We start from the raw sequence: 57,671 nt of genomic DNA on the forward strand, positions 1-57,671 counted from the left end.
TCGCTGGCCTGGAACGCCTCCACCGACAACGTCGGCGTCACCGGCTACGAGGTCTTCCGCGGCTCCACCCTGGTCGCCACCGTCACCGGGACGACGCACACCGACACCGGCCTGAGCGCGTCCACCGGCTACACCTACACCGTCAGGGCCACCGACGCCGCGGGCAACCGCTCGGCGGCCGGCGGCCCGGTCACCGGCACGACCACCCAGGGCGGGAGCGGCACGCCGGTCGAGGCCAACGGCCAGCTCCGGGTGTGCGGCAACCGGCTGTGCAACGCGAACGGCAAGCAGATCCAGCTCCGGGGCATGAGCACGCACGGCCTGCAGTGGTACCCGCAGTGCGTCACCGACGCCTCGCTCAACGCGCTGGCCGGCGACTGGAAGGCCGACATCGTCCGGCTGTCGATGTACATCCAGGACGGCGGCTACGAGTCCAACCCCCGGCTGTTCACCGACCGGATGCACAGCCTGATCGACAAGGCCACCGCGCGCGGCCTGTACGTGATCGTCGACTGGCACATGCTCAGCCCAGGCGACCCCAACTACAACCTCTCCCGGGCCAAGACCTTCTTCACCGAGATCGCCCAGCGGCACGCGGGCAAGCCCAACATCCTGTACGAGATCGCCAACGAGCCCAGCGGGGTGAGCTGGTCCAGCATCCGGTCCTACGCGCACCAGATCATCCCGGTCATCCGCGCCCAGGACCCCGACGGCATCGTGCTGGTCGGCACCCGCGCCTGGTCCTCCCTCGGCGTCTCCGAGGGGGCCAGCGAGACCGAGGTGGTGAACAGCCCGGTCAACGCCGCCAACATCATGTACACCTTCCACTTCTACGCCGCCTCGCACGGCAGCACGTACCTGTCCACGCTGTCCCGCGCGGCCGACAAGCTGCCGATCTTCGTCACCGAGTTCGGGACGCAGAACTCGGCGGGTGAGGAGGCGAACGACTTCGCCATGTCCCAGCGCTACCTCGACCTGATGGCGCAGAAGAAGATCAGCTGGGTCAACTGGAACTTCTCCGACGACCATCGCTCCGGCGCGGTCTTCAAGACCGGCACCTGCTCGGCCGGCGGCCCCTGGACCGGCACCGGTCCGCTCAAGGAGGCCGGCATCTGGGTCCGCGAGCGGATCCGCACGGCCGACGACTTCTAGCCGGACCACCCCGGCCGGCGGTGCCCGAAACGGCGCCGCCGGCCGATTCCGGCTGCCCAGACCTCCGATGAATCACCCCGCGACGGGCCTCGCTCACCGATCCCGTTACGGTGGGCGGCGTGAAGGGTGCGTTGCTGGTCGCGGGGACCACGTCGGATGCGGGCAAGAGCGTGGTGACGGCGGGCATCTGCCGCTGGCTGGCCCGCCAGGGGGTGCGGGTGGCGCCGTTCAAGGCGCAGAACATGTCGCTCAACTCCTTCGTCACCGCCGACGGCGCCGAGATCGGCCGCGCCCAGGCGATGCAGGCGCAGGCCGCCGGGATCGAGCCGGTGGCCGACATGAACCCCGTCCTGCTCAAGCCGGGCAGCGACCGCCGCAGCCAGGTGGTCCTCATGGGCCGGCCGATCACCGACGTGGACGCCATGGAGTACGGCGAGCTGAAGGACATGCTCCGCGAGGCGGCGCTGGCCTCCCTCGCCCGGCTGCGCGCCGCCTACGACGTGGTGGTCTGCGAGGGCGCGGGCAGCCCGGCGGAGATCAACCTGCGCGCCGGCGACCTGGCGAACATGGGCCTGGCCCGGGCCGCCGACCTGCCGGTGGTGGTGGTCGGCGACATCGACCGGGGCGGCGTCTTCGCCGCCTTCTACGGCACCGTCGCCCTGCTGGAGGCGGCCGACCAGGCGCACATCGCCGGGTTCGTGGTCAACAAGTTCCGCGGCGCGGCCGAGCTCCTCGAACCCGGCCTGGACATGCTGCGCGAGCTCACCGGCCGCGAGGTCTACGGCGTCCTGCCGTGGCTCGACGGGCTGTGGCTGGACGTGGAGGACTCGCTCGCCCTGGAGGGGCGCTCGATCGAGGTCCGCGAGCCGTACCAGGGCAAGGGGGTGCTGCGGGTGGCCGTCGTTCGGCTGCCGCGCATGTCCAACTTCACCGACCTCGACGCGCTCGCCGGGGAGCCCGGCGTGGTGGTGCGCTTCGTGACCAGCCCCGCCGAGCTGGAGGACGCCGACCTGGTCGTGCTGCCCGGCTCGCGGGCGACGGTCTCCGACCTGGCGTGGTTGCGCGCCCGCGGCCTCGACGTCGCGCTCGCCGCGCGGACCGGGCCGGTGCTCGGCATCTGCGGCGGCTTCCAGATGCTCGCCCGCGAGATCGTCGACGAGGTGGAGTCGGGCGCGGGCCGGGTCGAGGGCCTCGGACTGCTGCCGGTCCGCGTCGAGTTCGCCGCCGGCAAGACCCTCGGCCGGCCGCGCGGGGAGTGGCGCGGCACGCCGGTCACCGGCTACGAGATCCACCACGGGGTGGCGAGCGTCGAGGGCGGCGAGCCCTTCCTGGACGGCTGCCGCGTCGGCCCGGTCTTCGGCACCACCTGGCACGGCGCGCTGGAGAACGACGGCTTCCGCCGGGCCTTCCTCGCCGAGGTCGCCGCGCTGGCCGGCCGCGACTTCGTGCCGCACCCCGACGTCAGCTTCGCGGCCCTGCGCGAGGAGCGGCTGGACGCGCTCGGCGACCTGGTCGAGCGGCACCTCGACACCGGCGCGTTGCTCCGGCTGATCGAGCACGGCAGCCCGGAGGTCCCCTTCCTGCCGCCGGGCGCGCTCAGGGCTTGACGCCCACGCGGTGCTCGTCCACCCAGGCGTCGATCAGCTCCCACTGGTCGTAGAGCCAGGCGATGCGCTCCTCCTTCGGCACGTCCGCGGCCGGCACCCGCCACCACTTGGCGGTGATCCGGGCCCGCACCGGCAACTGCCGCCAGACGTCCCCGACGGTGACCAGGTGGTCGAGCCCGGTGTGCGCGACGAAGATGACGTCGGCCTGCGGGCACGCCTCGATCGCCGCGATGGCGCCGCCGGGCCGGGGCGGCAGAAGGTGGTCCATGCCGCGGGCGCGCTCGGCCTCGGCGGCCAGGCCCTTCTCCTCCAGCCGGCGGATCGCCAGCCGGCGCCGGCGCGGGGTGAAGTTGCCGCCCTCGGGGAAGATCACCAGCGCGTCGTCGTCGTCCATGGAGGCCGCGAGCCGCCTGATCTCCTGGAGCACGCCGCTCTCGGTGATCTTGCGGGGGACGAAGGCGTTGGGCAGCCGGTTGATGATCACGTCGAGCGACGGGTCGAACTGCAGGGCCGCCTTCATCACGATCCTCGGCTGCCTGCCGTACCGGGCGAGCAGGTGGTGGACCAGCAGGAACGAGTCGCCGGGACCGGCGTGCCGGGCCAGGACGATGATCGGCCGGCTGAGCCGGGCGGCCTGCTCGGCGGAGGTCAGCGGGGGCTCCTCGACCTCGACGCTGAGCTGGAAGATCCGGACCGCGGCGGCGTACACCCGGCCCAGGAACCACCGGATGAGCGCGTAGTGCCGCTCCCGGTAGGAGTCGCGCTGGAGCCGGCCGCCGAAGCCGGCGGCCACCCACAGCCCGAGACAGGCCAGCAACATCCCCGACTCCAGCACCAGCCACGAGACGCCGAACCACAGGAAGCGGGTCCCGCGGCGCTGCGGCGGCGGCAGGCGCATCGAGGCGGCGGTGATCACCAGCAGCCAGATCGGCAGCGTGACCACCAGCGCCACCGTCAGGACCAGCACCAGTGGAGCGAGGATCAGACGCCGCAGGATCCGAGGGGGGAGCACCCCTTCATACTGCGCTCGTCCGGAGGTATCGGGAAGAAGCCTCATACGCCCGCTCGATGGAGGTGCTGATCCGCGACAGGTCGCGGTATCGGAACGGCGAGGCCGGCCCGGGCGCGCCGGTCGGCAGCACGTGCACCTCGACCTCCGGCGGGAGCAGCGCCATCTCCTCGGCGAAGCGGTGCCGGCGGGCGATCTCGAAGGCGACCAGCCCGACCTCCCACGGCCGCCGCGGCGCCTTCAGCGGATGCTCGATCCGCCCCACGTGCAGGACGAAGACCCGCTTGGCGCCCAGCTGCACCGCCCGGCCGACCGGGATGCTGTGCACCAGCCCGCCGTCCAGGTAGTGCTGGCCGTCGATCGGCACCGGCGGCAGCAGCCCCGGCACCGCGCAGGAGGCCAGCACCGCGTCCACCAGCGGCCCCGAACCGAACCACCGCGCGCTGGCCTGCTCGATCGAGGCCGCCACGCACTCGAAGCGCACCGGCAGGTCCTCGATCAGCTCGTACGGCACAGCGGCCCGCAGCACCTTCCGCAACGGCCCCACCGGATGCAGATGCGTCCCGGTGCGCGCCAGCGTCGACAACCGGGTCAGCAGGTTCCCCGCGAAGGCCGACCGCACCACGTCCGACAACCACAACTCGGTCAGCCGCGCCGCCGCCTGCGACCCGGCGGCGGCCACCACGGCCCCGTTGATCGCCCCGATCGAGGTGCCCACGACCAGGTCGGGCCGGACGCCCGCCTCGTCGAGCGCCCGCAGCATGCCCACCTCGCGCGCGCCGAGCACGCCGCCGCCACCCAGCACGAAAGCCGTCTCCACCGCACCATGATGCCTCGCCCCGCGGTTGCCTCGTTCCGGAAAGGAAGCGCCTGCCGTACTGCCGGATCCGGCCGATGACGCGGCGGCGGCGGAGGCGGACCATGGCTGGCATGACAGCAGTGGTGCAGGCCGAGGGCCTGACCAAGTACTACGGACGGCGGCGCGGGCTCGAGGACCTGACGCTGGAGATCCAGCCGGGGGAGATCTTCGGCTACCTGGGTCCCAACGGCGCGGGCAAGACCACCACGCTCCGGCTGCTCCTGGACGTGATCCGGCCGACCCGCGGCTCGGTGCGGGTCCTGGGGGAGCGCTCGCGCGACCCGGCGGTGCGCGGCCGCATCGGCTACCTGCCCGGTGAGCTGGCCCTGGAAGGGCGGGAGAAGGCCCGTGACTACCTGCGCTTCCTGGCGCGCATCCGCGGCGGGGTGCCGGTCGCGCGGATCGACGCACTGGCCGAACGGCTGGACGCCGACCTGGGCGTGCCGATGCGCAAGCTGTCCAAGGGCAACAAGCAGAAGGTCGGGCTGATCCAGGCGTTCATGCACGAGCCGGAGTTCCTGATCCTGGACGAGCCGACCGGCGGGCTCGACCCGCTGGTGCAGCAGGAGTTCCTGGCCATGGTGCGGGAGGTGCGCGCCTCCGGCCGGACGGTGCTGATGTCCTCGCACGTCCTGGCCGAGGTGGAGAGCGTCGCCGACCGGGTGGGCATCGTGCGCGACGGGCGGCTCGTGGCGGTGGAGAACATCGCGGCGCTGCGTGAGAAGGCGGTGCGCCGGGTCGAGCTGCACTTCGACGCGCCGGTGCCGGCCGAGGCCTTCCGCGACCTGCCGGGCGTGCGCGACCTGCGCGTCGACGGCGCGGCGCTGAGCTGCACCATCGACGGCCGGCCGGACGCGCTGGTCAAGGCGGCGGCGAGGTTCACCGTGGTGCACCTGGTGAGCGCCGAGCCCGACCTGGAAGAGATCTTCCTGACCTACTACAGCGAGGAATCATGATCACCAGGACGTTGCGCGAGTACCGGCGCGGGCTGCTCGGGTGGAGCACCGGGATCAGCCTGTTCATGGCGATGTACATCGGCATCTTCGCCAGCCTGCGCGACGACCCCGCCACGCTCAGCGCCCAGGCGATGGCCAAGTACCCCGGCCCGCTCAAGGACCTCATGGGCGGCATGCAGGACATCGGCACCGGCACCGGCTACCTGCAGACCGTGGTCTACCAGCTCATCGTGCCGCTGGTCTTCCTGGTCTACGCCGTCGGGCTGGCCAACCGGGCGCTGGCCCAGCCGGAGGAGGCCAGGACGCTGGAACTGGTGATCACCCTGCCGATCGACCGGCGGCGGCTGCTGCTGGAGCGGTGGGCCGGGACGGCGCTCACGCTGGTGGCGCTGGCGGTGGCGACCGGGGCGGTGGTGCTGCTGGTCGCGCAGAGCATCGACCTGGGCGTGCCGGCCGGCCGCATCCTGGCCGCGCACACCGGCGTGCTGCTGATGACGCTGTGCTGGGCCACGCTGGCGCTGAGCGTGGGCGCGGCGACCGGACGGGCGATCTACGGCACCGCCGCCGTCGGCGTCTGGGCGCTGGCCGGGTACACCGCGACGACCGTCGGGCGCGGCATCGAGGCGATCTCCTGGCTGAAGTGGGTCTCGCCGTTCCACTATTACGGCGAGGCGCGCCCGCTCTACACCGGTCTGCCGGTGGGTGACTACCTTGTCCTGGTGGCCGTGGTCGCGGTCCTGCTGCTGACCGCCGTGCTCGCCTTCGATCGGCGTGACGTGGGAGTGTGAGTGGACCACCGGGCTGCGGGACGGCAGGCGGCCGAACAGGGGGTGCCCCTGCGCGAACTGGTCGGCGCGGCGCTCGCGGACGAGGCGCTGCGCCGTAAGGTCCTCGCGCTGATCGACGGGTACGAGGCCGCCCAGCTCGACGCGCTGCGCAAGGAGCACCAGGCGCGTCACGAGTTCGTGGACGACCTGCTGCAGGGGCGGTCGGAGCGGCTGGCCGAGCGGGCCGAGCACTTCGGGTTGCGGCTGGCCGAGTCCTACGTGGTGACCGTCGCCCGCCCTCGGGTCAAGGCCCGCGCGGAGTCCGGGGGCCGGCCGCTGGGCGGGTGGCAGCGGGCCATCGAGGAGGCCATGACCACCCGGTTCGGCTCCCACAACGTCCTGGTCGCCGTGCGGGACGGCCTGCTGGCCTGCGTCGCCCCCGCCTCGCTCCCGGCGGCGGTCGGCGAGTTCACCCACCACGTGCGGTCCCGTTTCGAGGAGGGCTGGCGGGTCGGCGTCGGCCGCCCGCACCGCGGCCCCGGCGGGGTGGTGACCTCCTTCCGCGAGGCGGCCAACGCCCTCGACCTGGCCGACCGGCTGGGCCTGGGCCGCCAGGTGGTCAAGGCGGCCGACCTGCTCGTCTTCCCGGTGCTGCTGCGCGACCGGGAGGCGATCGAGGACCTCATCACCAGCGTGCTGAGCCCGCTGCTGACCGCCAGGGGCGGCGCGACGCCGCTGCTGGAGACCCTGGAGGCGGTCTTCGCGGCGCAGGGCAACCAGGCCGCCGCCGCCCGGCGGCTCGGCATCAGCACCCGTGCGGTCACCTACCGGCTGGAGCGCATCCGGCGGCTGACCGGCTTCGCCCCCGACGACCCCACCCAGCGCTTCACCCTGGAGACCGCCGTGCTCGGCGCGCGGCTGCTCGACTGGCCGGGATGACGTATCGTGGCATCGAGACACGCATGTCTCATAGCGAGATACGAATGACTCGGAAGGGGTGGGCGTCATGCGCTGGGATCACAGCTATGACGTAGTGGTGGTCGGCTCCGGCGCGGCCGGGCTCGCGACCGCGCTGACCGCGCAGTTGCACGGCCTGAGCGCGGTGGTCGTGGAGAAGACCGGCAAGTACGGCGGCTCCAGCGCGCTGTCCGGCGGCGCCATCTGGGTGCCGGGCAACCTCTACCTCGACGGCACCGAGCTGCGCGACACCAGGGAGGAGGCCCGCACCTATCTGAAGTCCACCGTCGGCGAGCGCGTCCCTGAGGAGCGCCGCGAGGCCTACCTCGACCGCGGCCCCGAGATGGTGCGCTTCCTGCACGAGCGCACCCGGCACGTGCGTTTCGAGTACACCCCCGGCTACGCCGACTACTTCCCCGAACTGCCCGGCGGCAAGGCCCTCGGCCGCAGCGTCGAGCCCGCCCTGTTCGACCTGCGCCAGCTCGGCGCGCTCCGCAGGATCATGCGCCGGGCCGAGCTGCCCACCTACGGCATGGTGATGAACAGCCGGGAGTTTCACAAGGTCAATATGATCACCCGCACCTGGCGAGGCCGGCGCATGGCGCTCAAGATCGGGCTGCGCGCGGTCGCCTCCCTGGTCACCGGCGCCCGCTGGGCGGCGCTCGGCGAGGCGCTGGTCGGGCGGCTCTCGCTCAGCCTGGCCGAGGCCGGCGGCCGGATCTGGGTGAACACCCCGTTCGAGGACCTGGTCGTCGAGGACGGCCGGGTCACCGGCATCCGCGCCGGCGGCAAGACCATCCAGGCGAAGGGCGGCGTCGTCCTGGCCGCCGGCGGCTTCTCGCACAGCCAGGAGCTGCGCGAGCGCTACCTGCCGCAGCCCACCGACGCGCGCTGGAGCTCCGCCTCCGAAGGACAGACCGGCGACGTGCTCGGGGCCGCGCTCCGCGCCGGGGCGGCGCTCGACCTCATGGACCGCGTGTGGGGCATGCCCGCGGCGGTGCCGCCGGGGGAGAAGCCGGTCTTTCTCGTCACCGACCGGGCCGTGCCCGGCATGATCGTCGTCGATCCGCGCGGCGAGCGGTTCGTCAACGAGGCCGCGCCGTACCACCAGTTCGTGGACACCATGTACGCCAAGGACGCGGTGCACTCCTGGATGGTCATCGACTCGCGGACCAAGAACCGCTACATCATGCTCAACCACTTCCCCGGGCAGCCGTTCAAGGCGGCCTGGCTCAAGTCGGGGTTCGTCAAGAAGGCCGGGACGGTCGAGGAGCTGGCCCGGCGGATGGGCGTGGAGCCGGCCAAGCTGGCGGCGACGGTCGAGCGCTTCAACGGCCTCGCCCGGCTCGGGCGGGACGAGGACTTCGGGCGGGGGGACAGCGCCTACGACCGCTACTACGGTGACCCGACGCTGCCCGCGCCCAACCTCGCGCCGCTGGACAAGGGGCCGTTCTACGCGATCCCGCTGGTTCCCGGGGACATCGGCACCAAGGGCGGCGTGCTCACCGACGTGCGGGCCAGGGTGCTCCGGGAGGACGGCACGGCCATCGAGGGGCTGTACGCGGCGGGGAACGTGTCGGCGGCGGTGATGGGGGAGACCTACCCCGGGCCCGGGGCCACCCTCGGACCGGCGATGACCTTCGGCTACGTCGCCGCCACCGACATCCACACCCACCTCAACCCCTGACCCAGCCTCTCCTGAGGGCTCGCTGCCCGGACGCCCGGTGGCCTAGCGCGGGGTGGCGGCGCCTTCCAGGAAGAGCCGGACGATCGCGTCGGTGGCGTCCTCGACCCCGAGCTGCGCCAGCGGCGCGACGCTCAGCGCGCCCAGCACGAGCGAGCCGTGCAGGGCGGCGAGCTGGTCGTACGGCAGGTCGGTGCGCAGCACGCCCTCGGCCTGCCCCCGCCCGGCCAGGGCCCGCAACCGCTCGCCGACCTCTTCCTCCTCCGGCCACAACCGGGCCCGGTGCGTGCTGACCACCCAGAACTCCCGGCCCACGGTCAGCAGCGCCCGCGTCATCCTGGCCAGCCCCTCGGCCACCGGCACGGCGTCGATGTTGGCCGCGTCCAGCACCCGGACCGACTCCTCGGCGGCGAACCGCCCCAGCTCCAGCAGCAGTTCCTCGCGGTTGGCGAAGTGCCGGTAGAGGGTGGCGCGGCCGACCCCGGCGGCGGCGGCGATGTCGGCCATCCCGGCCCGCTCGTGCGTGCGGAGCGCGGCGGCGGCCGCCCGCAGGATCGCCTCCCGGGTCCGTGACATGCGGCCATCCTAATGATCAGACCCCCGCCCCCCGACCCAGCCGCGCAGCGCGGTCGGGGGCGGAGGTGCCGTCCCGGCACGAGGCGGTGCCGGGGCAGCGCACCAGCGTGCCCAGCGCTCAGGGGGTCACGGGGTGAAGCTGGTCAGGGTCCCGGACTCCATGGCCACCCAGATCCGCCCGTCCGCCCCCACGGCAAGCCCATGCGGCTCGGCCCCGTCGAGCTCGAACTCCGTGATCTCCCCCTCAAGAGTGATCCGCCCCAGCCGGCCGGCCCCCCACTCGGTGAACCACAACGCCCCGTCCGGCCCGGTGATGATCGCGTGCGGCCGGGCCGAGCGGTCGGGCAGGGGATGCTCCACGATCCCCCCGTCCGGCGTGATCCGCCCGACCTGCCCGGCCCCGATCTCCACGAACCACACCGCCCCGTCCGGCCCGGCGGTGAGACCCACCGGCATGGCCCCCTCGGTCGGCAGCGGAAACACCGTCACCTCACCCGCGGTCGTCACCCGCCCGATCGCGTTGCCCTGGTTCAGCGTCACCCACAGCGCCCCGTCGGCCCCCGCGGTGATCGCCGAGGGCATGCCCGGCATCTCGACGGAGGTCACCGTCCCGTCCGGCCCGATCCGGGCCACCCGGTCGGCCTGCACCTGGGTGACCCACAACGCCCCGTCCGGCCCGTGGGCCATCCCGTACGGCGAAGCCAGCTCCACGGAGCTCACGTGCCCCTCGCGGGTGATCCGCGAGAGCCGTCCCCCGGCGAACTCGGTGACCCACACCGCCCCGTCCGACGCTTCGGCGAGCACCGTAGGCTGCCCGTCGGCCGGGTCGAGCTGGAAGACCTCCACCTCGCCGCCGCCCGACACGCGCCCGACGCGTCCCTCCTGGGCCATGCTGAACCACATCGTGCCGTCCGACGCCGTCATGACGCCGTACGGTGAACCGTCAACCTTGATCGTCATCAGACGCTCACCCGCTTCCCCTCGAACCTGGCGCGCAGCGCCCGGTCGTGGGTCACCACGACCAGCGCGCCCTCGTACTCCCGCAACGCCGCCTCGAGCTCCTCGACCAGCACCGGCGACAGATGGTTGGTCGGCTCGTCCAGCAGCAGCAGGTCGTGCTCCCCGGCCAGCACCTTGGCCAGCGCGAGCCGCCGCCGCTGCCCTTCGGACAGCGCGCCCACCTTGACGTCGAGCAGGTCGCCGGGCAGCAGCCCGGTGGCCTCCAGCGCCGAGCGCGGCCCGCCGTAGGCCTGCGCGACCGTCTGGCCGGGGTCGAAGGCGACCTCCTGCCGCAGGTAGCCGACGCGGCCCCGGGCCTGTTCGTGGATGCGTTCCAGCAGCGTGGTCTTGCCCGAGCCGTTCGGGCCCTGGATCAGCAGCCGCTCGCCCGGTCCCACGCTGATCCCGGCCGTCACGCCAGGCCCGTCGCCATCGGGGCCGGTCAGGTCGAAGGCCCGGGTGCGTCCGTGCCCGGCGAAACGGCCGCGGAAGCGCAGCGGCTCCGGCGGTCGCGGGACCGGGTCCTCCTCCAGGCGCCGCAGCCGCTCGTGCGCCTGCCGTACCCGGGAGGCGACGGAGCTCTGCACCCGCCCGGCGTTGCGGTCGTAGGCCATCTTGTTGCCGTCCTTCATCGCCCGGCCCGCCGCGACCCGGCGGGCGGTGGTGGCGGCGAAGTCGCGCACCTGGCGGACCTCCTCCTGCCAGGCGGCGTAGGCCTGCTCCCAGCGCTGCCGCGCGGCGGCCTTCTCGGCCAGGAAGGCGGTGTAGCCGCCGCCGAACCGGGTCACCCCGCCGTGCTCGACCTCGATGATCGAGGTGGCCACCCGCTCCAGGAAGGTGCGGTCGTGCGAGACGACCACGACCGTGCCGGGGTGGGCGCGGAGCCGGTCCTCCAGCCAGGTCAGCGCCGCCTCGTCGAGGTGGTTGGTCGGCTCGTCCAGCAGCAGCACCTCGGGCGAGGCGGCCAGCAGGCAGGCCAGGCCGAGCCGGGCCTGCTCGCCGCCGGACAGGCTGGTCAGGGGACGGTCGCGGCCGATCCCGGCCAGGCCGAGACCGTGCATCGAGCGCTCCACCCGCAGGTCGGCCTCGTAGCCGTCGCGGGCCTCGAAGGCGGTCAGCAGCTCGCCGTAGGCGACGAGGTCCTGGGCCTCGGCGGCCCGCTGCAGCGCGGCCTCGAGCTCGCGCAGCTCGGCCAACGCCAGGTCGATCGCCTCGCCGACGGTGCCGCCGGCCAGGGTCTGCGCCAGGTGCCCGGCGCCGCCCGCGGCGCTCACCGTGACCTCGCCGTCGTCGGGCCGTTCCACGCCCGCCAGGATCCGCAGCAGCGTGGACTTGCCCGAGCCGTTCTCCCCGACGATCCCGGCGTGCTCGCCGGGCCGGATGGAGAGGGTCACGTGGTCGAGGACGACCCGCTCGCCGTACGTCTTGGACACGCCGTGAAGGCTGAGCTGAGTGGACAGGATGGACCTCCAAAGACAACTTGTGTAGCTTTAAGTTAGCCGACTGTCCCGCTAAATGCAACTGGAGTTGTCTTTGAAACGTCCCGGTGGGCGCAGCGCCCGCGTTCGCGACGCCGTACGGCAGGCCACGCTGGCCGAGCTGGCCCTGCACGGCTTCCAGGGCCTGACAGTCGAGAACGTCGCCCAGCGCTCCGGCGTGCACAAGACCACCGTCTACCGGCGCTGGGGCAGCGCGGAGGGGCTCGTCGCCGACGCGCTCGACCTGGCGGGGGAGGAGCCCTGGCCGGTGCCGGACACCGGCACGCTCGCCGGCGACCTGCGCGAGCTGGCGGACATGGTCCGCACGGGCGTCCAGGACGACTCGCTGGTGCACTCCTTCGTCGCCGCCGCCTTCCAGAACGGCGCGGCGGCCGAGGCGCTGCACCGCTTCTACCAGGCGCGGCACGAGCAGTCCGCCGAGGTCGTGCGCCGCGCGGTGGACCGGGGCGAGCTGGGGGCGGAGGTGGACGCCGAGGAGCTCGTCCGGCTGGCCATCGGGCCGCTGTTCTACCGGATCTTCATCTCCCGCGAGCCGATCACCGAACGGGAGGCCGAGCGGGTCGCCGACGCGGCCCTCGCCGCCGCCCGCGCCGGGATCCTCGACCGCGCCCCGGCGGAGGTCAGGACCGAGCCGGCCGGTCCAGGGAGTGAAGCTGGGCCAGCGTCGGCATTCGGGGCACGGTGAGCACCCGGCAGCCGGCCGCCCTCGCCGCGGCGATGCCGGTGGGGCTGTCCTCGATGGCCACGCAGCGGGCCGGCTCGACGCCCAGCCGGGAGATGGCCTCCAGGTAGGGGTCGGGGTACGGCTTGCCGCGCGGGGTCTCACCGTCGGCGACGACCGTGCGGAAGGGGTGCGGGAGCTGCTTCAGGACGAGGTCGACGATGCGCCGCGGCGAGGCGCTGACCAGGGCGGTCGGCACCTCGCCGGCGGCCAGCTCGCCGAGCAGGCCGAGCGCCCCGTCCACGAAGCGCACGCCGGCGGCGATCCGCGCGGCGAACTCCTCGGTGAGCCGCTCGGAGACCGCCGCCATGTCTGGAGCGCGGCCGTCCGGGGCGCGGTCGGCCGAGGTGGCGCGGGAGAGCAGGTGGGCGGCGGTGTCGGCCACGGTCCGGCCGTGGACCGAGTCGGCGTCGTCGCCGGTGAGCCGCACCCCCAGACCGCGGGCGACCGAGGAGGCCGCCTCCCACCACAACCCCTCGGTGTCCACCAGCGTGCCGTCCATGTCGAACAACACCGCGTCAAAAGGCACAGCGTCAAAAGGCACAGCGTCAGACCCCGCTGCGTCAGACGACACTGGCCGGGTCCTCGGCGGGGCTGACCGGCACCGGGGTCTCGGCCCGGCGGGCGGAGACCAGGACCGGGCGCTCGACCAGCCGCACCGACACCCGGGTGCCGGGCGCGAGCCGTACCGCCTCGTGGCCGGGGACGTCGGCGAGCACCTCGCCGCCCTCCAGCGCGACCCGCAGCCGCACCGAGGCCCCGCGGAAGGACGCGGCGACGATCTCGGCGCGGCCGTCCTCGGCCGGGCTGACCTGCACGGCCTCCGGCCGCACCAGCACGTCCACCTCCGCGCCGGGCGCGGTCCCGTCCAGCGGCAGGAGCTGGCCGAGCACGGTGACCCGGTCGCCGGAGACGCGGCCGGGCAGATGGTTCATGGTCCCGACGAACTCGGCGACGAACGGCGTGGCCGGGCGGTCGTAGACCTCGGCGGGCGCGCCGCACTGCTCCAGGCGGCCGTCGCGCAGCACCGCGACCCGGTCGGCGACCGACAGGGCCTCCTCCTGGTCGTGCGTGACGAAGATGGTGGTGATGCCCAGGTCGAGCTGGAGCCGGCGGATCTCCTCGCGCAGCCCCACCCGGACCTTCGCGTCCAGCGCCGACAGCGGCTCGTCCAGGAGCAGCACGCGCGGCTCCAGCGCCAGCGCGCGGGCCAGGGCGACGCGCTGCTGCTGGCCGCCGGAGAGCTGGTGCGGGAACCGGTCGGCGTGGGTGGCCAGGCCGACCAGCTCCAGCAGTTCCTGGGCCTTGGCCCGGCGCACGGCCGCGGCGACCTTGCGCACCCGCAGGCCGAAGGCGACGTTGTCCAGCGCGCTCAGGTTGGGGAAGAGCGAGTAGGCCTGGAAGACCATGCCCGCGTCGCGCTTGTTGGCCGGGACGCCGGTGATGTCCTTGCCGTCGAGCAGCACCGCGCCGGAGTCGGGCCGCTCGAACCCGGCCACGCAGCGCAGCGCGGTCGTCTTGCCGCAGCCCGACGGGCCGAGCAACGCGACCAGCTCGCCCGGCTCGACGGTCAGGTCGAAGCCGTCGAGCGCGACGGTCTTCCCGAAGGTACGGCGAAGCGCACGGAACTCAAGCCTGGCGGCCACGGTTGGTCCCCCTTGAGACGAGAAGCAGCAGCAGCCAGGTGAGCAGCAGGCTGAGCACGGAGACGGCGACGGAGAGCTGGCCCTTGGACCCGGAGATCGACACGATCCACACCGCGAACGGCCGGTAGCCCATGATGCTCGCCATGGTGTACTCGCCCAGCACCAGCGCCAGCGACAGGAAGGCGGCACTGGCCAGCGCCGAGCGCAGGTTGGGGATGATCACCCGGAACATCACGTGCGGCCAGGAGGCGCCCAGGTTGCGCGCGGCCTCGACCATCGTGCGCAGGTCCATGGTCCGGAGCCCCGCGTCGAGCGAGCGGTAGACGAAGGGCAGCACGAGGATGACGTAGGCGAAGACCAGCACGGCCGGGAAGGTCGTGCTGCGCATCGCGGTCAGCGTGGCCCAGAACGGCGTGGGCGCGACCAGGTCCTGGGCCAGCGCCACGGAGCGGCTGTAGCCGGCCACGAAGGCGATGGGCGGGATGACCAGCGGCAGCGTGCAGATGATCTCCAGCACGGGACGCAGCCTGGGCGCGGCCAGCCGTACCGTGATCATGGCGGGCAGCATGAGCAGCAGGACCAGCGCGATGGTGGCGGCGGCCAGCCCGAGCGAGAGCAGGAGGCTGCTCCAGAAGCCCTCGGCGCTCCACAGCTCGGCGTAGGGCGCCAGCGAGAAGCCGGTGACCCGGTTGTAGGCGGTGAACCAGAAGGCGGCGCCGAGCGGCACCAGGAAGTACAGGCCGGCCAGCGCCAGGACGACGCCGCGCCACAGGCGGGGCATCTCGCCGCGGGCGGCGATCGGCTCGGCGGTGGTGGCTACTGCAACCACTTGGTGCTCCTTCGCTGCAGCGGCAGGTAGACCGCCATGACCAGGGCGGCGACCAGGACCATGTCCAGGCTCAGCGCCAGCCCCACGTTCTCGAAGCCGGTCTGCACGTCGCCGGAGAGCGCGGCGGCGATCTTGAGCGTGATCAGCGGCAGCACGGTGCCCGCGCCCATCGCGGCGGCGGTGGCGTAGGCGGCGAAGGCCGAGCCGAACAGCAGCACCACCCCGCCGAGCAGGCCGGGGGCCAGGACCGGCAGGCCGACGTAGCGCCAGTAGTGCCAGGCGGTGGCGCCGTTGTTCAGCGCCGCCTCCCGCCACTGCGGCTTGAGCCCGTCCAGTGCGGGCGCGATGACCAGCACCATGAGCGGCACGGAGAAGTACAGGTAGACCAGCGCCAGTCCCCAGAAGCTGTACAACGCGCCGGACGGCAGCCCGAGCAGGCCGCTGACCAGCCCGGAGTTGCCCAGCGTGGCCACCCAGAAGAAGGCCAGCGGCACGCCGCCGAAGTTGGCCAGCACGCCGGAGGCGGTCAGCACGCCCTCCCGCAGCGGCTTCCAGGGGGAGGTGACGATGGCCTGGGCCAGCACGGTGCCGAGCACCGCGCCCAGCACGGCCACGACGGCGGACAACTTCACGCTGTTGAGCAGGGCGAGCAGATAGCCGCCCTGCATGGTCAGCGCGAGCGTCTCCGTGCCGCGGTCGAAGGCCCCCGTCACCATGACGACGGCGGGGGCTCCGAAGGCGAGCGCGGTGAACAGCAGGAGCGGCCAGGCGCCCAGCGACCTCTTCAAGACCGATCAGCCCGCGACGGCCGCGTCCCAGGTCTTGGCCAGGGCTTCCTTGGCCTTGGTCACCTGGTCCTCGGTCGGGAACTTGGTCTCGCCCTCGACCGGCGGCAGCTTGTCGGCCAGCGCCTTGTCGATGGTGCCGTCGGCGGTCATGGAGGGCATCAGCACCGGGCGGGCGCCGCCCTTGAGCCACAGGTTCTGGCCCTCGGTGCTGTAGAGGAACTCCATCCACAGCCGCGCGGCGGCCGGGTGCGGGGCGTCCTTGTTGATGGCCTGCGCGTAGTAGGAGGCGTAGATGCCGTCGGTGGGGACCGAGACCTGGAAGTCGATGCCCTTGGGCATGAACTGCTCGCGGTAGCCGGCGTTCAGGTAGTCCCAGTCGATGCTGATCGGCGTCTCGCCGTTCTCGACGGTGGCCGGGGTGGACTCGACCGGGTTGTAGTTGCCGACGCTCTTCAGCTTCTTGAAGAACTCGACGCCCGGGGCGATGTCGTCGAAGGTGCCGCCGTTGGCCAGCGAGGCCGCGTAGACGCCGCCGAAGGCCGAGCCCGACTTGTTCGGGTTGCCGTTCAGTGCGACCTTGCCCTTGTACTCGGGCTTGAGCAGGTCGGCGAAGGTCTGCGGGCAGGTGCCGATCTTCTTGGCGTCGCAGCCGATCGAGACGTAGCCGCCGTAGTCGTTGACCCACAGGCCGTTCGGGTCCTTCTGGCCTTCGGGGATCTTGTCGAAGGACTGCACCTTGTAGGGCGCGTAGAGGCCCTCCTTGGCGCCGCTGAAGGCGAAGGCCTGGCCGACGTCGAGCACGTCGGGGGCGCTGGGCTGGCCCTTGCGGTCCTTGACCGCCTTGATCTCGTCGGCGCTGGAGGCGTCCGGGTTCTCGCTCTCGATCTTGATGCCGTACTTGGCCTCGAAGGTCTTGATGATCTCGCCGTAGTTCGCCCAGTCGGGCGGGAGCGCGATCACGTGCAGCGCCCCCTCCTTCTTGGCCGCCTCGACGAGCTTGTCGAGACCGCCGAAGTCGGCGGCCGAGGTGGCGGTCCGGGCGTCCACGCCGCCGGCGGCGGAGGACGAGGGCTGGGTCTGGGTGGAAGGTGCGGCACCGCAAGCCGCGGTGACCAGGGTCAGGGCTGCCAATACGCCGGCCGCGCGGGGTGCGGACACGTCGCCTCCACTCTCCGGGGATCTGGATCGAAACTAGGGGAACTTGTACAAACAAGCCAGACCTAGTTAGTCGCATAAAGATTGCTATTTCGTGAACTGAAAGGGTCAGTAATGGTTGCTCGCTATGAACGAATTGCCGCTGAGCTGCGAGAGGACATTCTGCGCGGCGCGCATCCGGTCGGCTCCCAGCTCCCCTCCGAGTCGGAGCTGGCCGCGCGCTACTCCGCCGCCCGCGGCACCGTACGGCAGGCGGTCGCCGTGCTGGCCGCGGAAGGATTGGTGGGCTCCCGGCAGGGCGCCAGGCGGATCGTGCTCGGCACCACGCGCAGCCAGAGTTTCGCCGAACTGCACAGTTTCGCGCAGTGGGCGCGGGCCAACGGCTATGCCTTCGGCGGCGAGGTGATCTCGCAACACCGCCGCCCGGCCACCGGACCGGAGGCCGAGCGGCTGGGCGAGCAGGACGTGCTCGAAGTGCTCCGCGTGCGCACCCTCGACGGCGAACCCGTCCTGCTGGAACGCACCGTCTACGCCGGCTGGATCGCCCCCGCCGTCGCCGCCCTGCCCGCCGACTGCGGCTCGGTCACCCAGGCGCTCTACGACGCCGTCGGCCTCGTCTTCGCCTACGGCGAGCACCTCATCGACGCCGTCGCCGCCACCACCGCCGACGCCCGCCACCTGGGAGTACGGCGCGGCAGCCCGCTCCTGCGTCAGCGCCGCGTCACCACCACCCACGAGGGCCGGCCCGTCGAGTGGTCCGACGACCGCTACCGCGCCGGGAGCGTCGCCTTCAGCATCCGCAACTCCATCGGCGCCAACCCGCTCGTCCGGCAGGCCGGCGACTTGCGCTTTGGCGCTTGAGAACATATGTTCGACATGTAGCGCCCGACCTTCCCCCGGGCAGTTGGCAACTGGCCCCCGGGGAGACAAGCGTCTTGAGCAGACTTTATGGCGATCCCATAGAGGTATGGACCCGAGACGGGGAACCGACCCAGTTCGTCTGGCGTGACCGGCTTTACCTGGTGCGCCGGATGCTCGACCACTGGGTGGTCTCCCGCGAGTGGTGGAAGACCGGCGACGACGATCCCGGCGAGCGCCTCTTCTGGCGGGTCGAAGCCAGCCCCGGCCGCGAGGTCGGCACCTACGAACTCCGTTACGACACCGCCAGCGGCGGCTGGCTGCTGCTGAGGGCGTGGGACTGATGCGCGACTTCCCGCACCTCAACGTGTCCTCGGCCTACTCCATGCGGTACGGCACCGCCTTCCCGCCCGCCCTCGCCGCCCGCGCCCGTGAGCACGGCATGGACATCCTCGCCCTCACCGACCGCGACGGCCTCTACGGCGCGGTCAAACACGCCCAGGCCTGCGCCGACACCGGCCTCCGCCCCGTCTTCGGCGTCACCCTCGTCCTAGGCCACCCCAGGCCGGACGACGAGTCGGCTGGTCTACGGCGCCGAGAGCCGACGGCCGGCTTTTCCCCCGGCCACCCCAGGTCGGACGGCGAGTCGGCTGGTCTACGGTGGCGGGGGTCGACGGCGGCCGCTTTTCCCGGCCACCCCAGCCCGACCGGCGAGTCGGCTGGTCTACGGCGAGGAGGGCCGACGGCGGGCGCTCTTCTTGGCCGCCCCAGCCCGACCGGCGGGACGGCTGGTCTACGGGGGGGAGGGCCGACGGCGGCCCACCCCCCCACCGGCCCAGACGCCCACGACAGGGTCACCGTCCTGGCCCTGTCCGACGGCTGGCCGAGGTTGTGCCGCCTGGTCACCGCCGCCCACGCCGCCGGCGACCGCGGCGCCCCCCGCGTGTCCCACGCCCTCCTGGCCGAGGCCGGCCCCGGCCTGGTGGTCCTGCTGGGCCCCCGTTCCGACGTCGGCCGGGCGGTGGCCGCGGGCCGGGACGAGCTGGCCCGCGCCCTCCTGGACCGCTGGAAGGCCACCGTCCCCGCCCTGGCGGTCGAGGCCGTCGACCAGTACGGCTACCGCGACGCCGCCACCGCGGTCCGGATGATCGCGCTGGCCGACGCCGCCGGCGTGCCCGCCGTCCTGACCAACGCCGTGCGGTACCTCGATCCCGCCGACCACCAGGTGGGCGACGTCCTGGACGCCGCCCGCCAGTTGGTCCCCCTGCACCCCAGGCATCTGGAGCGCACCACTTCGCACGCCTACCTGAAGAGCGGCGAGGAGATGGCCAGGGTCGCCGCGAAGATCTGCGGGGGCGACCGGGGGAGGGCCGAGCGCCTGCTGCGCACCACCCGCCACCTGGCCGAGCGGTGCGCGATGGACCCCTTGCGGGTCCTGGCGCTCAAGGACGGCCGCCTGCACCTGCCCGAGATGGGCAGGGATCCGGTCCCGCTGCTGCGCAACCGCTGCTTCGACGGCCTGTACGAGCGCGGCCTGCACCGCGACCGGGACGCCAAGGATCGGCTGCGCGAGGAGCTGGCCGTCATCGAGCGCAAGAACCTGTCCGGCTACTTCATCGCCGTCGCCGGCATCACCGACATGATCCGCGGCATGGGCGTGCGGTGCGCCATCCGCGGCTCGGGCGCGGGCAGCCTGGTCAACTACCTGATCCGCATCGGCGAGGTGAACCCGCTGGAGCACGGCCTGCTCATGGAGCGGTTCCTGTCGGAGGGCCGCGTCGGCCTGCCGGACATCGACGTGGACGTCGAGTCGGCCCGCCGTCTCGACTGCTACAAGGCGATCTTCGACCGGTACGGCGAGTCGCGGGTGGCCTGCGTGTCGATGATGGAGACCTACCGCGCCCGCAGCGCGCTGCGGGACGTCGGCGCGGCCATGGGGTTGCCGCCGCACGAGATCGACCTGATCGCCAAGGCCTTCCCGCACGTGCGGGCCCGCCAGATCACCGCCTCGCTGGCCGATCTGCCCGAGCTGCGCGAGTCGCGGCTGGGCGAGGCGGGTCTCGACCGGGTGTTCAAGCTGGCCGAGCGGCTCGACGGCCTGCCCAGGCACATCGCCCTGCACCCGTGCGGGGTGCTGGTCGGCAACGCCGGGCTGGGGGACGTCACGCCGGTCGAGCGCAGCATGCTGGAGTTCCCCATGTCGCAGTTCGACAAGGACGACGTCGAGGAGGCCGGGCTGCTCAAGCTCGACGTGCTCGGCGTGCGCATGCAGTCGGCGATGGCCTACACGCTCACCGAGATCGAGCGGGTGGACGGCGAGAGGATCGAGCTCGACGCCGTGCCGCACGACGACGCGACCACCTACGACATGATCTGCGCCAGCCGTACGCTCGGCTGCTTCCAGATCGAGTCGCCCGGCCAGCGCGAGCTGGTCGCCAAGCTGGAGCCGCGCACGATGAACGACCTCATCGTGGACATCTCCCTCTTCCGCCCGGGGCCGGTCAACTCCGACATGGTCACGCCGTACCTGGAGGCGCGGCACGGCTGGCGCAAGCCGGTCTACGCGCACGAGCGGCTGCGCGCGGCGCTGCAGGAGACGCACGGCGTGGTCGTCTTCCACGAGCAGGTGCTCAAGGTCATCGAGGTGATGACCGGCGAGGACCTGTCGTTCGCGGAGAAGATGCGCCGCACCCTCGCCACGCCCGAGGGCAGGGCGCGGGTGCGCAAGGAGTTCGTGCCGCGCGCCAAGGCGCAAGGGTTCGCCGACGCCGAGGTGGAGCGGGCCTGGGAGGTGCTGGACGCGTTCGGCGCGTTCGGCTTCTGCAAGGCGCACGCCGCCGCCTTCGCGCTGCCCACCTACCAGTCGGCCTGGCTCAAGCGCCACCACGCCGCCGCCTTCTTCGCCGGGGTGCTCACCCACGAGCCGGGCATGTACCCGCAGCGGGTGATCGTGGACGAGGCCCGCCAGTGCGGGGTGCGGATCCTGCCGCTCGACATCAACAGGTCGGGCCGGGAGTGGCGGGTGGAACGGCTCGGGATGGAGGTGCGCGCGCCCGCGGCGGCGCTGGAGAAGCCGGGGGAGCGGCGGCCCTTCAACGCCGAGGAGCTCGGGCGCGGCTACGCCCTGCGGGTGCCGTTCTCCTCGGTCAAGGGGGTCAGCGAGGCCGAGGTCGACCGGATGCTGGCCGGCCAGCCGTACACCTCGCTGTCGGACTTCTGGGAGCGGGCCCGGCCCTCGCGGCCGGTCATGGAGCGGATCGTGCAGGTCGGCGGGCTCGACGCGCTGCACGAGCTCGACCCGGGCGGCGGCGGGCCGCGCTGGCGGCCCGGCCGGCTGACCAGGCGCGACCTGATCGCCCAGGTGGGCGCGCTGGAGCGGGCCTCCACCTCCGGCACCCGAGCCCCGGCCCGCGCCGGCAAGCGGTACGGCAGGCCGGACCCGCCGCCGCCGGAAGCGGCGGCGGCGATCCAGCTCCCGCTGGGCTTCACCGAGCACATCGCCCCCGGCGAGCTGCCGGAGATGACGGAGACCGAGATGGTCGAGGCCGAGCTGGAGATCCTCGGCATCGACGTCAGCCGGCACGTCATCAGCTTCCACGACGAGCTGCTCGACGCGCTGGGCGTGGTGCGCTCGCGTGACCTGCTGACCCAGCGCAACGGCGCGGAGATCCTGGTCGCCGGGGTCAAGGTGGCCACCCAGACGCCGGCGGTGCGGTCGGGGCAGCGGGTCATCTTCGCCACCCTCGACGACTCGACCGGGCCGGTGGACCTGACCTTCTTCGAGTCGGTGCAGGGGCACTGCGCGTCGACGGTCTTCGGTTCGTGGCTGATGGTGGCGCGCGGGGTGATCCGGCGGACCGGGCCGCGGGCGGTGTCCATGCGGGCGCTGGACTGCTGGAACCTGGTCGATCTGGAGGCGGCCTGGCGGCGCGGCGGCCTCGCGGCGGTCCGGGCGATCGTCGACCGCGTGCCCGAGGAACGCGAGGGCGTCGGCGGGCGGCGGATCGAGTACGCCAACGGCTTCCGGCTCTCGCCCTACGCCGATCTCGGCCCGGCGATCGTCTCGCCGTCACGCCGGCTCTGGCACGCCAGCCAGGGCAGTTCCGGCCCGGCCGCCGCCTGACCCGGCCGCCGCCTGAGCTGGCCGCCGCTTGAGCTGGCCGCCGCTTGAGCCGGCCGGGCAGAAGGCTCACACGTGCGACAGCGAGCCGGGCAGGGCGCGGCGGGCGCGGGCGGCGACGGTCTGGATGCGCTCGATCTCCCGGACGGTCGCCGCGCACAGCACGGCGGCGAACGCGGCCAGCGCCAGCTCGCGCACGCCGATGCCGGTGAGCGTGCCCGCGCTGTCGTCGCCGAGCCGGATGATCAGCGAGGCGACCGCGGCCAGCCAGCTCAGCCACCAGGCGCCGAGCAGGAAGAGCCAGCGGGGCCGCTGGTCGAACGGCGGGCGCGAGTTCTTCCAGACGTCGTCCACCAGCACGACCGGCGCGACCAGGGCGACGCCGGGGATCAGCCAGCCGAGCAGCACCGGCGCGGGGGAGGCGGCACGGTCGTGGGCCTGGCGGACCCGGACCAGCCAGGTCAGGTAGGCGACGGCGGCGACGGCCAGCGTGCCGACGACCAGCATGATCAGGACGGCGAAGACGGTGACCGCGCCGACCACGGCCTGGGCCGCCGTGCTGTCCGGGTGGTCGATCGAGGCGAGCTGGGTGACGAGGCTGTGCCCGCGCAGCTCCTCGAAGACCACGAGCGCGGTCAGGGACGCGATGTGGGCGGCGAGGGCCACATAAACGGCCCGGGTGATGAATCGCACGTAGTTCTCCCCTGCTGTGCTGATTCACTTTTATCCCGCCGGGCGCGTTCCTAATCAGCTCACCACGCCGGACTCCCAGGCCCAAGCTGCGATTTCGCCACGATTCCTGGCCCGGAGTTTGCCCTGGATACTGCCAAGGTGGGTCTTAACCGTCGAAAGTGAAACGAACAGTTCGGCGGCCACCTCCTGATTGGTCCGGCCGCGCGCCACCAGCCGCACCACGTCGAGCTCGCGCTCGGTCAGCGGGTCGTCCAGCGGCTTGGCCACGGTCGGCTTGGTGAGGTGCTGCAGCAGCCGCACGGTGACCGAGGGGGAGACCAGCGCGTCGCCGTTCACCGCCGCCCGGATCGCCTCCAGCAGCAGGGTGGGGCCGCTGTCCTTCAGCAGGAAGCCGGTCGCGCCCGCGCGCAGCGCGCCGTAGACGTACTCGTCGAGGTCGAAGGTGGTCACGATCACCACGCGCAGCGGCTCGGCCACGCCGGGCCCGGCCAGCAGGCGGGTGGCCTCCAGCCCGTCGAGCTTGGGCATGCGGATGTCCAGCAGGCACACGTCCGGGCGCAGCCGTCTGGCCTCGGCCACCGCCTCGGCGCCGTCGGCGACCGCGGCGACGACCTCCATGTCCGGCTGCGCGTCAATGATCATCTGGAAGCCGGTGCGGACGAGCTCCTGGTCGTCGGCGATGAGCACTCGAATCACCCGTCCAGCATAGGATCAGCCGTTCGGCCGATCTCGCTCCGTCCACGTGGCCGATCCGCCGGGCGAGCCGGGCCTCCAGGCTTGGTGACCATGAGCGAGGTACTCGGGGGCTACACCCTGACGAAGCATTTCGGACCCACCACCGCCCTGGCCGGGGTGGACATCGCCATCGGCGAGGCGGAAGCCGTCGCGATCATGGGTCCGAGCGGTTCCGGCAAGTCCACCCTGCTGCACTGCCTGGCCGGGATCATGAAGCCCGACTCCGGCGAGGTGCACCTGATGGGCCAGCGGGTGGACAACCTGGGCGAACGCCGGCGCAGCGCCCTGCGCCGCACCCGCTTCGGCTTCGTCTTCCAGTTCGGCCAGCTCCTGCCCGAGCTGCCCGCCGAGGAGAACGTGGCCCTCCCGCTCATGCTGGGCGGCGTCTCCCGCACCCAGGCGGTACGGCAGGCGCGCGACTGGTTCGGCCCGCTCGGCCTGCAGGGCATGGAGGGCCGGCGGCCCGGCGAGCTGTCCGGCGGCCAGGCCCAGCGCGTGGCCATCGCGCGCGCCCTGGTCACCAAGCCGGCGGTGGTCTTCGCCGACGAGCCCACCGGCGCGCTCGACCAGAGCACCGGGCACGACACCATGCGGCTGCTGGTCGAGGCGACCAAGCACAACGGCGCCTCGCTCGTCGTGGTCACCCACGACCCGAACGTGGCCGGCTGGTGCGACCGCACCGTCGAGGTGCGCGACGGGCGGCTGAGCGGCTCCGCCGTACCGGACCAGACCTTCACCCAGCTCCTGCCGGGGGTCCAGGCGTGAACGCGACCCTCTCGCTGGCCTGGAGGCTGCTGCGCGGCGGGGGCCGCCGCGGCCTGCTGGGCACGTGGCTGACCTTCGGCGCGGTCGCCGTCTCGACCGCCCTGCTGCTCTTCGCGATCAGCGCCAACCTGGCCTTCGACGCGCGGGCCGAACGCGGCGCGTGGCGCAACCCGGTCGCGGCCAAGAGCGGCGCGGTGGCGGTGCAGGCCACCCGCCTCGACTACGTGGCCGGCCGCCCGATCACCGTGGTGGACATCGCCGCGCTCGGCGACCGGGCGCCCGCACCGCCCGGACTCCCGCGCGTGCCGGCCCCCGGCGAGGTTTGGCTCTCGCCCGCCCTGCGCGAGCTCGCCCGCGAGCTGCCCGCCGACCGGCTGGCCGCCCGCTACCCCGAGCAGCGGGGCACCCTGGGCGAGGAGGCGCTGGTCCACCCGGAGGAGCTGGTCGTGGTGGCCGGGCACCGCCCGGACGACCCGGCGATGAAGAGCCGCGATCGCGACGTGGCCATGGGCTCGGTCAAGCCGACCCGGGTGGCCTCCTTCGCCGGCACCCCGACCGACGACGCCATCGGCTACCGGATCCTCGCGCTGATCGCCGGCGTGCTCATGGTCGTGCCGTTGCTCGTCTTCGGCGGCGCGGCGGCCCGGCTCACCGTGGCCCGCCGTGACCAGCGGCTGGCCGCGCTCCGCCTGGTCGGCGCCACCCCGGCGCAGGTCGCCGGGATGACCGTGGCCGAGGCGATGCTCGTGGCCCTGGCCGGCGCGCTGGCCGGAACCGTGCTGTACGGCCTGGCCGCCCCGCTGCTGACCAGGATCGAGATCGGCGGCGGCCCCTGGTACACCGCCGACCTGTGGCCGCCGGTGTGGATCGTCGCCGTGGCCCTGGCCGGCGTCCCGGTGCTGGTGGGGCTCTCGGCGGTCGCCGGGCTGCGGCGCGTGGTGGTCAGCCCGCTGGGCGTGGCCAAGCGGGAGACCCCGCCCGGGCTGCGCTTCGTCCGGGTGCTGGTGCTGCTCGCCGCGCTGATCGCGGTGCCGGTGCTGAGCCGCCAGGCCGGCGTGGCGGTGATCGCCGGCGCGCTCGGCCTGGCCTTCCTCTCCCTCAACCTGGTCGGGCCGTGGGTGGTCGCCGTCATCGGCCGGGTGACCGCCGCGAGGGCCCGGCGGCCCGGCACGCTGCTGGCCGGGCGGCGGCTGGTCGACGACCCGCGCTCGGCCTGGCGCACCGTCAGCGGCGTGGCGCTGACCGGCTTCGTCGCGGGCTTCCTCGGGCTGCTCAGCCCCAGCGCCGACCTGCTCGGCTCGCCCGACCGGCACCAGTTGACGCTGGCCGTACCCGCCGGGCAGGCCGAGAAAGCCGCCGCCGAGGCACGCGAGCGGCTGGCCGTGGCGGGGGTCAGGGCCGAGGTCGAGACCACCAAGGGCGGGATCGTGGCCGCCCTCGGCACCGGCGCGGACCAGGCGGTCACCGACCGCGCCCGGACCGCGCTGGAGGGCCTGGCCCCCGGTCACACGGCCACCACCGAGGCCGAGGACGGGTCCACCTCCGCCCAGGTGCTCAAGGACGTCGGCACCGGCACGGTCGTGGTGCTGGCCGTCTCCTTCCTGGTCGCCATCGCCAGCGCGGGGATCACCGCCGCCTCCTCCGTGCTCGACCGGCGCCAGACCTACGCGCTGCTGCGCCTGGCCGGGACGCCGCTGGAGGTCCTCGACCGGGCGCGGCGCTCGGAGACGCTCATCCCGCTCGCGGTGATGGGCGGCGGCTCGATCGCCACCGGGGTGCTGTGCGCGCTGCCCTTCATGTACGCCGCCATGAACGTGCGGGGCGTGCTCACGCTGGTGACCTGCGTGGTGCTCGGCTTCGGCGGGGTGCTGGCGGCGGGGGCGCTCAGCCGGCCGCTGCTGCGCTCCGTCACCGCCGACCCGGCGCCGCGGCCGGACTAGTCCCGATCGGACTCCCAGCCGAGCTCGCCCCGGCCACCACGGGCACCCAGCCGTCCCGCGTCCTGCCGGTCTCCAGGGCGCGGGCGGTGGCGTCCACTGCTGCCGTCCAGGACTGCGGCCGGCAACAGCACGGTCAGGCCGACACGTAAGCCGCGGATCACCCGCAGCACCCTAGCCCAGGACGAGGTCCCGGACGGTGGTCAGCGACGCCTCGTCCCGCGGGCCCATCACCAGGAGGCTGGTGACCGGGCTGGCCCGCCACACCTCCAGCCGCTCCTTGATCCGCCCGGCGGGGCCGACCAGCGAGATGCCGTCGGCCAGCTCGTCCGGGACGGCACGGAACGCCTCGTCCTTGCGGCCGGACAGGTAGAGCGCCTGGATGTGCTCGGCGGTCTCGGCGAAGCCCATGCGGCCGATGATGTCGGCGTGGAAGTTGCGGTGCTTGGCGCCCATGCCGCCGATGTAGAGGGTGAGCATCATCTTCACCGCCTCCAGCGCGCGGGGGACGTCGTCGTCGATGAGGACCAGCACCATGGCCGCGATGTCGAAGTCCGGGGGAGCGGGGGCGAGGGCCTCGCCGTACATCTCGCCGATCTTCTCCGGGAAGGCGAACAGCGGCAGCCAGCCCTGCGCGATCTCCGCCGACAGCGCGACGTTCCTGGGGCCTTCGGCGCCGAGGTAGACCGGGATGTCGGGGCGCAGCGGGTGGGTGATCGACTTGAGCGGCTTGCCCAGGCCGCCGGGGAGCGGCAGCGGGTGGTGCGGCCCGGGAGCGGTGACCGGCTCCTCGCGGCGCCAGATCTTGCGCATGATCTCGACGTACTCGCGGGTGCGCGCGAGCGGGCGGCCGAACGGCTGGCCGTACCAGCCCTCGACCACCTGCGGCCCGGAGGCGCCCACGCCGAGCAGCAGCCGCCCGCCGGTCAGGTGGTCGAGCGTCATCGCGGTCATCGCGGTGGCGGCCGGGGTGCGGGCCGACAGTTGCACGACCGAGGTGCCGAGCTTGATCCGGGAGGTGCGCGCGCCGTACCAGGCGAGCGGGGTGAAGGCGTCGCTGCCGTAGGCCTCGGCGGTCCAGACCGAGTCGTAGCCGAGCCGCTCGGCGAGCAGGACGGTCTCGGTGGCGTCGTCGGCGGCGCGTTGCCAGTAGCCGAGATTCAGGCCGAGTTTCATTAGAACACGTTCTATTATCCCGCTCCGGGTGTCAATGAGCGATCTCCGGGGCAAGGTGGCTTCTGTGCTGAAGGGTCTGTGTCGAGTCGTATGCATAGCGTTGTTGATGCTGGTCACAGGGATGCCCTCGGTGTCCGCGACCGGCGGTTTCGCCACGCGCAAGCCCGTCAGAGCGCCCGCGAAGCCGAACGTCGTCCTGATTCTGGTGGACGACCTCGAGGCGGGGAACCTGCACCTGTTCCCGAACATCTCCCGGCACCTGGTCCAGCAGGGGATCTCCTTCGAGCGCACCTTCGTGACCAACTCCTGGTGCTGCCCCTCCCGCACCTCGATCCTGCGCTCGCAGTACGTGCACAGCCACAACGTGCTCACCAACACCGCCCCCGAAGGCGGCTTCGACCGCTTCAACGCCCTCAAGCTGGACCGTTCCACCATCGGCACCTGGATGAAGGCGGCCGGCTACCGCACCGGGCTGATGGGCAAGTTCCTCAACCACTACCCCGGCAATTCGGCCGCCACCACCTACGTGCCGCCCGGCTGGGACACCTGGGACGTGCCCGTACGCAACCTGTACGAGGAGTACGACTACACCCTCAACTCCAACGGCACGCTGGTCGACTACGGCTGGGCCGAGCAGGACTACCTCTCCGACGTGCTGGCCGCCAAGGCCACGGCCTTCGTGAACGCCGCCGGAGACACGCCGTTCTTCCTCTACCTGGCCCCGGTCGCGCCGCACAACCCCGCCAACCCCGCGGTACGGCACGCCAGCGCCTTCCCCGGCGCCAAGGCCCCCCGCACGAAGTCCTTCAACCAGGAGGACGTCGAGCGCGAGCCTCGCTGGCTGCGCGACCTCCCGCTGATCAAGCCGGCCGGCATCGACCGCATCGACGAGCGCTACCGCGACCGCCTGCGCGCCATGCTCGGCGTGGACGACCTGGTCGGCACCCTGGTCGACGCCCTGGAGGCGGCCGGCGAGCTGGAGGACACCTACCTGTTCTTCGCCTCCGACAACGGCTTCCACCTGGGCACCCACCGGCTCCGCCAGGGCAAGACCACGCCGTTCGAGGAGGCCATTCACATCCCGCTGGTGGTGCGCGGCCCCGGGGTGGCGCGTGGCGCGGTCAACGACGCGATGTGCGCGACCATCGACCTCGCCCCCACCTTCGCCGAACTCGGCGGCGCGACCGTGCCGGCCTTCGCCGAGGGCCGCTCGCTGGTGCCGCTGCTGCGTGGCCAGCGGCCGGCCAACTGGCGGCGCAACGTGCTGATCGAGTTCTTCCGGCCGGCGAACAAGAAGTCGGCCCGCCAGACGCCCGTGCCGCCCTACACCGCGATCCGCACCGAGCGCTACACCTACGTGCGGTACGCGACCGGCGAGACGCAGCTCTACGACCTGGTGGAGGACCCGCAGCAGCTCGACAACCTGGCCGCCTCCGCCTCGCCGGCGCTGCTGATGCGGCTCGACTACCTGATGCGGCTCATGCACACCTGTTCGGGCGCCTCCTGCCGGGTGGCCGACGCCCGCTCCTAGGCGGGTGCGGGGCCCGGCGGGTAGGTCTTGGCCAGGTGGTCGGTGACCGCGCGGGCGGCCTCGGCGGGGTCGCCCGCCGAGATCGCGTCGAGGATGCGCTGGTGGTCGGCGCGCAGCCCGGCGGTGTCGCCGATCCGCTCGACCGCCTGCACCGCGTGCGGCCGGACCGAGTCGCGCAACGACCGCATGATCACCGCGATCAGCCGGTTGCCGGAGGCGTCGGCGATGGCGCAGTGGAAGGCGATGTCGTGCTCCACGAACTCCTCGGGCCCTGAGGCGGCGTCCATGGCGGCCAGGGCCTCGCTCAGCGCGCTGGTGTCCGGCCCGCGCAGCGCGGCCCGCTCGGCGGCGAAGCGCTCGATCATCAGCCGGGTCTCGATCAGCTCGGCCGGCTCCAGCCCGTCGAGCCCCACGTGCAGCCGGAGCAGGTCGGTGAGCGCCGCGCCGGGCCGGGAGATGAGCACCGCGCCCGCCTCGGGACCGCGGCCCACCTGGGAGGAGAGCACTCCGAGCGTCTCCAGCACGCGCAGCGCCTCGCGCACGGAGGAGCGGCTGACCTGGAGCTGCTCGGCCAGTTGCCGCTCGCCGGGCAGCCGGTCGCCGATCCGCAGGCCGTCCTCGGCGATGCGCCGCTCGATCTGGGCGAGCACCTCCTCGAAGGTCCGCGTCCGCTTGACGGGTGCCCAGCTGTCTGCCATAAGGTCAGACCATACTGTGGTCAGACCATAAGGGGAAGTTGTGCGGGTCGCCCTCTTCATCACCTGCGTGAACGACACGCTGTTTCCCGGCACCGGACGCGCCGTCGTCACCCTGCTGCGCCGCCTCGGCTGCGCGGTGGAGTTCCCGCAGGCCCAGACCTGCTGCGGGCAGATGCACGTCAACACCGGCTACCGGGCGGAGGGCGTACGGCTGGTGAGGCACTTCACCGAGGTGTTCGGCGACTACGACGCGGTGGTCGCGCCCTCCGGGTCGTGCGCGGCCATGGTGCGCGAGCAGTACCCGAAGCTGGTGAAGGCCGGCAGCCCCGGCGCGGCGGCGATCGAGCGCCTGACGCCCAAGGTGTACGACCTGTCGGAGTTCCTGCTGGACGTGCTGGAGGTCGACGACGTGGGCGCCTACTTCCCGCACCGGGTGACCTACCACCCGACCTGCCACTCGCTGCGCGGCCTGCACCTGGGCGACCGGCCCGCGCGGCTGCTGGGCAAGGTGCGCGGCCTCGACCTGATCCCGCTGGCCGGCGCGGAGGAGTGCTGCGGCTTCGGCGGCACCTTCGCGGTCAAGAACCCCGCCGTCTCCGCCGCGATGTGCGGCGACAAGGTGCGCCACGTGCTCGACACCGGGGCCGAGGTGCTCTGCGCCGCCGACAACTCCTGCCTGATGCACATCGGCGGCACGCTGCGGCGCCAGCAGTCGGGCGTGCGCGTCATGCACCTGGCCGAGATCCTCGCGTCCACGGAGGCCGTGTGATGAGCGTGTTCGTCGGAATGCCGGGAACCTTCCCGCAGAACGCGGCGCAGGCCGTCCAGAACTCCCAGCTCCGCTTCAACCTGCGCAAGGCCACGCACACCATCCGCGGCAAGCGCGCCGCGGTGGTCGGCGAGCTGCCCGACTGGACGGAGCTGCGGGCCGCCGGCAAGGCGATCAAGGACCACACCCTGCGCCACCTCGACCGCTACCTGCTCCAGCTCGAAGCGGCGGTCACCGCCGCGGGCGGCCAGGTGCACTGGGCGCGCGACGCCGCCGAGGCCAACCGGATCGTCACCGGCCTGATCAAGGCGACGGGCGAGCGCGAGGTGGTCAAGGTCAAGTCGATGGCCACCCAGGAGATCGGCCTCAACGAGCACCTGGCCGAGCAGGGCATCACCGCCTACGAGACCGACCTGGCCGAGCTGATCGTGCAGCTCGGCGACGACTTCCCCAGCCACATCCTGGTCCCGGCCATCCATCGCAACCGCGCGGAGATCCGCGAGATCTTCCTGCGGGAGATGCCCGAGGCCCCGCCCGGCCTCACCGACGAGCCGCGCGCCCTGGCCGAGGCGGCCCGCCGCCACCTGCGCGAGCGCTTCCTGAAGAGCAAGGTCGCCGTCTCCGGCGCCAACTTCATGATCGCCGAGACCGGCACCCTGGTGGTCCTGGAGTCCGAGGGCAACGGGCGGATGTGCCTGACCCTGCCCGAGACGCTGATCAGCGTGGTCGGCATCGAGAAGCTGCTGCCCACCTGGCGGGACCTGGAGGTCTTCCTGCAGCTCCTGCCGCGCAGCTCCACCGGCGAGCGGATGAACCCCTACACCTCCACCTGGACCGGCGCGACCGAGGGCCAGACCTTCCACCTCGTGCTCCTGGACAACGGCCGCACCGGGGTGCTCGCCGACGAGGTCGGCCGCCAGGCGCTGCGCTGCATCCGCTGCTCGGCCTGCCTCAACGTCTGCCCGGTCTACGAACGCGCGGGCGGGCACGCCTACGGCTCGGTCTACCCGGGGCCGATCGGCGCGATCCTCACCCCACAGCTCCGCGGCATGGGCAGTGAGCTGGACGCCTCGCTGCCGTTCGCCTCCTCGCTCTGCGGGGCCTGCTACGACGTCTGCCCGGTCGCCATCGACATCCCCGAGGTGCTGGTGGACCTGCGGGCCAAGGCCCCTCACCCGCTGCCTGAGCGGATCGGCATGCGGGCCGCCGGGTGGGTCTTCCGCAAGGACGCGCGGCTCACCCGCGCTCAGCGGGCGGCCGGCCGGCTCCGGCGCTTCGTCCCCAGCCGGCTGCCCGGCGCACTGGGGGCCTGGACCGACACCCGGGAGCTCCCGGAGATCCCGGCGGAGTCGTTCCGCGACTGGTGGCTACGGGAGGGCGGCAAGTGAACGCAAAAGACGAGATCCTGGCTCGGGTGCGGCAGGCGGTTGCGGGTGCGCCGGAGGTGGAGATCCCGCGCGCCTACCGGCAGCGGGCCGAACCGGCCGACCTGATCGGGCTGCTGGCCGAGCGCATCGCCGACTACCGCGCGACCGTGCACGTGGTGCCCGCCGGAGAGGTGCCGGCCACCCTGACCCGCCTGGCCGCCGGCCGCCGCCTGGCCGCACCGGGCCGGCTCCCGCAACCGTGGCTCGACGCCCTGCCGGAGCCGGAGACCGGCGAGCTGCCGGTCGCCGAACTCGACAAACTCGACGGCGTGGTCACCGGCTGCGCGGTGGCGATCGCCGAGACCGGCACGATCGTGCTCGACGAACGGCAGGGCCGCCGAGCCGCCACCCTGGTGCCCGACTACCACCTGTGCGTCATCGAGGCCGCCCACGTGGTGGCGACCGTGCCGGAAGCGGTCGCCCGGCTCGACCCGACCGGCCCGCTGACCTGGATCAGCGGCCCCTCCGCGACCAGCGACATCGAACTCGACCGGGTCGAGGGCGTGCACGGCCCCCGGACCCTCGAAGTGGTCATCGCGATCTGACCTAGTAGCGGATCACCGCGGCCACGTCCGGCAACTCCGGGCAGAACCACAGCTCGGCGTCGGTCATCGCGGCGGCCCGGGCCAGTGCGGCGTCGGCCCGGTCCTGGACCGGCTCCTCCACCCCCCAGCGGAGCAGTTCCTCGGCCGTGTCGGCGAGCTGGGTGCCGCCGCGGCCGATCCAGACCTCGGCGGGCAGCTCACCGGGCATCAGGACGGCGTGCACCCGGCCCTCCCGCAACACCCGGGCGACCTGCCCGAGCCCCGCGGGCCCGTCGCTGTCACGATGGCGGCCCAGCAGCTCCGACCGCCGCCGCTCCAGCCAGCCGTCCAGCATCGTCTCGACGTCCCGGGTGAAGCCGCCGTGGTCGGTGCGGCTGCCGTGCTCCACCATGAGCACGCGGTCGGACGTCTTGGTGTTCAGCCGGTCCACCAGCGCCGAGCGCGGGCGCGGCTCACCGGCCACGATCACCAGCTCGGCGCCGATCCTGCGCACCTGCTCGTCGATCTCGGTCGCCGCGGCGGCCAGGTCGTGCGACCAGGCCTCCTCGGCGTGCCGCTCGAAGGTGCGCCGCGACCAGCCGCCCTGCGCGGTCTTCTGCAACGGCCAGGTGGTGGCCTCGCCGAGGGCGTGCCGGGGGGAGCCGCCGCCGAAGACGGTCAGCTCCACCCCGGCCCGATCGACGATCACCCTCAGGTGCGGCACGTTCTCGCCGCGGGCGGCGAGCATCGGCACCACGTGCGGCAACGGCGACCACCTGGCCAGTCCGGGTCCCTGCGGCAGGTTCTCCGCCAGGACCACGACCCCGTGCGCGGCGAACAAGGCGCGTGCGGCCGCGGGGGCGCGCACCTCCTTGTCCAGCGCCTCCAGCGTGACCTGGTCGGCCTCGCCGAGCTCACCGCGCGCCGAGCGCCACCACTGCTCGCGCTCGGCCCCTCTTAAGTACACGGACGCATAAGGCCCCCGATGGTCATAGAGGGGACGGATGAAGTCGAGTCGCACGCCTCGTCACCCGCGCCTCTCCACGCCCAGTCCGAGAGCCTCGGCGACCTCGCCGATGTTGCGGTACTGGCCTTCCGGCACCTTCTCCAGCGCCCTCGCGACCGCATCGGGCACCTCGGGGCGCTCCGCCTGCCGTACCAGCTCCTCCCGTCCGGCAGGGAAGATCGAATCGGGTACCCAGCGGGCCATGTCGCTCCGGAGCTCGACCCCGTAGGCGTCGATCCCCTTGGCCGTTCCGGGCTCGTGACCAGGCGCGTACTTGCGCGGCTCCTGCTCGCCGGCAGCGGGCATGGGCTCAGGCTCCTTCCATTCCTCGGCGCGCGAGGTACCGCCCCCGCGTACCAGACCTTCGGTCTCCTGCTTCTGCTGTTCGTCCAGGCGCGGGCCGTGCTTGTCACTTCCGCGGTCCATGATGTCCCTCACTCCTCTCGGGCATTACTCCCTACCCGGACGCTTCAGGAGGATGCACTCTGGAGGCATGACGGTCACGGTGATTGGCTGGGACGGCCTGGCTCTGGCCCCTGCGGCGGCGGAGGCGATGGCCCGGGCCACCCTCGTCACCGGACCCGACCGGCTGCTGCGCGAGCTCGGGCTCAAGGACGCGGTGCCGTACGGGGAGGACCTGCTCGGGGTCCTGGACGGCCATCTGGAGCACGGCGAGGGCTCGGCGGCGGTGCTCGCCGAGGGCGACCCGGGCTTCTTCGGCGTCGTGCGCGAACTGCGCGGCCACGGCCTGCGCCCGGCGGTGCTGCCGGCCGTGCCGCTGGCCGCCCGCGCCTTCGCCTGCGCCGGGCTCAACTGGGAGGACGCTCTGGTCGTCGCGCCCGAGCACGCCGGGCAACTCGGCCGCGTGGTCAACGCCTGCCGCGCGCACCACAAGGTCGGCGTGCTCTGCGCGCCCGGCGTCGGGCCGGGGGAGCTGGCCCGCGAGCTGGCGCCCACCACGCCGCGCGCGCTGATCGTCTGCGAGGACCTCGGCGGGCCCGCCGAACGCGTCACGCACAGCCGCATGGGCGAGGCGACCACCCGGCCCTGGAAGGACCCGGACGTCGTGCTCGTCGTCGACCCCCTGCACCGGCCGCAGCCCCGGAGCTGGGTCGCGGGCCCGCGTCCCGGACCTGCGGAATGGGCGCTGCCCGGCGGCGGCCTGCCGCCCGAGGTCCGGGCCTTCGTGCTGGCCAAGCTCGGCCCGCGGCTCGGCGACCTGGTCTGGGACGTGGGCTCCGGCTCCGGCGAGATCGCCGTCGAGTGCGCCAGGCTCGGCGCGGCCGTGATCGCCGTCGAACGCGACGAGGCCGCCTGCGCCCGCATCCGCCGCCACGTCCTCGACCACGGCGTCAAGGTCGCGCTCACCCGAGGCAACGCCCCGCCCGCCCTCGAACCGCTGCCCGACCCCGACGCCGTCTACGTCGGCGGCGGCGGCCCGGACGTGGTGGTCGCCTGCGCCGCGCGCCGCCCGCGCTCGCTGGTGTGCGTCGTGCGCGCGATCGAGCAGGTCCCGGCGATCCTCGACCGGATGCGCGAGTACGGCTACCGCGCCGAGGGCACCCAGATCCAGGCCGCGCATTTCACGGTTCTCCCAGATGGGACCCATGGTCTGGCGCCCGCGGAGCCGGTTCTGGTGCTCTATGGAGTACCCGCTCACTCGGAGTGACCTGTTATCCTCGCGTGTCCCGCTTTCTTCCCCCGAGGTGAATCCGCGAGATGAAGCCGCCGCTGCTGCTGATCGGGCAGGGCTCGCACGACGATGCCGGCTCGGCCGAGTTCGGCCGGTTCGTGCACCGGCTCCGCTGCCGGCTCGACCAGACCGCCGCCGACGTCTCCGGCGGGTACCTCAAGCAGTCCATGCCACGGCTGAGCGACTCCGTGGCCTCGCTGGTCGCGCGCGGCCACCACCGGCTGGTGGCCTTGCCGCTGAGCCTCAGCAAGGTGGGCGAGGAGTTCCCCGCGGCGATGGCGCTCGAGCAGGAGAGGCACCCAACCCTCATGTACGACACCGGACGTCCCCTGGGCCCCGACCCCCGCGTGCTCTCGCTCCTGGCCGAACGGCTGGAGGAGGCGGTCGCCGACCTGCCCGCCTCCGGCCCGCTCCGCCTGGTGACCGAGGACGAGCCGCAGCCCATCTCCCCTTCCGAAACCGCGATCGTGCTGGTCGGCGAGGGCTCCACCGACCCCGTGGCCAACGCCGAGGTGCACCGCGTCTCGCGGCTGTTCTGGGAGACGCACGGCTACGACTACATGACCGTCGAGACCGCCTTCGTGTCGGTCACCCCGCCCGGCGTGCCCGGCGGCCTGGAGCGCTGCCGCCGCCTGGGCGCGCGCCGGGTCATCGTGCTGCCGTACCTGCTGTTCGCGGGCGGGATGCTGGAGCGGGTCTGGGCCCAGGCCCTGGCCTACGGGGCCGGGCACCCGGACCTCGACATCCGTTGCGCCGAGGTCATCGGGGACTGCGAGGCGCTGGCCGACGTGGTCATCGACCGCTACGAGGAAGCCCTCCAGCCCGTCTCCTGACCTTTGCTGCTCCTGGCCCGTCCCGCCGGTCCTTGATTCGTCCCGCCGTCTTCCCCTGCCCGGCCGTCCCCCTCCGACCGGCTCACCGTCCTCTGCTCAGGTCCCCTGGGGGTACACCCGTGTCCGACGCCCGCCCGGTGCTCCAGTCCGTCCTCGAAGCCATCCGCCCGGCCGACCCGCGCGCGCTGGCCGCCGCCCGCGCGCACCAGGGCCGCCTCACCAAGCCGCCCGGGTCGCTCGGCGTGCTGGAGGACGTCGCGGTACGGCTGGCCGGTGCGGCCGGCGTCAACCCGCCGCCCATGCCCGCCCCCGCCGCGCTCGCCATCTTCGCCGCCGACCACGGCGTCCACGCCCAGGGCGTCAGCCCGTGGCCGCAGGAGGTCACCGTGCAGATGGTGGCCAACTTCCTGGCCGGCGGCGCGGTCGCCAACGCCTTCGCCGCCCAGGCCGGCGCCTCCGTCACCGTCGTCGACGTCGGCGTCGCCGCCGACCTGCCGCCGGGGGAGGGGCTGCTCGTCCACAAGATCGGGTACGGCACGGCCGACCTGTCCCTGGGCCCCGCGATGACCTCGGACGAAGCGGTCGCGGCCCTGGAGGCGGGCATCTCGGTCGCCCGCAGCCTGGTGGCCTCCGGCGCCCGCTGCCTCATCACCGGGGACATGGGCATCGCCAACACCACCGCCTCGGCCGCCCTCATCGCCGCCTACACCGGCCTGGACCCCGCCACGGTCACCGGCCGCGGCACCGGCATCGACGACGCCACCCACACCCACAAGGTCGCCATCGTCCGCCGCGCCCTGGCTACCAACAACCTCCCCACGGGCTCGGGCGCCCCCACGCCCCCCGCCCCCGCCGCAGGGCCGTCCCCTTCCCCCGAAGTCCAGGGAACCCCCGCGGACCTCCCCTCGAAGCCCACGCCGGGGGACGTCGGCGAGGCCCTCAGGATCCTGGCCGCAGTAGGCGGCTACGAACACGCCGCCCTCGCCGGCTTCATCCTGGGCGCGGCCGAAGCCAGAGTCCCGGTGATCCTCGACGGCGTCATCGCCGGCGCCGCCGCCCTGGCCGCCCAGGCCCTGGTCCCGCACGTGACCGACCATTGCATCGCCGGCCACCGCTCGGCCGAGCCCGGCCACGCCGCGGCCCTGATTCACCTGGGCCTCCGCCCCCTCGTAGACCTGGAGCTCCGCCTCGGCGAGGGCACGGGCGGCCTCCTGGCCCACCCCCTGGTCTGCTCCGCCGTACGGGTGATGCACGACGTGGCGACCTTCGACTCGGCGGGAGTGACGGAAAAGCCCGTGTGATGATGGTGGGATGACGCGCTACGGCCCGATGTACGGCCCCGACATCACCTTCCTCGGGGTCGAGCGGTGCGACGTCAACGATCCGGCCACCTTCGCCGGCGCCGACGTCGTGATCATCGGCGCCCCGTTCGACGGCGGCACCTCCCACCGGCCGGGCGCGCGGTTCGGGCCGATGGCGTTGCGCCAGGCCTGCTACCTGCCGCACGACGGCTCCCGCCCGAGCCTGGCCATGCGCGTGGACGCCCTGCGCGACCTGCGGGTCCTGGACGCGGGCGACGTCGAGTGCTTCTCCGGCGACGTGGACACCGCGCTGGCCGCGATCGAGGACGCCGTCCACCGCATCGCGGTCTCCGGCGCGATCCCGATGGTCCTGGGCGGCGACCACACGGTCGCGCTGCCCGACGCCAGGGGCACGGCCAGGGCTCATGAGCCGGGCCGTACCTCGATGATCCACTTCGACGCGCACGCCGACACCGGCGACATCGCCTTCGGCCACCTGTACGGCCACGGCCAGCCGATGCGCCGCCTGATCGAGTCGGGCGCGATCCGCGGCGACCGCTTCCTGCAGATCGGCCTGCGCGGCTACTGGCCCGAGCCGGAGACGCTGAGCTGGATGGCCGAGCAGAACATGCGCTCGTACGAGATGACGGAGATCGTCCATCGCGGCCTGGAGGAGTGCCTGACCGAGGCGTTCGCCATCGCGCTGGACGAGTGCGACCAGATCTACCTCTCGGTGGACATCGACGTCTGCGACCCGGGGCACGCCCCCGGCACCGGCACGCCGGAACCGGGCGGGTTGTCCTCGCGGCAACTGCTGGATGCGGTGCGTCGAATCTGTTACGAACTTCCGTTGGCCGGGATGGAAGTGGTGGAAGTCGCGCCGCCGTACGATCATGCGGAAATCACGGCATTGCTTGGAAATCGCGTGATTCTGGAGGCATTGTCAGCGATGGCCAGACGACGAAAAGATCTTGCTGATGGCAGGAGCTGGGACCCGCGCCAACCGCTTCTTGACGATCGTTAACACTTCTGTGCAAACAACCCGGTAGGTTTGCCTCCTAAATACACCATTCTTCGCGAACGGGAGATCAGCCGACATGGGCCCCTACCTCCTCGGCCTGCGACTTTCCGGCCGCCGGGTCCTCGTGGTCGGCGGCGGGCGGGTAGCCCAGCGGCGCGTGCCCGCGTTGCTGGAGGCGGGCGCGGTGGTCACGCTCGTGTCCCCGAGCGTCACGCCGGCCCTGGACGATCTCATCGCCGCCGGCCGCATCACCTGGCTGGCCCGGCCGTACCAGGTGGGCGACGTGGACGGCGCCTGGCTCGTGCAGGCCTGCACCGACGTCCGCGAGGTCAACGCGGCGGTCGCCGCCGAGGCGGAGGCCAAGCGGGTCTGGTGCGTGCGCGCCGACGACCGCGACGCCTCGGCCGCCTGGACCCCGGCCTCCGGACGCGTGGACGAGATCAGCGTCGCGATCACCGCGGGCGGCGATCCGCGCCGCGCGGCCGGCATCCGCGACGCCGTGGTCGGCGCCCTGCGGGACGGCACCGTGGACGCCCGGCGCAACCGCGCCAAGCCGGTCGGCGTCGCCCTGGTCGGCGGCGGACCCGGCGACCCCGGCCTGATCACCGTGCGCGGCCGGCAACTCCTCGCCCAGGCCGACGTGGTCGTCGCCGACCGCCTCGCCCCGCGCGCGCTGCTCGACGAGCTCGCCGCCGACGTCGAGCTGATCGACGCGGCCAAGGTCCCGTACGGCAGGGCGCTGCCGCAGGAGGAGATCAACGCGATCCTGATCGAGCGGGCCCGCGAGGGCAAGTTCGTGGTGCGGCTCAAGGGCGGCGACCCGTTCGTCTTCGGCCGCGGCGGCGAGGAGGCCCTGGCCTGCGCCCGCGAGGGCATCCCGGTGGTGGTCGTGCCCGGCATCACCAGCGCGGTCGCCGTCCCGGCCTCGGCCGGGGTGCCGGTCACGCATCGGGGGATCAGCCAGGAATTCCACGTGATCTCCGTGCACGTCGCCCCGGACGACCCGCGCTCGACCGTCGACTGGCCCGCATTGGGGCGTTCCACCGGGACGCTGGTGCTGATGATGGCGGTCGAACGGATCGAAAAGATCGCCGAAGCGCTCATTCGCGAAGGACGTTCGCCGGAAACTCCCGTAATGGTGGTACAGGACGGTACTCTTCCGACCCAGCGCGCGGTTGTCGCCTCTCTTTCCACCGTGGCGGAGCGGGTGACCGGAGCCGGCGTACGGCCACCGGCGATCGTCGTCGTGGGTGACGTCGTCAGGGTCGGCCAGGAGGTCGAGATGGTTCGAGCGGAGCGGGTGCCGTGAACACCGCTGCCGACAGGACGGGTGACGCCGCCATGGAGAACGAGCACCCGGAGTCGCTGGGGGAGCAGACTCTGAGCATGTCCGCGATCAAGGAGCCTCCGGCGGAGGAGGACGTGGTCGAGGAGGAACCGGCCGAGGAGCCTGTCGCCGACGACTCCGACTCCTCGGAGGACGCCGGGGAGTCCGGTGACGCTGCCGCGGATGAGGCCGAAGAGGTCGAAGCCGAGGTCGACGAGGCCGAGATCGACGAGGCCGAGATCGACGAGGCCGAGGGGACGCCTGCCGTACCCGAGGGGGAGGCCGAGCAGGAGCTGCCCGACGAGGCCGTCGAGCAGCTCACCGGCGCCCTGGCCCAGTTGCGCCAGAGCGTGCTCGACCTGAAGTTCGGCCTCGACCTGCCGGGAGCCGAGGAGGCCAGGCAGGCCCGCGCCGAGCTGCTCGCGCAGTTGGAGGACTACGTCATCCCGCGCGTGCGGGTCAGCAGCGCGCCCGCGCTGATCGTGGTCGCGGGCTCCACCGGCGCGGGCAAGTCCACCCTGGTCAACACCCTCGCCGAGAAGAACGTCAGCCGCACCGGCGTGCGCCGCCCCACCACCGGCACGCCCGTGCTCACCTGCCACCCCGGCGATCTGCCCTGGTTCGCCGACGGCGACCTGCTCGGCGGCCTCAAGCGCATCGAGCAGGTCTCCCGCGACGCCGGCCCGGACAGCCTGGTCGTCGCGGCGACCGAGAAGCTGCCGCAGGGCGTGGCGCTGCTCGACACCCCCGACATCGACTCGGTCGTCGAGGAGCACCACGAGATCGCGCACCGCATGCTCGACGCCGCCGACATCTGGATCTTCGTCACCACCGCCACCCGCTACGCCGACGCGCCCGCCTGGCAGTTGCTCCGCCTGGCCCGCGAGCGCGGGGTACGGCTGGCCATCGTGCTGTCCCGTGTGCAGCCGCGCTCGCGCGAGACGGTGATGAAGCACTTCGTCCGGATGCTCACGGAGTACGGCCTGGGCGACGTGGACCGTTTCGTGGTCGAGGAGTCGAAGGTCACCGACGGCCGGCTGCCCGACAGCGAGATGACCGACCTGCGCATGTGGCTCGCCGAGCTGTCCGTCGACGGCGAGCGCCGCTCGCAGGCGGTCCGGCAGACGCTCAACGGCGTGCTCGACAGCTTCCGCACCCGCGTGCCCGCGCTGGCCAGGCACCTCGAAGGGCACGTCGCCTTCCGCGGCGAGCTCCGCACCGACGTCGAGGCCGCCTACCTGGGCGGTTTGTCCAGGATCGAGGCCGCCGCCCGCGACGGCTCCCTGCTGCGCGGCGAGGTGCTCGCCCGCTGGCAGGACTTCGCCGGCTCCGGCGACCTGCTGCGCACCATCCAGCTCCGCGGCCGCGCGCCCCGGCAGATGCCCGAACGCCTCATGGCCTTCAAGGCCGCGCTCCGTACCGGCCTGGAGTCCCTGATCGTCTCCTCCGCCACCCGCGCCGCCGAGGAGGTCGCCGCCCGCTGGCGCCGCCGCTCCGAGCTGGGCGCCACTCTCGGCGAGGGCCTCGACCGCCCCTCCGAGGAGCTGGTACGGCGAGCCAACCGGGCGGTCTCGGCCTGGCAGGAGCACGTCATGGAGCTGATCCGCACCGAGGGCGTGGCCAAGCGCTCGGTCTCCAAGGTGGTCTCCTTCGACCCCGACGCGCTCTCCCTGATCTTCATGGTCGGCCTGTTCGGCGGCTCCTCCGACGGGGTGCCGCAGAAGCTGGTCAACGCGCTGCTCGGCGCCGAGTCGTTGCGCGCGATCTCCGTCAAGTCGCTCAGCGACCTGCGGGCGCGCGTCAGCATGCTCTTCGACGAGGAGGCCATGCGCTACGTCCGCACCCTGGACGCCGCCGGCATCCCCGACGAGAGCGCGGCCACCCGCCTCTACCAGGCCACGTACAACCTCGAGGTGGCGCGATGACGACGCTCGCCCCAGCCCGGGCGCCGCTCGCCCAGCGGCTCTCCGCCCTGTCCAAGCTCGTCGAGCTCGGACCCGGCCGGCTGGACAAGCCGCTCCTGTCCGAAGCCGGCACCCTGCTGCTGCGCGCCGGCGACCGGCTCAAGCTCTCCTCCGAGCACACCGTGGTCGCCCTCGCCGGCGGCACCGGCAGCGGCAAGTCGTCGCTGTTCAACTCGGTTTCGGGGCTGGAGCTGTCGCCCACCGGCGTGCGCCGCCCCACCACCGCCCGCACGCACGCCTGCGTCTGGGGCCTCGAAGGCGCCGCGCCGCTGCTCGACTGGCTGCAGATCCAGTGGCGCCACCGCTTCGCCCGCGCCTCCGCGCTGGACAAGGGCGAGTCCCAGCTCCACGGGCTCATCCTGCTCGACCTGCCCGACCACGACTCCATCCGCGCGCTCACCGACCCCGAGGCCGACCGGCTCATCGGCGTCGCCGACGTGGTCGTCTGGGTGCTCGACCCGCAGAAGTACGCCGACGCGGCCACCCACCGCCGCTACATCGCCGAGCACGCCGGCGCCGACGCGGTCACCGTCTTCGCGCTCAACCAGGTCGACCGGCTCGCCCCCGAGGAACTGGCCGAGCTGGTCATCGACCTCAACGACCTGCTGCGCCGCGAAGGCGTCGCCCACCCGACCGTCGTCACCACCTCGACGGTCACCGGGCGCGGCATCGACTCGCTCAAGAGCGTCCTCGCCGAGGCGGTCTCCAAGCGGCGCGCCGCCGTGCAGCGGCTCGAAGCCGACCTCGACCGGCTGGTCAGGAAGCTCGACGCCCCCGGCGACGCGCCCGCCGCCGTCGACGCCGCGCGCCGGGTCGGCCTTACCGACGCGCTCTGCGACGCCGTCGGCGTCCCGGCCGTCGGGGACGCCATGGAGAACATCTACGCCGAGCGCTCGCGCTCCTACGTCGGCTGGCCGGTCGCCCGGCTCGTCTCGGCGCTGCGGCCCGACCCGCTCAAGGCCCTGCGCCTCACCGACCTCCGCGAAGAGATCGACGGCCTGGCCGACGGCGTCGTCACCGCCCAGCCCGCCGAGGTGGAGAACGCCGTCCAGGCGCTGGCCGACGGCCTCTCCGCCGACATGCGCCCCGCCTGGCGCGCCGCCGTCCAGCACGCCGCCCGCACCCGCTCCGGCCAGTTGCCGCAGGCCCTCTCCGACGAGCTCGAAGAGGTCGCCCCGCAGCTCGCCCGCGTCCCCGGGTGGTGGCGGGCGGTGCAGGTCTGGCAGTACCTCCTGGTCGCGGCCTTCCTGCTCGGGGCGGCCTGGATGGTCATCGCCCTGGCCGGCATCCCGGTCGGCATCGCCGCGCTGGGCGACACCGGGTCCCTGCCGTGGGTGGGCATCGGCATGGCCGTCGTCCTGGCCATCGGCGCCCTGACCTCGATCGCCTGCCGCAACTTCGTCGTCCTCGGGGCCTCGCGGGAGCGGGAGCGGCTCGAACTGGAGATGCGCCGCCGCGTCGCCACCGTGGCCGAGGGCCTCGTCGTCGAGCCGGTCGAGCGCGAACTGGCCCGCCACCACGAGTACAACGCCGCCCTCCGCGCCCTCAAGTAACCCGGGCCCTGAGGTATCCCCGCCCTCAGGTCACCCCGCGTCGCTCACGCTGTCGGGCCCTGTCCACACCCGGGGCCCGCCCCAGCCGGTCATCCACAGAACCCCATTCGGCAGCGGTGCCGCCCACCCGCTTTCCGCCAACGTGTGTCGCCAGTAGGCGGGCAGCCGGCCCGCCCCGTGGGAGGCACCATGAACGACATCTACATCACCCTCACCGGCAACGTCGCAGCCGAGCCCCGCCAGCACACCTTCGACGACGGAGCGAGGGTCACCTCCCTCCGCGTGGCGTCCAGACACCGGTACTTCGACAAGAAAGCCCAGGTCTGGGCCGACGGCGAGACCGTCTACTTCGCCGTTCGCTGCTGGCGCGGCCTGGCCGACAACGTCGTCCAGTCCGTCCAGGTCGGCCACCCGGTCATCGTCTCGGGCCGGCTCCGCATCCGCGAGTTCGGCCCCGAGGGCGAACGCCGCTTCATGCCCGAGATCGAGGCCTCCGCCGTGGGGCACGACCTCCGCTGGGGTCTGGGCGCCTTCTCCAAGCCCGAACGCTCCGGCCTGACCGGCGGCATCACCCCCGAGCACCGCGAACAGCTCGACGAGGACACCCGCGACTGGGCCCTGCCCGCCGCCGGCCGCTACAGCCGCCCCGGCCCCGACCCCGCCACCGCGACCGACGACCCCGCCGTCCGCGTCCTGGGCGCCCCCGAGGACGACGAAACCTGGACCACCGAACCCCAGGCCGCCTGACCCCCTCAACGGTGCGGCTTGCCGGGCACCCTCGTGTACGGCAAGCCGCCCGGGGCCCAGAAAAGACGAATGCGGCCGCCCACCGAACGAAGGTGAGACAGCCGCGACAAGAGCGCCGCCCGGAACGGAGGGATGGGCGCGAGAGAGGCCCGGACGCCGGCGCGACACCAGACCCCGGCAAGGAAGGCAGGCAGGACGGAGTGGAGGGGAGGAGGGGGCGCCGGTCGGGTCTCAGAGCTGGTGAAACGAGGTCGGAGAGCGGCCGGCCGACGGCTTGTGTCCGTGCCTGACGGCTAGAGCACCGTTCAGGTCCAGGTCACGCCCCGCACCATGGCTGCTCCTTTCCCGGACGGCCCGCTCGCGGAGTGAGCGAACCCACTGAGGCCCCACGAAGAGTGCGGCCATGGGGCCAAACGTATCGGTTCCCGTCGCACGACGCACACTCCGCAACTATTGTGTTACACATCGTTAGGCAGAGAGGAGGCGAGATGGCGGCGTCGAGTCACACCTCAGCCAAGCCTCGTGACGGTGTGTCAACCTTGGCCGGCCGTTGGCCGTTGCTCGGACAACGCCAAGCTCTCGTCATCTACCTATGTGGGATCGTAACTCTGGATCTCGTGGCGATTGTGGCGTTTGTGACTCTTACCGAGTTCGAGTTGCCGCAGTTGCTGACGTTCACCGCATTGATGGCGTGTGGCGCGGTCTGCATCGAGGCCACCCGGCGGCTGGGCATGCCGGCCGGGGTCTCGCGTGACCTGCTGTCGGCCTGGTGGCTTCCCGTCGCGTTGCTTCTTCCCCCCGTGTACGCCCTCTTCGCACCGATCCTGCTGCAGGTGTTGCTGCAGTGGCGGGTGCGGGCCACGGTCATCTACCGCCGCGTGTTCAGCTCGGCGGCCATCGGGCTGGCCGGGTGCACGGCTTCGGTGGTGTTCCATCACTTCGTTCCCGACGTCGCCGTGTTGTCCCGGGGTACGGCGGGGCCGATCCTGCTGGCGGTGGGCTGCGCGGCGCTCTTCGCGGTGCTGAACACCGGGCTGATCGCCGTCGCGGCGCACACCTCCGACCCGGACACCCGCTGGCGGGACGTGCTGTGGGACCGAGAGAGCGCGCTGCTGGACGTGGTCGAGCTCTGCCTCGGGGTGCTCGTGGCGATCGCCTGCGGGATCAACCTCGCGTTGCTCATCCTGACCCTGCCGCCCGTGGTGTTGCTGCAGCGGAGCCTGCTGCACGCCCAGTTGCAGGCCGCGGCGCGGACCGACCCCAAGACCGGGCTGCTCAACGCGGCGGCCTGGCAGCGGGAGGCCGACACCGAGATCGTCCGTGCTCGCCGTACCGGTGAGACGCTGGCGTTGCTCATCGTCGACATCGACCACTTCAAGCGGGTGAACGACACCTACGGGCACCTGGTGGGGGACCAGGTGCTGGCCGGGGTGGCGGCCACGCTCCGGACCCAGCTCCGCGACTACGACGTCGTCGGGCGCTTCGGCGGCGAGGAGTTCGTCGTCCTGCTGCCCCGGGCGGACGTCGCCGAGGCGCGTCGCGTCGCCGAGCGGCTCCGTAGCCGGGTCGGCCGGATGGCCATCGCCGCCGACGAGGCGCTGATCACCGTCACCATCTCGGCGGGGGTCGCGGTCATGAGCCTGCACGGCGACGACCTCATCGAACTGCTCGCCGCCGCCGACCTCGCCCTCTACCGGGCCAAGGAACTGGGCCGCGACCGCATCTGCCTCCCCGCCCCCGCCCAACGCCCCCCCACCACCGAACCAGCCCCCGAACCCCAGCCCTGACCTCTCCCGGGCACCTGCACTGAGCCGCCTGTTGCCTCGGGCCCAGCATGGTGGGCCCACCATGCAGGGGCCCACCATGCTGGGCCCCTGCTCGGCCCCCTGCTCGGCCCCCTGCTCGGCCCCCTGGTCGGGCCACTGCTCGGGCCACTGCTCGGGCCACTGCTCGGGCCCCGCTTCCACGGGTCCACCAGCGCGGGCCCGATTCCTCGGGTCCACCTCGGCCCGTTCCCTCGGCCCCGTTCCCCTCGGCCCCGTCCCCGGGCCGACCTGCGCGGCGCCCTGTCCGAGGTCGGGGCCGAGGCCGGGCAGATCCACCCGAGCCCCTGCTCGCGGGTCACCTTTCGTGGGCCACCGGGCAGAGGCCCGTCCGGGGCCGCGGCAAGGCTGCGCGCCGAGGTGCGTGCTCGGGAGCACCTAGCTGCGCGGCCAGCCACCCCCAAGGCCCGCCGCCCCCCTCCAGGCCCGCCACCACCTCGGGCCCGTCCACCCCGGCCAACCACCCCGGCCCCCACCACCCCGGGCATGCCAGCACCCCCGGCCCGCCACCACTCCCAAGGTCCGCCAGCACCTCGGGTTCGCCATCCCGGGCCGGTCATCCCGGGCCGGTCATCCCGGGCCGGTCATCTCGGGCCGGTCATCCCGGGCCGGTCATCTCGGGCCGGTCATCTCGGGCCGGCCATCCCGGGTCCGCCATCCCGGGCCAATCACCCCGGGCCACCTGCGCGCGGCCGCCCACCCCTCATGGGCCACCCACCCCTCATGGGCCACCCGCCCCTCACGGGCCGCCCGTCCGGGGGCCAAGTGCTCGGGGTGGTGGCGACTGCGCCCCGGGCCGGTGGCCCGCCGGTTCGGTGGGAGGGCTGGTCGGGTGGTTCGTGTGGGGTTCGTGGGGTGGGGCGGCCGGCTGGGTGCGGGGGCAGCGAGGGAAGTTCGCGCGAGGGGGTCCCCGGGAGGGCCTAAGCTAGGTGGCATGCCGGAGTACATCTACACGTTGCAGCGCGTGCGCAAGGCGCACGGCGACAAGGTTGTCCTTGACGACGTCACGCTGTCGTTCCTGCCGGGTGCCAAGATCGGCGTGCTCGGTCCGAACGGCACCGGAAAGTCGACGCTGCTCCGGATGATGGCCGGTCTCGAGCAGCCGTCGAACGGAGAGGCGCGGCTGATGCCGGGCTTCACGGTGGGGATGCTCCAGCAGGAGCCCCCGCTGAACGAGAGCAAGACGGTGCTCGGAAACGTCCAGGAGGGCGTGGCCGACACGATGGAGAAGCTCGCGCGGTTCAACGAGATCGCCGAGCTGATGGCCACCGACTACAGCGACGAGCTGCTGGCGGAGATGGGCCGGCTCCAGGACGTGCTCGACCACCGCAACGCCTGGGACCTGGACAGCCAGCTCGAGCAGGCGATGGACGCGCTGCGCTGCCCGCCGCCGGACGCCGAGGTGAGCAAGCTGTCGGGTGGTGAGCGCCGCCGGGTGGCCCTGTGCAAGCTGCTGCTGGAGGCCCCCGACCTGCTGCTGCTGGACGAGCCGACCAACCACCTCGACGCCGAGAGTGTCAACTGGCTGGAGCAGCACCTGGAGAAGTACCCCGGGACCGTCCTGGCCGTCACCCACGACCGGTACTTCCTGGACAACGTGGCGACCTGGATCCTGGAGCTCGACCGCGGCCGGTGCTACCCCTACGAGGGCAACTACTCCACCTACCTGGAGAAGAAGGCCGCCCGTCTGAAGGTCGAGGGCCAGAAGGACGTCAAGCGCAAGAAGCGCCTGGAAGACGAGCTGGAGTGGGTCCGGTCCAACCCGAAGGCCCGCCAGACCAAGAGCAAGGCCCGTCTGCAGCGCTACGAGGAGATGGCCGCCGAGGCGGACAAGTTCCGCAAGCTCGACTTCGAGGAGATCCAGATCCCGCCGGGCCCGCGTCTGGGCACCACGGTGATCCGGGCCGACCACCTCACCAAGGGCTTCGACGACCGGCTGCTGATCGAGGACCTCTCGTTCGACCTGCCGCGTAACGGCATCGTCGGCATCATCGGCCCGAACGGCGTCGGTAAGACGACCCTGTTCCGCATGATCACCGGGAACGAGACGCCCGACAAGGGGACGATCACCGTGGGCGACACGGTGCAGATCTCCTACGTCGACCAGTCCCGGGCCGGCATCGACCCGAACAAGAACGTCTGGGAGGTCGTCTCCGACGGGCTCGACCACATCAAGGTCGGCCACGTCGAGATGCCTTCGCGCGCCTACATCGCGGCGTTCGGCTTCAAGGGGCCCGACCAGCAGAAGAAGGCCGGGGTGCTGTCCGGTGGCGAGCGCAACCGCCTCAACCTGGCGCTGACCCTCAAGCAGGGCGGCAACGTGCTGCTGCTGGACGAGCCGACCAACGACCTCGACACCGAGACCCTGTCGTCGCTGGAGAACGCGCTGCTCGACTTCCCGGGCTGCGCTGTGATCACCTCCCACGACCGGTGGTTCCTCGACCGGATCGCGACCCACATCCTGGCTTGGGAGGAAGGGTCGAACTGGTTCTGGTTCGAGGGCAACTTCGCCGACTACGAGAAGAACAAGATCGAGCGGCTGGGGGCCGAGGCGGCTCGCCCGCATCGCGTGACCTACCGCAAGCTGACTCGCGACTAGGTCATAGGGCTGTGCTTGGCGGCCGGGTTCCCTCAGGGGAGCCCGGCCGTTCCGCATCCGAACACCAGGGGCTGCCGGACCCGGTCAAAGGTGGGTGAGCGGGACCGGTACGGTGGCGGGGTGGTTGAGGAGAACGGGCAACACCCCCCGAAGCAACGGCACGTCTTCCAGCGAATGGTCCGCTTCGCCGACATCGACTCGCTGGGCCATGTGAACAACGTCCGCTTCCTGGACTACCTGGAAGACGCCCGCACCGCCATGTTCTTCATCGACGCCGCGGAGAGGTTCAAGGGCCTGGTGATCGCCCGCCACGAGGTGGACTACAAGCGCCCGCTGACCTTCCGCACCACCCCTGTGACGGTGGAGTCGTGGGTGAGCGAGATCCGGCCGGTGCGGTTCGTGCTGGAGTACGAGGTGAAGGACGGCGACGAGGTCTTCGTCCAGGCCCGCTCGGTGCTGGTCTCCTACGACGTCGAGCGCGGCGCCCCCAGACGGCTGACCGAGGACGAGCTGGCCTACCTCACAAGATTTCACACGGAACGTCCCTGACCACCACGCGGTCGAGGGTGAAGGCGCCGGTGTCGGACTGCCCCTCGCCCGGGTTGAGGCAGTAGGTCCGGGGGAGCCGCCCGACGGTGCCGTGGATGTCCAGGCTGTCGGGCGTCTTGTTGAGCATGGACCGGGCGAAGCTGCCCGGCGCCGGGTCCTCCAGGTGCGAGGAGGTGTATCTCGTCCCCACCCAGGTGCAGAATTCTCCCGGCGTGCAGGCGCAGGGCCCGGCGGGGACGAGGAGGGCGGCCACCAGGGTGAGCGAGTGCAGCATGCAGCCCACCCTAGGTGACGGATTCGCTACTGCGTGCTAAGCCAGACGGCTGTGTCGGGCGGTAGCAGGGTGCCGGTGAGGGGCTGGCTGGCGAGGATGACCGAGGAGTGCGGCGGCAGCGGCACGGCTTCCAGTCCGCAGTTGATCGCGCAGATGAGCGGTCCGCGGGTGAAGAAAAGTACATCCGAGGGGGAGTCCAGCCACTCCAAGGTATAAGGAAGGGTTTTCAGCAGGTCACGCCGTACGGATAGGGCTGTCCGATAGAACTCGAGCGTCGAGTCCGGCTTCCCGGCCTGCGCCGCGACGGACAGGTCGGCGAAGATCTCGGGCTGGGGCAGCCACGGCTCCGCCGTACCGAAGCCGAGCGAGACCCCGGAGGCCTCCCAGGGCAGTGGGACGCGGCAGCCGTCCCGGCCGGGCAGGGTGCCCTCGGACTGGAAGAAGATCGGGTCCTGCCGCGCCTCGGCGGGGATGTCGGTGACCTCGGGCAGGCCCAGCTCCTCGCCCTGGTAGAGGTAGGCCGAGCCGGGCAGCGCCAGCATGGTCAGCAGGGCCGCCTTGGCGCGGGAGAGCCCGGCGCCGGGGTCCTCCAGGCCGTACCGGGTGCGGTGCCGTACGACGTCGTGGTTGGACAGCACCCAGGTGGCGAAGGGCACCGAGGCCAGGGTGTCGTCGATGACCTTCTTGAAGGCGTCGGCCGACCAGGGCGCCTGCAGCCAGGCGAAGTTGAAGCTCTGGTGCAGCTCGTCGGGCCGCACGTAGCGGGCGAGGTCCTCCGGGTCGTCGGTCCAGACCTCGCCGACGGCCATCCGCTCGCCGGGGTAGCTCTCCAGGACGCGCCGCCAGTCGCGGTAGACCTCGTGCACCTCGGGCTGGCCCCAGATCGGCGAGACCGCCTTGAACGACTGGTCGTCGATGTCCGGCAGCCCGGGCGCCTTGTACAGGCCCATCGCCACGTCGATGCGGAAGCCGTCCACGCCGCGGTCGAGCCAGAAGCGCAGGATGGAGCGGAACTCCTCGTGGATCTCGGGGTTGCGCCAGTTGAAGTCCGGCTGCGACGGCGCGAACAGGTGGAGGTACCAGCTTCCGTCGGCGAGCTGCGTCCAGGCCGGCCCGCTGAAGGTGGACTGCCAGTTGTTGGGGTGGTCACGGAAGATGTAGCGGTCCCGCTTGACGCCGCGCAGCGCCTCCTTGAACCACTCGTGCTGCGAGGAGCTGTGGTTCGGCACGATGTCGACGATCACCCGCAGGCCGAGCGCGTGCGCCTCGGCCACCATCGCGTCGAAGTCGGCCAGCGAGCCGAACAGCGGGTCCACGTCGCGGTAGTCGGCCACGTCGTACCCGCCGTCGTTCATCGGCGACGGGTAGAAGGGCGTCAGCCAGACGGCGTCCACCCCCAGCTCCGCCAGGTACGGCAGGCGTTCCCGTACGCCCGCCAGATCCCCGACCCCGTCACCGGAGGCGTCGGCGAAGCTGCGGACATAGATCTCGTAGACGACGGCGTCACGCCACCAGGGGATGCTCATCCATGTGAATTGACCAGGCTATGGGCGGCATAAACCAAATAGTCCCAAAGCCGGGTTTCCTGCTCGGCCGGCAGCTCCAGCGACTCGACCGCGTCGCGCATGTGCCGCAGCCAGGCGTCGCGCTCGGCGTCGCCGATGACGAACGGCGCGTGCCGCATCCGCAGCCGGGGGTGGCCGCGCTCCTGGCTGTAGGTGTTGGGGCCGCCCCAGTACTGGATCAGGAACCCGCGCAGCCGGTCCTCCGCCCCGGCGAGATCCTCTTCGGGATACATCGGGCGCAGCAGCGGATCGGCGGAGACGCCCTCGTAGAAGCGGTGCACGAGACGCTTGAAGGTCTCGTCGCCGCCGACGGCGTCGTAGAAGGAGGGCTCGCTCACGTTGAGTTCCAATGTCTAGGGGGCCAGCGCTATTCCCGCCGCGTCCAGCGCCGCCTTGACCCGCAGGCGCAGTTCCCGGGCCACCTCGGCCTGCTTGGACGGCAGGGTCTTGACGGAGATGCGGAAGACCAGCGAGCTGTCGGACATCTGCTCGACGCCGAAGACGTCCGGCTGGTCGATGATGGCCGATTCGCGCAGCTCGGCGTCGGCCCACATCTCCTCGGCCACCTGCTCCAGGATGAGCTTGACCGTGGTCACGTCGGTCGAGTAGGCGACCGGCACGTCGAGGAAGGCGCGCGACCAGCCCTGCGACTCGTTGCCCACCCGGGCGATGGTGCCGTTGCGCACGTACCAGACGCGGCCGTCGGCGTCGCGCAGCCGGGTGATGCGCAGGCTGACCGCCTCGACGGTGCCGATCGCCGCCCCGACGTCGACCACGTCGCCCACGCCGTACTGGTCCTCCAGCAGCATGAACATGCCGGCGATGAAGTCCTTGACCAGTTCCTGGGCGCCGAAGCCGAGGGCGACGCCGACGATGCCGACGCTGGTGAGCAGCGGGGCGATCGGGATGGTGAGCTTCTCCATCACGGTCAGGACGGCCGTGCCCATGATCACGATGGTGGCCACGTGCCGCAGGACCGAGCCGATGGTCTCGGCGCGCTGCTTGCGGCGTTCCTGCAGCAGGGCGTCGATGCCGTCGGTCGCCGAGGAGGTCTTGCGCCACCTGCTGGTGAGGGGCCCGCTCGCGGCCCGGACGACCACCCGGGAGATCAGCCGGTGCACGATCTTACGGATCAGGATCGCGACGACCAGGATGACGACGATGGTCAGGACGGTGGCGCCGAGCGGGGCGATGCTGTTGGGCAGGAACCCGCTGAAGAACGAGCACACCGGGTCGCCTGAGCACCCCATCGCCATCTCGTTGACGAGCTGTGCGGGGTCGGGAAGACCCGAGGAGGGCGAGGGCGTGGGAGTCGGCGACGGTGTGGGGGACACGAAAGAGCAATCCTTCCGGAAGCGGTTCGGCCGGCAGTGATCATAGGGTCGTTTTCACCCTATCCACACCGCCGACCGAACCGGCCGCCGTCACATCACGCCGGGGAAGACGGGGACGCGAGGGCCCTGGGCCGCGGAGGGAGGACCCTCGCGCTCCGGTGACGTACGGCTCGGCCGGGACACACACCCGGAAGTGTGTCCCGAGCCGTTTCCGGGCGGGATCCCTGCGGATCCCCGTTCATGGCGGGCACGTGGCCCGGACCAACCCTTGGAGTGGGAGCCGGCGAGGTGTCCAGAACCCCAGAGGGATTCTCCGCACCGTCCACCTCGCCGGCTCCGTGAGGCCGCCGTGGGTGCGGTGGGCCGTGGTGGCTGCGCTCCACCCGGTCCACCGCCATGTCACTCCCCCACCGCGGCGAGTACGCGGGCGACCTTGGTCGCCGCTCCAGCCGGGTCGTCGGCCTGGTGCATCCGCTCGCCCCAGGACCAGCAGTACCACCAGTCCGTCACCTCGGGCACCGGCGCCTGGCGGCAGGTCACGCTCTCGGTCAGGCTCGTGGCTTCCGGGTTGATCACGCGGACGAAGGCCCGACCGGACTGGGACCGGACCACTCGTGCGAGCAGCCCCTTCGCGCCCAGTTCCGAGACCAACCGCTCCAGATGCCCGAGGTTTTCGTCCCCCACCTCGATTCCTCCCCACTCGTCGAACCGTTGCTGGTGGAGTCAACATGACTCATTAATCAAGGTCACGCAACGCAGACAAGGTGCATACAGGGAGTCCCCCTGTCCCTCGTGGGTTGTAAGAAACAGTCCGCGGGAGGACGATCCTTAACCGTAAGCTTCAAGCACACGTTTTCAACCTGGCCTCAATGGTTCATAGTTTTGAATAGGCGTACTGCAACCTAGCGATTACGCAACGTCATCGGTTATGGACCGTGTGGCCACGTGTGAGAGGGGCCGGTGGATGTCCGGCAGGCAGCACAGGGAGACGGAGATCGCGCGGCGGGTCCGGGCCAAGGGCCTGGCCGGCGGCCGATCGTCCGCCCAGATAGCCGAGGAGATCTGGGAAAACTGCAATCCGCAGTTCGGCACGACCAAGATCAAGGCCCACCGGCTGTCGCACGGCATCGCGCTGGCCGACGTCATCGAGCAGGTGCGTGCCCTGTTCGAGCGGGACGAGAAGCCGGTGCCCGGCATCGGTGAGACGCTCCTGTCGGCGTACGAGAGCGGGCTCAAGCGGCCCGGTCCCGAGTACCTCCACTACCTGTGCACCGTCTACCGGGTCGAGCCCATCTCGCTCGGCTACGACGGGCCCTGCATCTGCGGCCACGGGCACCGGATGCCCGGGCTGGTCCGTGGCGAGCTGCCGAACAACGTCGGCGCGCCCTACCACCAGACCCGCGATCCGATGCTGGTGCTGCCGACCACGCCGCCGCCGGTCGAGCCGGAGACCGAGGAGGACGAGAACGTCCTCCGCCGGACGCTTTTACAGCTTCTGTCCAACAATCCCAAGGCCTCCTTCACCCCGACGGTGCTGGCGGCGACGGAGGGCATCCGGCGGCGGATGGACGACACGCTCGTCTCCGCGAGCGTCTCCCCGGCGATGCTCGACCAGTGGGAGGAGGCGACGCTCAGCTTCGGCCGGCAGTACACCACGACCGCGCCGCTGCGGCTGCTCTGCGACGTCCTGCTCGAACTGAGCGCGGTGCGCAACGCGATGACCCACCGCCAGCCGGTGGACCTGGCCGAGCGGCTGTGCCGGATGTCGGCGCAGCTCTCCGGCCTGAGCGGCATGATCATGATCAACCTGGGCGACCACCGCCAGGCCCGCTCCTTCTTCCGCACCGGCCGCCTGGCCGCCGACGAGACCGGCGACCGGGCGCTGCGCGCGTGGGTGACCGCCCGCGAGGCGCTCGTCCCGCTCTACTACGGCGACGCCCGCGAGGCGCTCAACCTGGCGAAGAAGAGCCGCGACCTGGCCGGCCAGACCCCGTGCGCCGCGCAGGCGATGGCGCCGGTCGTCGAGGCCAGAGCACTGGCCATGCTCTCCGGCACCGACAGCAAGAAGGAGGTCGTCGACCAGGCCAAGCGGGCGCTGTCCCGGGCCAGGGCGGCCTTCTCGCACATGAAGGCCCACGAGCAGCACGACATGGCCTTCGGCTACACCGAGAAGCAGCTCTACTTCTACCAGGGCGACGTGCTCACCAAGCTGGGCCAGACCCTGGAGGCCGACGTCGTCCTCGAACAGGCGCTCCACGCCTACCAGGACCACATCCTCGACCAGACGCTCATCCGGCTCGACCGTGCCCACTGCCGGCTCATCGAAGGGGATGCCGACGAGGCCATCCGGATCGGGATCGACGCGCTGGAACAGCTCACTCCCGACTACCGGACCGACTTCATCATCCGTCCCGCGACCGAGCTGGAGCGCGCCCTGGTCAAGGCCGGCCACGGCGACCACCCCCTGATGGAGGGGTACCGGCAACAACTGCGGATAGGGGCAGACGACTGATGAAGATCCGGCGTTATCGCTGGTCCGACCTCGACACCATCAAAGCCCTGCACCAGGTCTGCCTGGCCGGGGTCGGGCTCTTCCCGGGCGACGGCGTCTACTACGACGACGACTTCCCGCGCATCCACGAGCTCTACCTCGCCGCCGGCGGCGACTTCCTGGTCGGCGAGTGCGAGCGGCGCGTCGTCGCCATGGGCGGGCTCAAGCCGATCGAGCCCGGCGTCGTCGAGCTCTGCCGGCTGCGGGTGCACCCGGAGTTCCAGGGCCGCGGCTTCGGCGACGCCATGCTCACCGCCCTGGAGGAACGCGCCGCCGAGCTGGGCTTCCAGCGCGTGCGCGGCGACACCACGCTCAACCAGCCGGCCGCCCTCGCGCTCTACGCGCGGCACGGCTGGCAGGAGGTCGGCCGCCAGCAGGTCGGCGACCTCGTCGTCGTCTACGGCGAGAAGCCTCTCTCCTCGGTGCCCTCGCGCATCTGACCTGTATCAAATCCCCGGCCCGCGGCTCTCACCTTGCATGCGGGGTCCATGGCGCTTCACAGCGCGGGAGGAACACCTGGTCCGGGTCGGGCTCGCGATGCGGAGCCGGCGGGGGATCGTGATCTCCGGGGCGGCCGGGGTGGGCAAGACCCGGCTCGCCGCCGAGGCCGTCGCCGAGCTGACCGGCGCGGACGTGGTCCGGGTCGCCGGCACCGAGGCCGCGGCGGGCATCCCCTTCGGGGCTTTCGCCGCCGCGCTGCCTGCCGTACCGCCGCCGGCGGGGGAGCGGCCGCGCGGCAACCTGTTCGCGTGGGCGGCGGCGGCGCTGCCGCCCGCCCACCGCCTGGTGCTCTTCGTGGACGACGCCCACCTGCTCGACCGGGCCTCGGCCGCGCTGGTGCTGCACCTGGCGCTGCAGCGCCAGGCCCGGATCGTCGCGACGGTACGGCAGGGCGCCCGCCCGGTCGACGCGGTCACCGCCCTGTGGAAGGACGACCTGCTCCCGAGACTGGAGCTGGCGCCGTTCACGCCCGCCGAGTCGGCCCGCGTCCTGGCCGGGGCGCTCGACGGCCCGATCGCCTCCGAGTCGGCCGACCGGCTCTTCGGGCTGACCGAGGGGAACGTGCTGTTCCTGCGCGAGGTCGTGCTGGCCGGGCTGGACAGCGGCACGCTCAGCCGCCGGCACGGCCTGTGGAGCTGGCACGGCTCCTGGACGCTCGGCACCCGGCTGAGCGAGCTGGTCGAGTCGCGCCTGGGCCTGCTGGACGCCGCCGAGCGCGGCGTGCTGGAGTACACCGCCTTCGGCGAGCCGCTCGGCCTGGACCTGCTGATCCGGCTGGCCGGGGAGGAAGCCGTGGACCGGGTCGAGGCCAGGCGGCTGATCAAGATCACCCGAACCCGGCGCCGCGCCGCCGTCCGCCCCGCCCACCCCCTGTACGGCGAGGCGGTCCGGGCCGCCACCGGCCTGGGCGCCCGCCGCCGGATCCTGCGCCGCCTGGCGGAGGCCACCGAGGCGAGCGGCGCCCGTCGCCGCGAGGACGCGTTGCGCATGGCGGTCTGGCGGCTGGACGGCGGCGCCCACGCCGACCCCGAGCCCCTGTGCACCGCCGCGGCCACGGCCTGGGCCGCGCTCGACCACGAGAGCGCGATCCGGCTGGGCCGCGCGGCGGTCGAGGCCGGTGGCGGCGTCGAGGCGGCCGCCCGGCTGGCCGTGGTGCTGCACTTCATGGAACGGTACGACGAGGCCGACGAGGTGCTCGACCGGGTCGCGGGGGAGCCGGCCGGCGAGCGCCAGCGTGCCCTGTACGTCTACGCCAGGGCGCTCGGCCTGGCCTGGGGCCGCGGCCGCCCGGCCGAGGCGACCGACCTGCTCACCGCGACGGTCGCCGGCCTGCGCGAGCCGTTCTGGCAGCAGTACCTGCGGGTGCTGAAGGCGGTCTTCCTGGTCTCCGGCGGCGACTGCGCCGGTGCGCTGGCGGAGACGGCGGAGCTTCGCGCGCTCGGCCCGGTCGCGCCGGTGATCGACGCCTCGGCGGGGATGGCCGAATCCCTCGCCCTGGCGCACCTGGGCGAGACCGGGCGGGCGGTGGCCATCGCGGAGGCCGCCGTCGCCGCCAGGGACTCCTGGAGCGATCTGGTCGCCGGGGGCGCGCCCTCGTTCAAGTCCGCCTGCGTCAGCGCCCTGGCCTACGCCGGGGACCTGCGGGCGGCCGAGCGGCAGGCGGAGGAGGCGCGGCGGATGCTGCTCGCCCCTGGCGCGCCCTGGCGGCGCGCGATGGCGGTCTGGTGCGGCCAGCGCGCGATGCTGCTGCGGATGCGCGGCCGGCTACGGGAGGCGCTGCTGGCCACCCGGGAGGGCCAGGCGTCGCTGGGCGACCCGCGCACCGCCTTCGCCGGCGGCCTGGTGCTGGGGGAGCAGGCGCACGCGGCGGCGCTCCTCGGCGAGCACGACGTGGCCGAGGCGGCGCTCGCGCAGGCGCTGGAGCGCGGCGAGCGCAACACGCTGGTCGGGCTCGACTTCGCCGTCGCGCAGGCGCGGCCCTGGCTGCTGGCCGCGCGGGGGAACCTGGCCGGCGCGGTGGCCGAGGCGCTGGCCACGGCCGGACGGATGCGGGAGCGGAGCCTGTGGCCGTACGCGATGTTCGCCCTGCACGACGTCGTACGGCTCGGCCGCCCCGAGCTCGTCGCCGACGAGCTGGCTGAGCTGGCCTGCCGCGTCGACGGCCCCCTGGCCGGACTGCTGGCCCGGCACGCCGCCGCGCGCACCGGGCAGGAGCTGGAGCAGGTGGCCAAGGAGTTCGAGGAGCTGGAGATGGTGCTGTACGCGGCGGAGGCCGAGGCCGGGGCGGCCCGCGCCTTCGGGGAGGCCGGCTGGGACCGGCCCGCCCGCGCCGCCGCGGCCCGCGCGTGGGGGCTGGCCGGGAACTGCCAGGGCGCGCGCACCCCGGCGCTGGCCGGGCTCTCGGCGCCCAGCCTCACCGGCCGGGAGCGCGAGATCGCCGTCGCGGTCGCCGGCGGGCTGACCAACCGGGCGGTGGCCGGGCAGTTCACCATCTCCGTGCGGACCGTGACCAACCACCTGGCCAGCATCTACCAGAAGCTCGGCGTCAACGACCGGGAGAGCCTGCGCCGGCTGCTGGGGCCCGACGGGGCCT

General features: G+C 72.6%; 52 protein-coding genes (2 of these 52 only partly in view). 30 read left to right on the forward strand and 22 right to left on the reverse strand.

Translation table 11 applies throughout. The features are described from left to right. Positions 1-3 precede the first annotated feature (3 nt). Entirely contained in the window at positions 4-1,152 is a 1,149-nt protein-coding gene (locus tag AB0I67_RS36090; protein ID WP_357933659.1) for a glycoside hydrolase family 5 protein, read from the forward strand. 119 nt (positions 1,153-1,271) lie between these two features. Beyond that, positions 1,272-2,759, forward strand: coding sequence for a cobyric acid synthase (locus AB0I67_RS36095; protein WP_357933314.1), 1,488 nt, complete (start codon positions 1,272-1,274; stop codon positions 2,757-2,759). Here the strand turns inward: AB0I67_RS36095 and AB0I67_RS36100 are convergent. Both AB0I67_RS36100 and AB0I67_RS36105 read right to left on the reverse strand, forming a co-directional pair. Continuing rightward, positions 2,749-3,771, reverse strand: a complete 1,023-nt coding sequence (locus AB0I67_RS36100; RefSeq protein ID WP_357933316.1) for a 1-acyl-sn-glycerol-3-phosphate acyltransferase — start codon at positions 3,769-3,771, stop codon at positions 2,749-2,751. The two genes, AB0I67_RS36095 and AB0I67_RS36100, sit on opposite strands and share 11 nt — an antisense overlap. Before the next feature lie 4 nt (positions 3,772-3,775). Continuing rightward, complete coding sequence (locus tag AB0I67_RS36105) at positions 3,776-4,588, reverse strand: patatin-like phospholipase family protein (RefSeq protein ID WP_357933319.1); 813 nt, start codon at positions 4,586-4,588, stop codon at positions 3,776-3,778. Between the two features lie 110 nt (positions 4,589-4,698). Here AB0I67_RS36105 and AB0I67_RS36110 point away from each other — a divergent pair, with 110 nt between their 5' ends. From AB0I67_RS36110 to AB0I67_RS36125, 4 genes are all read left to right on the forward strand, one after another. Beyond that, positions 4,699-5,583, forward strand: a complete 885-nt coding sequence (locus AB0I67_RS36110; RefSeq protein WP_357933322.1) for an ABC transporter ATP-binding protein — start codon at positions 4,699-4,701, stop codon at positions 5,581-5,583. Then, positions 5,580-6,371, forward strand: a complete 792-nt coding sequence (locus tag AB0I67_RS36115) for an ABC transporter permease subunit (RefSeq protein ID WP_357933325.1) — start codon at positions 5,580-5,582, stop codon at positions 6,369-6,371. The genes AB0I67_RS36110 and AB0I67_RS36115 overlap by 4 nt, the downstream gene beginning before the upstream one ends. Beyond that, complete coding sequence (locus AB0I67_RS36120) at positions 6,372-7,289, forward strand: helix-turn-helix domain-containing protein (protein ID WP_357933328.1); 918 nt, start codon at positions 6,372-6,374, stop codon at positions 7,287-7,289. Between the two features lie 67 nt (positions 7,290-7,356). Next, a complete protein-coding gene (locus tag AB0I67_RS36125; RefSeq protein ID WP_357933330.1) occupies positions 7,357-8,994 on the forward strand; it encodes an FAD-dependent oxidoreductase in 1,638 nt (545 codons plus the stop codon). Positions 8,995-9,036: 42 nt separating this feature from the next. On the opposite strand, the gene AB0I67_RS36130 is transcribed toward AB0I67_RS36125, so the two are convergent. The 3 genes from AB0I67_RS36130 to AB0I67_RS36140 all read right to left on the reverse strand — a co-directional run bounded on the left by AB0I67_RS36130 (position 9,037) and on the right by AB0I67_RS36140 (position 11,999). Next, positions 9,037-9,567 (reverse strand): TetR family transcriptional regulator, encoded by a 531-nt coding sequence (locus AB0I67_RS36130; RefSeq protein WP_357933333.1) that lies wholly within the window; start codon positions 9,565-9,567, stop codon positions 9,037-9,039. Between the two features lie 126 nt (positions 9,568-9,693). Continuing rightward, on the reverse strand, positions 9,694-10,527 hold the full coding sequence (locus AB0I67_RS36135; RefSeq protein WP_357933335.1) for a virginiamycin B lyase: 834 nt from the start codon (positions 10,525-10,527) through the stop codon (positions 9,694-9,696). Then, positions 10,527-11,999: an ABC-F family ATP-binding cassette domain-containing protein gene (locus AB0I67_RS36140; protein ID WP_357933338.1), complete on the reverse strand. Its 1,473-nt coding sequence runs from the start codon at positions 11,997-11,999 to the stop codon at positions 10,527-10,529. The genes AB0I67_RS36135 and AB0I67_RS36140 overlap by 1 nt, the downstream gene beginning before the upstream one ends. A 100-nt stretch (positions 12,000-12,099) precedes the next feature. Here AB0I67_RS36140 and AB0I67_RS36145 point away from each other — a divergent pair, with 100 nt between their 5' ends. Continuing rightward, positions 12,100-12,750 (forward strand): TetR/AcrR family transcriptional regulator, encoded by a 651-nt coding sequence (locus AB0I67_RS36145; protein ID WP_357933341.1) that lies wholly within the window; start codon positions 12,100-12,102, stop codon positions 12,748-12,750. Here the strand turns inward: AB0I67_RS36145 and AB0I67_RS36150 are convergent. Genes AB0I67_RS36150 through AB0I67_RS36170 form a run of 5 tightly spaced genes read right to left on the reverse strand, consistent with a single transcriptional unit; the run spans position 12,686 to position 17,207 of the window. Next, positions 12,686-13,315: an HAD family phosphatase gene (locus AB0I67_RS36150; RefSeq protein WP_357933344.1), complete on the reverse strand. Its 630-nt coding sequence runs from the start codon at positions 13,313-13,315 to the stop codon at positions 12,686-12,688. The two genes, AB0I67_RS36145 and AB0I67_RS36150, sit on opposite strands and share 65 nt — an antisense overlap. A gap of 34 nt (positions 13,316-13,349) precedes the next feature. After that, entirely contained in the window at positions 13,350-14,432 is a 1,083-nt protein-coding gene (locus AB0I67_RS36155; RefSeq protein WP_357933347.1) for an ABC transporter ATP-binding protein, read from the reverse strand. After that, positions 14,416-15,261 carry an ABC transporter permease subunit gene (locus AB0I67_RS36160; RefSeq protein ID WP_357933349.1) on the reverse strand — a complete coding sequence of 282 codons (846 nt, stop codon included), beginning with the start codon at positions 15,259-15,261 and terminating at the stop codon, positions 14,416-14,418. The genes AB0I67_RS36155 and AB0I67_RS36160 overlap by 17 nt, the downstream gene beginning before the upstream one ends. Then, complete coding sequence (locus tag AB0I67_RS36165; RefSeq protein ID WP_357933351.1) at positions 15,249-16,049, reverse strand: ABC transporter permease subunit; 801 nt, start codon at positions 16,047-16,049, stop codon at positions 15,249-15,251. Before AB0I67_RS36165 ends, AB0I67_RS36160 begins: the two co-directional genes overlap by 13 nt. Before the next feature lie 6 nt (positions 16,050-16,055). After that, a complete protein-coding gene (locus AB0I67_RS36170) occupies positions 16,056-17,207 on the reverse strand; it encodes an extracellular solute-binding protein (RefSeq protein ID WP_357933354.1) in 1,152 nt (383 codons plus the stop codon). Between the two features lie 111 nt (positions 17,208-17,318). On the opposite strand from AB0I67_RS36170, the gene AB0I67_RS36175 reads away from it, so the two are divergent. From AB0I67_RS36175 to dnaE, 3 genes are read left to right on the forward strand one after another with little or no spacing between them, the layout of a single operon-like run. Continuing rightward, positions 17,319-18,065, forward strand: a complete 747-nt coding sequence (locus AB0I67_RS36175; protein ID WP_357933357.1) for a GntR family transcriptional regulator — start codon at positions 17,319-17,321, stop codon at positions 18,063-18,065. Next, positions 17,957-18,406, forward strand: a complete 450-nt coding sequence (locus tag AB0I67_RS36180; protein ID WP_357933360.1) for a DUF6504 family protein — start codon at positions 17,957-17,959, stop codon at positions 18,404-18,406. Before AB0I67_RS36175 ends, AB0I67_RS36180 begins: the two co-directional genes overlap by 109 nt. Beyond that, positions 18,406-22,185, forward strand: a complete 3,780-nt coding sequence (gene dnaE, locus AB0I67_RS36185) for a DNA polymerase III subunit alpha (RefSeq protein ID WP_357933363.1) — start codon at positions 18,406-18,408, stop codon at positions 22,183-22,185. The genes AB0I67_RS36180 and dnaE overlap by 1 nt, the downstream gene beginning before the upstream one ends. A 66-nt stretch (positions 22,186-22,251) precedes the next feature. Here the strand turns inward: dnaE and AB0I67_RS36190 are convergent, their stop codons facing one another. Then, positions 22,252-22,875: a DUF4328 domain-containing protein gene (locus AB0I67_RS36190; RefSeq protein WP_357933365.1), complete on the reverse strand. Its 624-nt coding sequence runs from the start codon at positions 22,873-22,875 to the stop codon at positions 22,252-22,254. 54 nt (positions 22,876-22,929) lie between these two features. After that, on the reverse strand, positions 22,930-23,571 hold the full coding sequence (locus AB0I67_RS36195) for a response regulator transcription factor (protein WP_357933367.1): 642 nt from the start codon (positions 23,569-23,571) through the stop codon (positions 22,930-22,932). A 90-nt stretch (positions 23,572-23,661) separates the two neighbouring features. On the opposite strand from AB0I67_RS36195, the gene AB0I67_RS36200 reads away from it, so the two are divergent. Next, positions 23,662-24,375, forward strand: coding sequence for an ABC transporter ATP-binding protein (locus tag AB0I67_RS36200; RefSeq protein WP_357933369.1), 714 nt, complete (start codon positions 23,662-23,664; stop codon positions 24,373-24,375). Further along, positions 24,372-26,315, forward strand: coding sequence for an ABC transporter permease (locus AB0I67_RS36205; protein ID WP_357933372.1), 1,944 nt, complete (start codon positions 24,372-24,374; stop codon positions 26,313-26,315). Before AB0I67_RS36200 ends, AB0I67_RS36205 begins: the two co-directional genes overlap by 4 nt. Before the next feature lie 171 nt (positions 26,316-26,486). Here AB0I67_RS36205 and AB0I67_RS36210 read toward each other — a convergent pair whose 3' ends face one another. Further along, positions 26,487-27,488 carry an LLM class F420-dependent oxidoreductase gene (locus AB0I67_RS36210; RefSeq protein WP_357933375.1) on the reverse strand — a complete coding sequence of 334 codons (1,002 nt, stop codon included), beginning with the start codon at positions 27,486-27,488 and terminating at the stop codon, positions 26,487-26,489. Positions 27,489-27,609: 121 nt separating this feature from the next. Here AB0I67_RS36210 and AB0I67_RS36215 point away from each other — a divergent pair, with 121 nt between their 5' ends. Further along, positions 27,610-29,019 carry a sulfatase gene (locus tag AB0I67_RS36215; RefSeq protein ID WP_357933662.1) on the forward strand — a complete coding sequence of 470 codons (1,410 nt, stop codon included), beginning with the start codon at positions 27,610-27,612 and terminating at the stop codon, positions 29,017-29,019. Here AB0I67_RS36215 and AB0I67_RS36220 read toward each other — a convergent pair. Then, a complete protein-coding gene (locus AB0I67_RS36220; protein WP_357933378.1) occupies positions 29,016-29,717 on the reverse strand; it encodes a FadR/GntR family transcriptional regulator in 702 nt (233 codons plus the stop codon). The two genes, AB0I67_RS36215 and AB0I67_RS36220, sit on opposite strands and share 4 nt — an antisense overlap. Before the next feature lie 40 nt (positions 29,718-29,757). On the opposite strand from AB0I67_RS36220, the gene AB0I67_RS36225 reads away from it, so the two are divergent. The 3 genes from AB0I67_RS36225 to AB0I67_RS36235 are packed head-to-tail and all read left to right on the forward strand — an operon-like array spanning position 29,758 to position 32,458. Further along, complete coding sequence (locus AB0I67_RS36225) at positions 29,758-30,486, forward strand: (Fe-S)-binding protein (RefSeq protein ID WP_357933381.1); 729 nt, start codon at positions 29,758-29,760, stop codon at positions 30,484-30,486. Next, on the forward strand, positions 30,486-31,874 hold the full coding sequence (locus AB0I67_RS36230) for a lactate utilization protein B (RefSeq protein WP_357933383.1): 1,389 nt from the start codon (positions 30,486-30,488) through the stop codon (positions 31,872-31,874). The genes AB0I67_RS36225 and AB0I67_RS36230 overlap by 1 nt, the downstream gene beginning before the upstream one ends. Further along, a complete protein-coding gene (locus tag AB0I67_RS36235) occupies positions 31,871-32,458 on the forward strand; it encodes an LUD domain-containing protein (RefSeq protein ID WP_357933386.1) in 588 nt (195 codons plus the stop codon). Before AB0I67_RS36230 ends, AB0I67_RS36235 begins: the two co-directional genes overlap by 4 nt. Before the next feature lies 1 nt (position 32,459). Here the strand turns inward: AB0I67_RS36235 and AB0I67_RS36240 are convergent, their stop codons facing one another. After that, positions 32,460-33,404, reverse strand: coding sequence for a Vms1/Ankzf1 family peptidyl-tRNA hydrolase (locus AB0I67_RS36240; protein ID WP_357933389.1), 945 nt, complete (start codon positions 33,402-33,404; stop codon positions 32,460-32,462). Between the two features lie 60 nt (positions 33,405-33,464). After that, positions 33,465-33,869: a DUF2795 domain-containing protein gene (locus AB0I67_RS36245; RefSeq protein ID WP_357933392.1), complete on the reverse strand. Its 405-nt coding sequence runs from the start codon at positions 33,867-33,869 to the stop codon at positions 33,465-33,467. Between the two features lie 67 nt (positions 33,870-33,936). On the opposite strand from AB0I67_RS36245, the gene AB0I67_RS36250 reads away from it, so the two are divergent. The 11 genes from AB0I67_RS36250 to AB0I67_RS36300 all read left to right on the forward strand — a co-directional run bounded on the left by AB0I67_RS36250 (position 33,937) and on the right by AB0I67_RS36300 (position 48,853). Further along, a complete protein-coding gene (locus AB0I67_RS36250) occupies positions 33,937-35,112 on the forward strand; it encodes an SAM-dependent methyltransferase (RefSeq protein ID WP_357933395.1) in 1,176 nt (391 codons plus the stop codon). A 50-nt stretch (positions 35,113-35,162) separates the two neighbouring features. After that, on the forward strand, positions 35,163-35,969 hold the full coding sequence (locus AB0I67_RS36255; protein WP_357933398.1) for a sirohydrochlorin chelatase: 807 nt from the start codon (positions 35,163-35,165) through the stop codon (positions 35,967-35,969). 119 nt (positions 35,970-36,088) lie between these two features. Then, on the forward strand, positions 36,089-37,270 hold the full coding sequence (locus tag AB0I67_RS36260) for a nicotinate-nucleotide--dimethylbenzimidazole phosphoribosyltransferase (protein WP_357933401.1): 1,182 nt from the start codon (positions 36,089-36,091) through the stop codon (positions 37,268-37,270). 10 nt (positions 37,271-37,280) lie between these two features. Further along, complete coding sequence (gene speB / locus AB0I67_RS36265) at positions 37,281-38,294, forward strand: agmatinase (protein ID WP_357933404.1); 1,014 nt, start codon at positions 37,281-37,283, stop codon at positions 38,292-38,294. Between the two features lie 73 nt (positions 38,295-38,367). After that, a complete protein-coding gene (gene cobA / locus AB0I67_RS36270; RefSeq protein WP_357933406.1) occupies positions 38,368-39,600 on the forward strand; it encodes a uroporphyrinogen-III C-methyltransferase in 1,233 nt (410 codons plus the stop codon). Continuing rightward, complete coding sequence (locus AB0I67_RS36275) at positions 39,597-41,543, forward strand: AAA family ATPase (protein ID WP_357933408.1); 1,947 nt, start codon at positions 39,597-39,599, stop codon at positions 41,541-41,543. Before cobA ends, AB0I67_RS36275 begins: the two co-directional genes overlap by 4 nt. Further along, positions 41,540-43,135 carry an ABC transporter gene (locus AB0I67_RS36280; protein WP_357933410.1) on the forward strand — a complete coding sequence of 532 codons (1,596 nt, stop codon included), beginning with the start codon at positions 41,540-41,542 and terminating at the stop codon, positions 43,133-43,135. The genes AB0I67_RS36275 and AB0I67_RS36280 overlap by 4 nt, the downstream gene beginning before the upstream one ends. A 189-nt stretch (positions 43,136-43,324) precedes the next feature. Beyond that, positions 43,325-43,882, forward strand: a complete 558-nt coding sequence (locus AB0I67_RS36285; RefSeq protein ID WP_357933412.1) for a single-stranded DNA-binding protein — start codon at positions 43,325-43,327, stop codon at positions 43,880-43,882. A 635-nt stretch (positions 43,883-44,517) separates the two neighbouring features. Then, positions 44,518-45,669, forward strand: coding sequence for a GGDEF domain-containing protein (locus AB0I67_RS36290; protein WP_357933415.1), 1,152 nt, complete (start codon positions 44,518-44,520; stop codon positions 45,667-45,669). Between the two features lie 970 nt (positions 45,670-46,639). After that, positions 46,640-48,304, forward strand: a complete 1,665-nt coding sequence (ettA, locus tag AB0I67_RS36295; protein WP_357933418.1) for an energy-dependent translational throttle protein EttA — start codon at positions 46,640-46,642, stop codon at positions 48,302-48,304. A 120-nt stretch (positions 48,305-48,424) separates the two neighbouring features. Further along, positions 48,425-48,853, forward strand: coding sequence for a thioesterase family protein (locus AB0I67_RS36300; RefSeq protein ID WP_357933421.1), 429 nt, complete (start codon positions 48,425-48,427; stop codon positions 48,851-48,853). Here AB0I67_RS36300 and AB0I67_RS36305 read toward each other — a convergent pair. The 5 genes from AB0I67_RS36305 to AB0I67_RS36325 form a co-directional block, all read right to left on the reverse strand. Continuing rightward, entirely contained in the window at positions 48,825-49,127 is a 303-nt protein-coding gene (locus tag AB0I67_RS36305) for a hypothetical protein (RefSeq protein WP_357933424.1), read from the reverse strand. The two genes, AB0I67_RS36300 and AB0I67_RS36305, sit on opposite strands and share 29 nt — an antisense overlap. Positions 49,128-49,153: 26 nt before the next feature. Beyond that, entirely contained in the window at positions 49,154-50,653 is a 1,500-nt protein-coding gene (locus AB0I67_RS36310; protein WP_357933427.1) for a glycoside hydrolase family 13 protein, read from the reverse strand. Beyond that, entirely contained in the window at positions 50,650-51,030 is a 381-nt protein-coding gene (locus AB0I67_RS36315; RefSeq protein ID WP_357933430.1) for a globin, read from the reverse strand. Before AB0I67_RS36315 ends, AB0I67_RS36310 begins: the two co-directional genes overlap by 4 nt. Before the next feature lie 15 nt (positions 51,031-51,045). Then, complete coding sequence (locus tag AB0I67_RS36320) at positions 51,046-52,026, reverse strand: mechanosensitive ion channel family protein (protein ID WP_357933433.1); 981 nt, start codon at positions 52,024-52,026, stop codon at positions 51,046-51,048. A 399-nt stretch (positions 52,027-52,425) separates the two neighbouring features. Next, positions 52,426-52,710 (reverse strand): hypothetical protein, encoded by a 285-nt coding sequence (locus AB0I67_RS36325; RefSeq protein ID WP_357933435.1) that lies wholly within the window; start codon positions 52,708-52,710, stop codon positions 52,426-52,428. A 280-nt stretch (positions 52,711-52,990) separates the two neighbouring features. Here AB0I67_RS36325 and AB0I67_RS36330 point away from each other — a divergent pair, with 280 nt between their 5' ends. From AB0I67_RS36330 to AB0I67_RS36340, 3 genes are all read left to right on the forward strand, one after another. Further along, on the forward strand, positions 52,991-54,538 hold the full coding sequence (locus AB0I67_RS36330) for an XRE family transcriptional regulator (protein WP_357933437.1): 1,548 nt from the start codon (positions 52,991-52,993) through the stop codon (positions 54,536-54,538). Next, complete coding sequence (locus tag AB0I67_RS36335; RefSeq protein ID WP_357933440.1) at positions 54,538-55,017, forward strand: GNAT family N-acetyltransferase; 480 nt, start codon at positions 54,538-54,540, stop codon at positions 55,015-55,017. Before AB0I67_RS36330 ends, AB0I67_RS36335 begins: the two co-directional genes overlap by 1 nt. A 97-nt stretch (positions 55,018-55,114) precedes the next feature. Continuing rightward, positions 55,115-57,671: the 5' portion of a LuxR C-terminal-related transcriptional regulator gene (locus tag AB0I67_RS36340; protein ID WP_357933443.1), read on the forward strand. It continues 2 nt past the right edge of the window; only the first 2,557 of its 2,559 coding nucleotides appear in the window; its start codon is at positions 55,115-55,117; the stop codon is cut by the window's right edge — 1 of its three bases falls inside, at position 57,671. Beyond that, positions 57,670-57,671 carry a 2-nt sliver of an inositol-3-phosphate synthase gene (locus tag AB0I67_RS36345; RefSeq protein WP_357933446.1) on the reverse strand. Its footprint extends 889 nt past the window's final position, so just 2 of its 891 coding nucleotides fall inside the window; its start codon lies beyond the right edge, outside the window; only part of the stop codon is in view: it crosses the right edge, with 2 bases visible at positions 57,670-57,671. The genes AB0I67_RS36340 and AB0I67_RS36345 overlap by 4 nt on opposite strands.

Origin of the sequence: Nonomuraea sp. NPDC050310 (assembly GCF_040655795.1) — a bacterium.
GTDB lineage: Bacteria > Actinomycetota > Actinomycetes > Streptosporangiales > Streptosporangiaceae > Nonomuraea.

Bases quoted from the DNA above. Each gene is read 5' to 3' on its own strand.
- AB0I67_RS36110 (WP_357933322.1), top strand. From the start codon at position 4,699: ATGACAGCAGTGGTGCAGGCCGAGGGCCTGACCAAGTACTACGGACGG.
- AB0I67_RS36115 (WP_357933325.1), top strand. From the start codon at position 5,580: ATGATCACCAGGACGTTGCGCGAGTACCGGCGCGGGCTGCTCGGGTGG.
- AB0I67_RS36125 (WP_357933330.1), top strand. From the start codon at position 7,357: ATGCGCTGGGATCACAGCTATGACGTAGTGGTGGTCGGCTCCGGCGCG.
- AB0I67_RS36130 (WP_357933333.1), bottom strand. From the start codon at position 9,567: ATGTCACGGACCCGGGAGGCGATCCTGCGGGCGGCCGCCGCCGCGCTC.
- AB0I67_RS36135 (WP_357933335.1), bottom strand. From the start codon at position 10,527: ATGACGATCAAGGTTGACGGTTCACCGTACGGCGTCATGACGGCGTCG.
- AB0I67_RS36175 (WP_357933357.1), top strand. From the start codon at position 17,319: ATGGTTGCTCGCTATGAACGAATTGCCGCTGAGCTGCGAGAGGACATT.
- dnaE (WP_357933363.1), top strand. From the start codon at position 18,406: ATGCGCGACTTCCCGCACCTCAACGTGTCCTCGGCCTACTCCATGCGG.
- AB0I67_RS36200 (WP_357933369.1), top strand. From the start codon at position 23,662: ATGAGCGAGGTACTCGGGGGCTACACCCTGACGAAGCATTTCGGACCC.
- AB0I67_RS36210 (WP_357933375.1), bottom strand. From the start codon at position 27,488: ATGAAACTCGGCCTGAATCTCGGCTACTGGCAACGCGCCGCCGACGAC.
- AB0I67_RS36215 (WP_357933662.1), top strand. From the start codon at position 27,610: ATGCCCTCGGTGTCCGCGACCGGCGGTTTCGCCACGCGCAAGCCCGTC.
- AB0I67_RS36220 (WP_357933378.1), bottom strand. From the start codon at position 29,717: ATGGCAGACAGCTGGGCACCCGTCAAGCGGACGCGGACCTTCGAGGAG.
- AB0I67_RS36230 (WP_357933383.1), top strand. From the start codon at position 30,486: ATGAGCGTGTTCGTCGGAATGCCGGGAACCTTCCCGCAGAACGCGGCG.
- AB0I67_RS36245 (WP_357933392.1), bottom strand. From the start codon at position 33,869: ATGGACCGCGGAAGTGACAAGCACGGCCCGCGCCTGGACGAACAGCAG.
- AB0I67_RS36250 (WP_357933395.1), top strand. From the start codon at position 33,937: ATGACGGTCACGGTGATTGGCTGGGACGGCCTGGCTCTGGCCCCTGCG.
- AB0I67_RS36255 (WP_357933398.1), top strand. From the start codon at position 35,163: ATGAAGCCGCCGCTGCTGCTGATCGGGCAGGGCTCGCACGACGATGCC.
- speB (WP_357933404.1), top strand. From the start codon at position 37,281: ATGACGCGCTACGGCCCGATGTACGGCCCCGACATCACCTTCCTCGGG.
- cobA (WP_357933406.1), top strand. From the start codon at position 38,368: ATGGGCCCCTACCTCCTCGGCCTGCGACTTTCCGGCCGCCGGGTCCTC.
- AB0I67_RS36280 (WP_357933410.1), top strand. From the start codon at position 41,540: ATGACGACGCTCGCCCCAGCCCGGGCGCCGCTCGCCCAGCGGCTCTCC.
- AB0I67_RS36285 (WP_357933412.1), top strand. From the start codon at position 43,325: ATGAACGACATCTACATCACCCTCACCGGCAACGTCGCAGCCGAGCCC.
- ettA (WP_357933418.1), top strand. From the start codon at position 46,640: ATGCCGGAGTACATCTACACGTTGCAGCGCGTGCGCAAGGCGCACGGC.
- AB0I67_RS36305 (WP_357933424.1), bottom strand. From the start codon at position 49,127: ATGCTGCACTCGCTCACCCTGGTGGCCGCCCTCCTCGTCCCCGCCGGG.
- AB0I67_RS36310 (WP_357933427.1), bottom strand. From the start codon at position 50,653: ATGAGCATCCCCTGGTGGCGTGACGCCGTCGTCTACGAGATCTATGTC.
- AB0I67_RS36330 (WP_357933437.1), top strand. From the start codon at position 52,991: ATGTCCGGCAGGCAGCACAGGGAGACGGAGATCGCGCGGCGGGTCCGG.
- AB0I67_RS36335 (WP_357933440.1), top strand. From the start codon at position 54,538: ATGAAGATCCGGCGTTATCGCTGGTCCGACCTCGACACCATCAAAGCC.